This is a genomic window from Acinetobacter brisouii CIP 110357 (assembly GCF_000488275.1).
Taxonomy (GTDB): Bacteria; Pseudomonadota; Gammaproteobacteria; order Pseudomonadales; family Moraxellaceae; genus Acinetobacter; species Acinetobacter brisouii.
On the sequence record NZ_KI530762.1, the window covers coordinates 842,242 to 899,912 of the forward strand.

Below are 57,671 nucleotides of genomic sequence, written 5' to 3' on the forward strand. Positions count from 1 at the left end.
ACAAGCGTTGCCCAACCTGGAACACTACTACCTTCGATGAGTGTTTTAAGAATTATCCAGAAACCATATGCCATCGCCATAAATGCGAGCAATGCGCCCAGATAAGTACTGACTCTTAACGGTAAATCTGAAAAGCCCGTTAATCCAGAAATGGCAAGGTTAAACAGGGATTTGAAATTGAAACTTGATGTCCCGTGCTGACGTTCTTGTTCAGAAAATTGTAGTCCAATACTTTTAAAACCCACCCACGCGTACAAACCTTTCATATAGCGGTTTTTTTCAGGTAAGTTTTGAATGGCTTTAACTACTTTTTCATCAATTAAACGGAAATCTCCTGCATTTTCAGGGATTTCAACGGAAGTACTAAAACTCATTAATTTATAATAAGCATGGGTGAAAACGCGTTTGAGCCAAGATTCGGTATTACGGCTGCGAATACCATAGACCATGTCATAGCCATTACGCCATAAATTGAGCATGGTTGGGATTTCATCAATCGGGTGCTGAAAATCGGCATCAATCAATAATGCAATATCTCCTGTAACATGATCTAAACCTGCACTGAGTGCAGCTTCTTTACCAAAATTACGAGAGAGTTCCAATACACGCAGAGGGTAATTCTCAACTAAACTGTATAAAACATCTAAGGTGTTATCTTTACTACCATCATCAATCACAATGATTTCATAACCAGCAAGATCTAACTGGTCTAATTTGGCAGCCAAAGCTGGAATAAACTGGGGTAAATTTCCTGCTTCGTTATAAGCAGGAATCACACAAGATAGAAATGGATTGGTTCTCATGCGTTTACTCCGATACGTGAAAGAGTAATTTGATAATTCTGACAGTCAATTGCAAATTGTTCAGATGCTAAATACCGATATTCTTGTAGCCGTGCTATTGTAATTGGATCAGTATTTTTTATTAAATCCTGCGCAGGATGACACATAATCAAAAGATTGTCTTGCGCTTGGCTTAACCATTTTTGGTTCAGATGAGCATAATCAATTTGCTGAAAATCATAAATTCCAGCAAAAAATTGATTTTGTTTAAAGTTATTTTGCATACATAAGTGATTAAGGGTTGCTGAACCTAATTGCATGAGCATATATGTTTTAAACTGATAGGGTGAAACTACAAGAGTATGCCGGAGATTTCTTACCCAGCCTTTAAAATTCTGTTCTTTTAAAAACTCTATCAGTACTTCACGAATCACTGGAAACTGATGAACATGTTGATGCCCATCAATAAAGTCAGGTGCTTGCCCCAACGCTTCGATAAAAGCATTCCATTGCTCGGTGATGCTATCGCGAATCTGTTGACGGTCAAGTAATCGAAGCCATGCTTTAACCATGAGTGTATTTAAGGGAAAAGCGACAGTCTTGTCATCAAAAGCATGGGTAAAATTGAGGTGTAACCCTAAATCCGCCTGAGCAGCATAAGGTTTTAATTGCTGTGCCGCTTGTGACCAGTCAGGTGATTGGGTCATGCAAGATGTCGCGTGCAGCCGCTGTTGTGCAATCAGCTCAATGATTGCCGTAGAAATACTTGGATGTAAAGCAAAATCATCGGCGCAGTAGCAGACATGTGTCATTTTAGACACTCGCTTGCATTATTATAAATCATATCAAATATCTACAAAATAAAAGATGCGTCTAATATGCTCAGTATCCCTTAAGAACAACTTAAGTGTAAACTGGAGAAAATGTTGTTACAGAGTAAAAAGTGATTTAATCAATGAGCTTAGACGATCTAAATACATTGCAAATCCGAGCTGTTTTAGTCCCATTCTAAAGTCATGTAACCTTAGAATGGGGAAGATGAATTATTGAGACAGTACAATTTTCTTTAAAACGTCAACCAAAACATTAAATTCATTGTGTAATGGTGTGCTTTTACGGGTAACTAACGCGATAGTGCGTACAGGTGCCGCCTCAATATGTTTGACTTGCAAATCCGCATGGTATTGTAACATCGGGCGTTGTAAGGCAATTTCAGGCAATAAGGTATAGCCTAAGTTTGACGATACCATTTCAACTAAAGTTGGAAGAGAGCTGGCTTTTAATCGGTGATCATTTTTACGCTCGCCAATTGGGCAGGCACTTAAGACGTGATCGCGTAGACAATGACCTTCCTCAAGTAACATCAAGCGAGAGAGATCAAGATCATCAAGGTTACTCGCGCGGATACATTGCTGATCTGCTTTATGATGTACCAAGACCAGATTTTCTTTGGCAATCTCGGCAACTTTGAGTCCACGTGTGTCAAATGGCAGGGCCAAGACAATCATGTCCAGATTACCATGTTCCAGTTTTTCAACAATCTTTTCACTTTGAGCTTCATGCAGATGTAACTGGATTTTAGGTAAATAATGATGCACTTCATCAAGCAACTGCGTCAAAATGAAAGGAGCAATGGTTGGAATAATCCCTAAATGTAAATCGCCAGTGAGTGGTTCACTCATTTCCCGGCTGAGCCGCATGAGATCTTGAGCATCTGCAAGTAAAACCCGAGCCCGCGCAACCACTTGTTCCCCTAAAGGTGTTAAACGTACATTTTGGCGATCGCGTTCAACCAAAACACCACCAAGTAAACGTTCTAACTCCATAATGCCGCCAGATAAAGTCGACTGGGTTACAAAAGAGCGACGTGCTGCCTCGGTAAAATGCAATGTTTCAGACAGTGTTACTAAATAAGAAAGCTGTCTTAAAGAGGGTAATGCAGCCATAGTGTCCTGATACTTTTAAGGTTTAAAGTGATGTGCGAATAAACCACTCAATTGAGGGATAAAATGTGGTGGAATATCATGCCCCATTCCGGCAATTAATTCAAATTTTGCTGCTTTAATTGCTTTTGCAACAACCCGACCATGTTTAGGTGGTAATAATCGGTCACTTGCACCATGAATGACTAACGTAGGTTGTTGAATTTGTTGATCCCACTTGAGTAATGATCCTGTACATAAGATCGCCAGTAATTGATGCAATACACCATTTGGGTAGTAACTGCGAAAATAAGCTTTACGTGCAAATAGTCGGATTTCTTCGACATTAATATAATTGGGTGACCCAATAATCTTGTAAAGCTGTACATTCTGCCGAATGATTTCATCTTCTTGTGTTGGGCGTTTGCTGATCATCAGTTTAAGCTGCTTGATACCAGGTGCGGGTAGCAGTGGCTGATTGTTACTGGTGAACAGTAACCCTAGCTTACTAATTTTTTCTGGATATTTTGCTGCCACAATCTGGGCAATCATGCCACCCATTGAAGCTCCAATCAGGTTACATTGACTAATGTCCAGTTTATCGAGCAGTAAGCCAACATCATCGGCCATATCTTCCAGAGTATATGGCGCACCATGATTTTTAAGTCCAACACTAAAACGTGCCATCATGCTGAGTAAATGATGGGAGTTTTGCGGCTCTGTGGTAATTTTGCTAGATAAACCAATATCTCGGTTATCAAAGCGAATGACACAGAAACCTTGATCAATCAGTGATTTGCAAAAAAAATCTGGCCAAAGAATCAGTTGCCCACCTAAACCCATAATCAGCAAAATACATGGATGCTCGGGGTTGCCACCCATTTCAATATGCAATTGTATGCCATTGCCGAGATCAACTTGTGCCTCACGCATATACTTACTATATGGTGATGGGCTAAACACAATATTTTGATTCATTGTGAGCATCCATGAAGTGTGATTATGCTTGTGGTGGAATTAAATCAGGCACCAGTTTGGTCAACGCTAAACGCTGTTTGGCTGCTGTTGCGCCAAGCAGTACAAAGCCACGAATGGTTCCTTCACTATCGACAGCTTTAGATAACATGCCATCTTCAAAATGTTCAGTTTCCCAATTCACATCGACATTATGTGGTACTGGCAATACAGTGAGTGGAGCAGCAGGTGTTTTAACCGCAACTGGCATAGCAGGGTAGTGAACATGAGTGTGTTGACCTACCAAAGTTTTTGCCAACGCACGTGCTTGTTGCATAATTGGCATCACGTATGGCAATAAAAGTCCATTCACTTCGGCACAGTCACCGACAGCATAAATATCGGGCTGATTGGTTTCCATTAGACTATTGGTCAGAATTCCGCGACTGGTTTCAATCTTGGCATGCTTGGCAATATCAATATTCGGCTGTAAGCCCACCGCACATAACACGAGATCTGCTGCAAGGCTATGACCATTTTCGAGTGTCACGACGTAATGTCGCTTAACTTTACTAATTTTCTCAACGGTTGTGCCAAGAATAAACTTAATACCACTCTCGTGCAGTTTCTTTTGAAATTCTTCAGCAACATATTGTGGCAATAGACGACCAAGCGGTTGTGGTGCTAAATCAATAACAGTTGTTTGATAGCCTGTGTGCTGTAAATCATTGGCAAATTCACAGCCAATTAGCCCAGCGCCTAAAATGGCAATCCGTTTATCTTGTTTTTGATCTAGCTGCTCGCGAAATGCGCGGTAATCGGTGAGTGAATTCACAACATGAATATCATCACTACCATCGCCAGAAATCGCTAAACGAATTGGATTTGCTCCCACAGCTAAAATGAGTTTGCTGTAACCCAGTTCGACAGTTTGTTGATTCTGCACATAGCTTAACTGGTGCTTTTCAGCATCAATATGATTGACCCAAGCATGTGTTTCAATGCGCATGTTGAGTTGCTCAGCCATTTTGGTTGCATCTGCAAGTGCGATCTGAGCAGGCTGTTTATTGCCTGCCAAGGCATTTGATAATGTTGGCTTGGCATAACTTGCTGCATCATCAGCACAGATCATGATCAGTTCTTGTTCTTTGTTTAATTTTCGGTATTCACGTGCCAGGGTATAACCCGCCATACCCGAACCCACAATCACAATAGGCTGCATAATATTCTCCAAAATGTTTTTCTTAAGTAAAAAGACCATGTTCAAACATGGTCTTGAGCGGTTTTATACTTCAATCATTTCAAAATCTGCTTTGGATACTCCACAGTCTGGGCAGGTCCAGTCATTGGGTACATCTTCCCATTTTGTCCCAGGAGCAATGCCATCTTCTGGCCAGCCCGTTGCTTCGTCGTAAATCCATCCACAAACGATGCATTGATATTTTTTCATGAGTATCTCCAAAATGCTGATGGGTAACCAAAAAATGCCTGTCAGCAGTACTGTTATAAGGGGAAGCCTGATCATTGTAGTTTACAGGTTCTTATCTTGAAATTTTTACCTTGTTGTACTGTAAAGTAAAGAAATTCTTGGAAGATTACGTCTTAAAAAAGAAGTAATAATAAGATGAAGCTCATATTTTTTATGTCTTAGACTAAGGTGGTAATGCAAAAAAAATAAAAATGCATAGAATATTATCGGGATTTTATTCATGTAAAAATAAATTTAATTATAAATCAATAACTTATATTTGTTTTTAGGCTAAAAAACGTTAATTGAATAAAAAATAATAGTTTTTTTTAGTTTAATTGGTTAAAATTAGCTCAAATCGATAGCTTAATATTCTCCTGCCATGAACTTTGCTCAAACTTTTTGGTCTCATATTCGTACCATTCCAGATTTCCCAAAAACCGGGATTTGTTTTTATGATTTGACACCGTTGTTGGTGAATCAAATTGAAGCATTGTCCGATGCTTTGGTTGCAAGTATCCCAGCAGACAAAATAGAAGCTGTAGACAGCTTTGTTGCTGTAGAAGCGCGTGGGTTTGTGTTGGCAAGTTTCTTGGCACAACGTTTAAACAAAGGTTTAATTTTAGTGCGTAAAGCAGGAAAATTACCGCCGCCAGTTGTGGGTGTGGGTTACAGCTTGGAATATGGTTTAGACAAACTTGAAATGTCAGCTGATGTTCAGCCAAACCAAAACGTGATTTTGGTTGATGATATTTTGGCAACAGGTGGTACATTAAAGGCAGTTCAAACATTAGCAAACAAATGCCAGCTCAATGTTTTGGGTGCAACAATTCTGTTGGACTTAGACACTGCACATAAAGATATTGGTTTGGATGTTTGGTCGGTTGTTCGTGAAAGCGAAAAACCACAGCAAGAAGAAGCTGTTGCGTAAGCACTAAAACAGAATTCAAAAAATGCCGATCTTAGATCGGCATTTTTTATTTTGGTGATGGCTGAAAATTTTGCTCAAATTGCTGAACGAGCAAATTAATGTTTTCTGGGTGTTCAAGTCGATGATAGCCACCTGTATAGGTGTGTACAATCATGAAACGCTCTAAAATTTGTTGTGTTTGATACATGTTGAGCATTTCATCCCCCAATTCTAAATAGGCAAACTGCGGGATGTCATGATCTAAGTCTTTTTCTTCAATAGCAGGGTAATCATCACGAAATTTGGGTGCAAGACTTGGATTGGCCACAATTGCAGGCAAATGAAACTGATAAGACATTCTCAGTGTCCAATACCCTCCAACGCCATGTCCCACCAATAAATCTGGTTTAATTTTTTCAATAATGTTTTGGTAGAGCATTTCAACCGTTTGAAAACTTAAATTACGATAATCGACGTCTATACAAAATTTTTGTTTTGCTTGAATTGCATGGAATTTATTGGATTCCTTAGATGAATCCAATCCGTGCAGGAATAGAATTTTGGCATTATTCATCTTCATCGAGTTGGTTTCATCACAGGATAATGTAGAAAAGTCAGCTAGAAACATGCATTTGGTCTTAAAATGTTTGCGGTTTCTGCCATATTTTACGTTGCTTGAGTAGTTATGTGAGCTAGCGAAAGGTCTAAAAAGATTTTGTTTTAGACTAAAGTTGCATAACTGGGATGATTTTTTGAACCGATTTTCAAGAATTCTTTCGAAAAAAGCGCGAATTCTGCTATGCTATGGGACTTCATTTTTCAACTACTTTTTCGAGGCAGAGATGACGCAACACAACGCTCAATCGACTTCTGAACCCATTATTTCCGAAAACGATTTAATTGCACAGCGTCATGCCAAGTTAAAGCAAATCAAGGAAAGTGCTAAAGAGACAGGTACAAGCCCTTGGCCAAATACCTTTAAGCGTGAGCATTATGCTGGCGACTTACAAGAGCAGTTTAAAGATTTAGATAAAGCTGCGATTGAAGCGGGTGAACACGTTTATGTGAAAGTTGCAGGTCGTGTGATGTTGAACCGTGGTTCGTTCATCGTATTGCAAGACATGACAGGTCGTATTCAACTTTATGTAGACCGCAAAGGTTTGCCAGCAGACACTTTAAGTACCATTAAATCTTTGGATTTGGGTGATATTGTTGCGGCAAGTGGTTACATTGGCCGTTCAGGTAAAGGTGATTTGTATGTTCACTTGGAAGAATTTGAACTATTAACCAAATCTTTACGTCCGCTTCCAGACAAATTTCATGGTCTAAGTGATACTGAAGCGAAATATCGTAAGCGTTATCTTGATTTGATCGTCAATGAAGAAACACGCAAAACTTTCGAAATCCGTGCGCAAGTGGTTGCAGGTATTCGTAATTTCTTGGCAGCTCAGCGTTTTATGGAAGTTGAAACCCCAATGATGCATGTCATTCCTGGTGGTGCTTCAGCACGTCCATTTGTGACACATCACAATGCTCTGGACATGGATTTATATTTGCGTGTTGCGCCTGAGCTTTATTTGAAGCGCCTTGTAGTAGGTGGTTTTGAGCGCGTATTTGAGATTAACCGTAACTTCCGTAATGAAGGGGTTTCGACTCGTCATAACCCAGAATTCACGATGATTGAATTCTACCAAGCCTATGCTGACTATAAAGATTTGATGCAGTTGACTGAAAATATGCTAGAAAAACTAGCAATCGATATTTTAGGTTCAACTGACGTGCCATATGGTGATGAAGTTTATAGCTTCAAAGGCCCATTCAAAAAAATCTCAATGTTTGATGCGATTCTTGAGCACAACCCAACATTTACACCAGATCATGTCAATGATCGCGAATTCTTGGCAAACTTTGTGCGTGAAGAGTTGAAAGAACAAGTGAAACCAGGTTTCGGTTTGGGTAAATTGCAAACCATCGTATTTGAAGAGACTGTTGAAACTCAATTGCGTCAACCGACTTTCATCACTGAATATCCAGCAGAAACTTCTCCACTAGCGCGCCGTAATGATCATAATCCGCATATTACAGATCGTTTCGAGTTCTTTATTGGTGGTCGTGAGTTGGCAAATGGCTTTAGTGAGTTAAATGACCCGATTGACCAAGCTGAGCGTTTCCAGGCACAGGTTGCTGAAAAAGATGCAGGTGATGATGAAGCAATGCATTACGATGCGGACTTCATTGAAGCATTAGAATATGGTTTACCTCCAACAGCAGGTGAAGGGATTGGTATTGACCGTTTAGTGATGTTATTTGCGAATGCATCAAGTATTCGTGATGTGTTGTTATTCCCGCACATGCGCCGTAAAGATGCTTAATTTCAACTAATTTATTAGTTATAAAAATCCTCCTGCATATCAGGGGGATTTTTTATGCATGCTCATCAGGTTTTTTTGAAGATAGATCTGAAAAAGATTTTGCTTATTTATTTAGGAGGTAAAATAATTTTTATTTAATTTCATGATAGCTGTCTTAATAAAATCGGATTATTTTTTGATTGCAGGTTAATGGATTATTTACAGGTACGCACTTATTTATAGTAGAAAAGGGGCGAGAATTTAAAAATAGCTAATGCTTGTCAGCCCGATGCGACGTATAATTTACGGCTTATTTTTTGGAAAGATAAAATGAGCCTTCAGCAACAACTAATCTCCTTGAAACAGGTCGAGTTGGCAAAATCAGCCAATCAAGTCTTACAGCGTAGCAATAAAGCACAACGTCAGGAAAGTTACAAACAGGCTCTGCTTGAATTAAATCAGGCATTTGAAGATCACCTATTACAAGCGGTGATGTTGGCATTTGGTTTAAATGCAGGGCAAGCAAAAAAAGTACGCTATAAAAAAGACCGCGTGCGTGTATTCAAACAGCATGATATTGATTATACAGCGATAGATGGAGCTGAAACGGCACAAATTTTGTCTTGGATTGCACAAAGTATTGTGTATGAAGATGCGATTGTAACGCATGATCTGGACAATATTTTTCCATTCTGGAAAGAAGGTTTTCCAATGGTACAGTTTGATAATGCTTACACAATCTTGCTAGAAGATATTCAGATACATTATGAGATGGTTTTGGATGCTTTAATTGAGCTCCATGCCTGAAAAAAACCGCCTGCAATGAGGCGGTTTTTCTTTTAAGATTCTTCAGATTGAATCAGTGATTCGGGTTTTTCAATAATTCGAGTCACTAAAAGCTGATCAATCTTGAAGTGGTCAACATCGACAACTTCAAACTTATAGCCTCCAAATTCCACACTATCAGCAGGTCGAGGGATTTTTCGGAGTTGGTACATCATAAAACCTGCAAGTGTTTCATAATGCTCTTCATCAGGCATGTCATCGATACCCAGCGCATGTTTTATATCCTCAATAGGAGTGCCGCCATCGATTAACCATGAATGATTGTCGCGTTTGATAATCTGCTGCTCTTCCTCAATGGGGGTCACCCAGTCACCCATGACTGTAATCATGATATCTGAAAGGGTAATTACGCCAACCACAAGCGCATACTCATTAATCACCGCAGCAAATTTTTCTTTGCTGGCACGAAAACGGTCTAATACTTCCGAGAGACTTAAGCTATCAGGAATGGTCAAAACAGTACGAATGGTGGATTCATTGAGCTGGTTGATGGATTGATTATTGAGAATTCGAACCAGAATATCTTTAGCATCAACATAACCAATGACTTGATCAATCGTATCATTACAGACCAAAAATTTTGAAAAAGGGTATTCTGCCAGTTTTTGACGAATACTGTTTTCAGGTTCATTTAAAGTAAAAAAGATGACATTCTCGCGAGTGGTCATGCTTGAATGTACATTACGCTCTTCAAGTTCAAAAACATTTTCAATAAAGTGATGTTCCTGCTTTTGCAAGACACCCGCTTGAGCGCCTGCATCCATGACAGCAGAAATATCATCAAAAGTAATGTTATCTTCACGGGTCGTGTTGACCTTAAAGAGGCGAAACAGCAAATTGGCAATTGCATTAATCACCCATGCTAATGGTTTACAGACCTTAATAAACACCTGAATTGGATTAATGACAGCAATCGAGATTTTTTCGGGTGCAATCATTGCCAGACGTTTTGGCATAAGATCAGCAAATAAAATAAAGAGTGAGGTGACTAAGGTAAAGGATAGAGCAAAACTAATCGTTTCTGCCCATTCTCCTGTATAAAAACGGGTGACCAGATTAAGGAAATAGGGACGAAAAGCGCCTTCACCTAAAATACCGCCTAAAATTGCAACAGCATTTAAACCGATTTGAGAAGCGGCAAAGAAATCAGCGGAATTTTCTTGTAAATCCAAAACTTGTTGTGCGCGTTCATCACCAGCTTCAGCCAAAATTTTCAGTTTAACTTTGCGTGCGGCTGCGAGAGCAATTTCGGTTAAAGCAAGGAAACCTGCACCAGCAATTAGGATGATGATGATGATGATGTTCTGAAACAGACTCACATTGCACCTGTCATTATAGATTATTCATTATCAAATATTTTTTAACACAAAAATAGAAGAGGTGATACTGGAATATCACCTAATCATAATAAATCGTTGAATAAGGGAATAAACAGCGATTAATACTGTGAAAATTGTGAATTGTTCATCAGGAATTCACGATTTTCTTCTTCGATCATTTGGCGAGCAACATAAAGAATCAGTTGGCGTAACCAGCGATGAGCAGGGTGATGATGCAATAAAGGACACCATGCCATTTTTAATTCGATTTCTGGAATATAAAATGGAGGGTCTTTAATCACCAGCTCCTGACTTTTTGCTTGTAAGCGCGCAATGCGGCTTGGCAGCGTTGCAATCAGGTCAACATTTCTAGCGAGCAAGGCTGGCATTTGATAATGGCGTGTAAAGACGGAAATTTTACGCTTTTGACCAATACGTTCTAAAGCTTGATCAATCCAGCCTAAACCTGCCTGTTTGTCAGGGTTGACACCAAAACCAATGCCCATACCTGTCTTGGAAACCCAGATGTGATGTGCATCAAGATAGTTTTTCAAGTTAAGGTTGTTGGCATTTGGGTGTTTTGGATTGACTAAACAAGAAAAGCTATCGCGCCAAACCAAGACCTGATGGAAACTTTGAGGGATTTCGTTGAAGCGATTAATTGCCAGATCGACCTTGCCTTGTTCCATATCGCGGTAAGACACATCACTTGGCGTCAGGAAATCAAGGACGACATTTGGCGCTTCAGAACGCAGTGCTTTGACTAGACGAGGGACTAAAGTCGCTTCAGCGTAGTCAGACGTCATAATACGAAAGACACGATTACTCGTATATGGTCGAAATTCAGTACGTGGCTCTAAAATCATGGAAAGATCAGAAAGCACATCTCGAATACGAGGTTGTAGCTCCAAAGCGCGCTCTGTGGGGGTCATACCTTCAGATGAGCGAATGAGCAACGGATCATTAAAAAGAGTTCTTAATCTGCGTAAAATATTACTCATAGCGGGCTGGGTAACGCCAAGTTGCTCAGCAGCACGAGTTACATTTTTCTCACGTAAAAGTACGTCGAGATAGATTAATAGATTAAGGTCAACCCGCTCCAAATTCATAGAACAAATACCGAATATAACAGTATGAAATTAGTTGCAAATTATGCCATAAGCAAAAGCTTTTGTGTGAAAATATCCAAAAAAACGCTGAATCTTTATAATTGCCAAAAGATTTAGTTTTGTTTGATTTTTAATCTTTCTCATAATGTGCATAAAAAAGAGTTTTTACTTAAAAAAACAGCAACAAAAAGCCTTAAGACACAGGTTGAATCTATTCGTCAAAGCCACCATACTTTAGTCGAATGATTAAAAAGATTAAAAAATCGTCATTTTTTATAAAAAGTAGTCTAAATAAACTCTTTTTATTTCAATAACTTGATAATAATCATCACGATTATAATACGACTTTGATCTATGTATTTTTTTAATAAATAGTGGGGATTAGTCAAGGATATTGGATTTAATTTTTTTTACGTTCTAATCTGTGTTCATCAGGCGGAAATGATCAAAAACCAAACAATCCAGTAAAGCGGGGTTTGATCATGATGCGTTATGAAAATCCTAAAATTAAAAGGAACCAATCATGACTACATACCAAACAGCGATTGATGCAATTCGTGAATTGAAGGCAAAATTCGGTAACACTTGGGCAGATATCAGCCCAGAAGATGCAGCACGTATGCAACTGCAAAACCGTTTCAAAACAGGTTTGGATATTGCTAAATATACAGCTGCAATTATGCGTCGTGATATGGCTGAATACGATGCCGATTCTAGCAAATACACTCAATCATTAGGTTGCTGGCATGGTTTTATTGCACAACAAAAAATGATTGCTAACAAAAAATACTTCGGTACAACTAGCAAACGTTATATCTACCTTTCTGGTTGGATGGTTGCTGCACTTCGCTCAGAGTTTGGTCCACTTCCTGACCAATCTATGCACGAAAAAACTTCAGTTCCAGCACTTATCGAAGAAATCTACACTTTCTTACGTCAAGCTGACGCGAAAGAATTAAATGATTTGTTCCGTGCTTTGAACAAAGCAAAAGAAGCTGGTGATGCTGCTAAAGTTGCAGAAATTACTGCTCAAATCGACGGTTTCCAAACTCACGTTGTGCCAATTATTGCTGACATCGATGCTGGTTTCGGTAACGAAGAAGCAACTTACTTGCTTGCTAAGAAAATGATCGAAGCTGGTGCTTGTGCGCTTCAAATTGAAAACCAAGTATCTGATGCGAAACAATGTGGTCACCAAGCTGGTAAAGTAACTGTTCCACACGAAGACTTTATCTCTAAGATCCATGCACTTCGTTATGCATTCTTGGAAATGGGTGTTGATGAAGGTGTTATCGTTGCGCGTACTGACTCTGAAGGCGCTGACTTGACTCAAAAAATCCCAGTGGTTAAAGAGCCAGGCGACATCGCTTCTCAATACATCGCTTACTTAGACACTCAAGAAATTGATATCTCTGAAGCAACTGACGACGAAATCCTAATTAAACGTGATGGTAAGTTACACCGTCCTAAACGTTTGGCTTCTGGTTTGTACCAATTCCGTGAAGGCACTCAAATTGACCGTGTAGTACTTGACTGTATTACTAGCTTGCAAAACGGTGCTGATCTTCTTTGGATCGAAACTGCGACTCCAAACGTAGAAGAAATTGCACACATGGTTAACCGTGTTAAAGAAGTTGTTCCAAATGCGAAACTTGTTTATAACAACTCTCCATCGTTCAACTGGACTTTAAACTTCCGTCAACAAGCTTACGACCGTTTTGTAGCTGAAGGTAAAGACGTATCTGCATACGACCGTGCTAAATTAATGAGCGCTGACTATGACAATACTGAATTGGCTGCTGCTGCTGACGAGAAAATCCGTACATTCCAAGCAGATGCTTCTCGTGAAGCAGGTGTGTTCCATCACTTGATCACACTTCCGACTTACCACACTGCTGCTCTTTCTACTCATGAGCTTGCACAAGGTTACTTCGGTTCTGAAGGTATGTTGGCTTATGTTGCTGGCGTACAACGTAAAGAAATCCGCGGTACTATCGCATGTGTTAAACACCAAGCAATGGCTGGTTCAGACATCGGTGATGACCACAAAGAAATCTTCTCTGGCGACAACGCGCTTAAAGCAGGCGATGACGCTAAGAACACAATGAACCAATTCTCAGCTCACTAAGCGCTGAAAATAAAAAAACCCTGCATTAGCAGGGTTTTTTTATTTTGGTTTAAATGATTTGAGCAGTTTGATTTTATATTGTGCTATTCATAAGGTCGTTTGATTTATCTCTATGTTGTAAAGGAGCATGAAGAGAGTGTTAATCAAAGCAATTTTGTTCCTATAAAACCGAATTAAGTCCAGTTTATTTATTTTTTATAAAACTCCACCGATAGATTGGCATGCTTCTTTATATAATTTGTATTGCTGGCTAATGACGTCATCTAAAGGGATATTGAATATTTTGTCACCGTTTTTATAATGCTGAATATAATCGGTTGCTTTTTGTTTGGTTGAGTTTAACGTTTGCTCATGAAAGCTATTAATTGGGCTCATGCTATTATCTGCATAATTGTGACAACTAAAATGAGAAAGCAGGAGCTCAGAGCGCTTGACTTCATTGGAACTAGTAAATAAACATCCAGATAAGTACAAAGAAATTAGCGGTATTAATAAAAGTTTCATGGTGAAGAGGTGATTTTAGGGCTGCAATATTCTAAGCATAATTAGATAACCGAATTATATGACATATTTCTTAAATCCCATTTTTTTTGTTTAAATAAAGTAACAAAAAGTAATTTAAAATATAATATTGTTAATAAATAATTAATTTATTTTAAAAATGAGAACTTGTTCCTGTTTTTATAAAATTTGAGATTATGAGCGTTTATTGAAATAAAAGGCACAAGAGAATTAAGATCTTTTGTGCCCATTTAAAATTATGCTTAATTAAAACGTGATAAATCTTCTTCAGGGCGAGCAGTTAAAATTTCTGCACCTGTTGGTGTGACCAAAATGGTATGTTCATATTGAGCAGATAATTTATGGTCTTTGGTGACGACTGTCCATTTGTCGCCTAAAGTTTTGGTTTGCCAAACACCCGCATTGACCATAGGTTCAATGGTAAACGTCATACCAGCTTCCAAGCGCATGCCTGTGTTTTTTGTGCCGTAGTGCAATACTTGTGGTTCATCATGAAACACTGTGCCAATGCCATGTCCACAATATTCACGTACAACACTAAAACGCTCAGATTCAACATATTTTTGAATGACAGCACCCACATCACCAATATAGGCACCAGGTTTTACTGCTTCAATACCACGATACATTGCTTCTTGTGCAACATGACATAAACGATTCGCTAAAATAGATGTTTCACCACCCACGATGTACATCATATTGGTATCGCCATGATAACCATCTTTAATGACAGTCACGTCAATATTTAGAATATCGCCTTTCTTGAGAATTTTATCTGCTGACGGAATACCGTGACACACCACGTGATTCACAGAGGTACAGATAGTATGTTGAAAAGCAGGGCGACCAGGTGCCGCGCCGTATCCTAAACATGCTGGAATTGCATTTTGAACATTTACAATATAATCATGACAAATGGTATCTAATTCTAGAGTGCTTACCCCAGGTTGGATATGCGGTTTGATCATATCCAAAACTTCAGCCGCCAGTCGTCCCGCCACACGCATTTTTTCAATTTCATCAGGTGTTTTAATCAGGCGGCTTGGAGCTTCGTAAGTACTGTTCATGATCTCTAAAAACTTTTGGAAATTTATGTGTGACTATGGTATAAATAGCCGCCCATTTTATCAAATGCTTTTTCGTGAATAAATTTCACGGGCTTTGTTGGATGGGGCAACAAAATCCGCACATATATCGACACATTTCTCTGGGTGCCTTTCGAGGTGGAGAATGCGGATATATGGAGGCCTAACCCAAACTTTAAGGTAAAGAAAATGGCAGATTACAACGTAAGCATGCGCGACCTTCTTCAAGCTGGCGCGCACTTTGGTCACCAAACTCGTTTCTGGAACCCAAAGATGCGTCAATACATCTTTGGTGCGCGTAACAAAATTCACATCATCAACCTTGAACATACAGTTCCTGCGTTAAATGATGCTTTGAACTTTGTTAACAATCTTGCTAGCAAAAAGAACAAAGTATTGTTCGTTGGTACTAAACGTGCTGCATCTAACATCATCCGTGAACAAGCACAACGTGCTGGTCAACCATACGTTGATCACCGTTGGTTAGGTGGTATGTTGACGAACTGGAAAACTCTTCGTCAATCAATTAACCGTTTGAAAGACCTTCAAACTCAATCTCAAGACGGTACTTTTGCAAAGCTTACTAAACGTGAAGCTTTAGAGCGTACTCGTGAGATGGAAAAACTTGAACGTGCTTTAGGCGGCGTTAAAAACATGGGTGGTTTACCTGACGCATTATTCGTAATCGACGTTGATCACGAATCAATCGCGATTAAAGAAGCTAAAAACCTTGGTATTCCTGTAATTGGTATCGTTGATACAAACTCTAACCCAGACAACGTAGATTACGTTATTCCTGGTAATGACGATGCAATCCGTGCGGTTACACTTTATGCTGCTTCTATGGCTGATGCGATCATTGCTGGTAAAGAGTACGCTCAATCACAAGCAAACGCTCAAGCTAAAGTTGAAGAAGCTGCTAAAGAAGCTCCAGAGGCTTAATGCGTTTTGACGCAGGCTTGTCATTTTTGCGACATGTAATCGTGGCAAATTAAGCGTCAAGAAAGCAGAACGGTCCAGAGAACACTTTGGGCCGTTTTTGTTAAAAAAAGATTGATTATTTTCTACCTTATTTAGGAGATTAACATGACTGCAATTACTGCAAGCATGGTTAAAGAATTACGTGACCGTACTGGTCTTGCGATGATGGAATGTAAAAAAGCTTTGACTGAAGCGAATGGTGATATCGAGTTAGCGATTGATAACCTACGTAAATCAGGTCAAGCAAAAGCTGCTAAAAAAGCAGGTAACATTGCAGCTGACGGTGCGATCACAATTGCTCAAGAAGGCAATAAAGCAATTCTTTTAGAAGTAAACTGTCAAACTGACTTTGTTGCTAAAGACGAAAACTTTGCAAACTTCTCTAAAAATGTTGCTGTTGCTGCTCTTGCTGCTGGCGAAACTGATGCTGCGAAAATTGCAGAACTTAAACTTGAAGATGGTGCAACTGTTGAAGAAGCACGTATTGCGCTTGTTCAAAAAATTGGCGAAAACATTCAGGTTCGTCGTGCTGCAATCGTTGAAGGTGAAAACCTTGCAGTTTACAAACACGGTTTAAAAATCGGTGTTGTTGTATCTTACACAGGTGATGCTGACACTGGTAAAGGTGTTGCAATGCACGTTGCTGCGTTCAACCCAGTTGCAGTAACTGCGGAAGCTGTTCCTGCTGAGCTTGTTGCTAAAGAGAAAGAAATCGCTGAAGCAAAAGCAATCGAATCTGGTAAACCAGCTAACATCGTTGAGAAAATGGTGACTGGTTCAGTTGAAAAATACTTGAATGAAGTTGTACTTGAGCGTCAAATGTACGTTATCGACAACGACAAAAAAGTTGCTGAAGTTTTGAAAGCGACTGGTACTGTTATTGCTCAATTTACTCGCTTTGAAGTGGGTGAAGGTATTGAGAAAAAAGCTGAACTTTCTTTCGCTGAAGAAGTTGCTGCTGCTCAAGCTGCTGCTAAATAATTTTAGCGCTGCAAAAAAGCTCCTTCGGGAGCTTTTTTTATGCCTGTATTAAGCCGTAAAAAATGTATGTTAAAGCATAATTTCTAGATGAAGTGGCATAAATTTCAGCAATTCAGATATGGAAAAAACAATTAAAAAAATGCAATTAAAAGGCATAAAAAATCAATGCTATTTATTTGTGCTTAAAATCGCATATTTCGATGATTTAAAAAATTGAGCTAGGGTTGTAGGTCGGAAGGGTTTTTAGGTGTAAAAAACGCAAAGGAGAGCGAAATAACAGATATGCAAATGAGGGATTGGACATAAATCGCCTGATAGCTGCAAAAAAACTCGATTTTGCCCATAAAAAAAGCCACATAATTGTGGCTTTGGAATGTCAAAAACAGTGAGGAGATATTTTTTAAGAATTTGGGCCGTCTACACGCTCAATGCTCACTCGTGCTGTACCAGAATTCGTTACACCAATCTGTTTTGCAGCAGCATAAGATAAATCAAGAACTCGGTTGCCGTGGAACGGGCCACGATCATTCACTTTAACCACGACACTACGGCCGTTATCTTTGTTGGTTACACGGATATAGCAGTTGAGTGGCAGGCTGCGGTGAGCAGCAGTCATTGCATTCATATCGAAAGTATCGCCATTGGCAGTTTTACGACCATGAAATTGGCGACCATACCAAGACGCAATACCTGTTTGGCTGAATTTGCGTACGGTGTTTGAAGCAACATTGTTTAAACGATCAATCACAGAAGGCTCATCTTCTGGCACTTCAACTTTTGCAGCTAAAGTTTGGCGGCGGATTTTATCTCCAGAACGCTCAGTAATTGAAAGACCATTTAGGTTTGAGTGATAAATTGCTTTTGTAGAATCTTTATTGATTACGCGGGCTGCAAGGCTAGAGCTGTCATTGTCATTGTTTAACGACGATGACTGCACCATGTCAGCATGCGTTTGCGTCAGCGATACGCAAAATGTAATAGCGAGCAGTGATTTCACTGGAAAGCGCATAAATATTATCTCCTTAAGTTAAGGCATCGTTATCTTCAAGTAATTACTTGAAAATCAACACAACCTGCCTAAAACTTGATGTGTTCAACTGTATTTGACGCTAGGGATAATATTCATGTGACCAGTAGAGTGTCTAGTGTTGGGTGGCGAAAAATTACAAAAACAGTGAAAATACTACATCATGCGGTTAAAAAATAACCAAAATTGTAACATTTAATTAAAATTAATCAAATTTGAGGCATTTCTAACAAGAAAACACTTGACAATTTTAATTTGTATTATTTTTTTGTTATCTATTCATGATTTCTGTACCCAATTGCCATACCGCTGTTGCATACATTCGGCTTTTGTTATAGGTCGTAATAACCTGAAAATTTGGATAGGTAATGTAATAGATTTCAGCATTATAATCTTGCAATTGGATGACATTAACGAGTTCCAGATCATCGATTTTTATGACCGGATTGAGTGGTGCAATATTTTGTTGTTTTAATGCACCGTAAGGGGTGGGATGATTTAAATCTTTGGCAATCACGGTATCTGGTGTGCTGCCTGTATAACGTGCTTGAAAGCCGATAGGCTGGTCACGTTGCCAACCTTGCTGAGCAAGATAATTGGCGATTGAGCCAATGGCGTCAGCAGGTGAGTTGCGCAGGTCAATATGCCCGTTACCATCGTAATCTACGCCATACTTGCCAATGTTACTTGGCATAAACTGTGGATAGCCAATCGCACCAGCGTAAGAGCCTGTAATGCTGGTAATTGGATAGCCTTCTTTATATGTCCATGCGATCAGGGAACCAAGTTCGTTGGCAAAGTAATCGGCACGACGTGGGTAGCCAAAAGCAAGGGTAGCTAAAGCATCACGTGTGATGATCGTACCTTTGTTATTGCCAAAACCTGTTTCCACACCCAAAATTCCCAAAATAACAGCTTTAGGTACACCAAACTGTTGTTCGGCACGGTTGAGAACATCTGCGTATTGATCACGAAAGCGTACTCCACGTTGAATCGTGCTTTCGGTCATGAACATTTCCCGATAGGCATACCATGGTTTGCTTTCGCCAGGATTTTCCATGATTTTCAAGATATTCGGGCGATTTTGTGCGCCTAACATGGCGCGATCGATTTGCTCGGCACTTAAGCCATATTGCTGCATGGTTTTAAGCTTGAAATTTTCATAATTTGGATTGTTAATAAAATCATTTGCCTGACAAAATGAAGTAGAAAATGCTGCTGTAGTTACAATTGCAAGAAACTGACAAATTTTATGTAATTTTTGTTGCCACATAATGTGAATCCGAGTTAACGATGAGTATGAATCGACATGACAATGCCAAAAGCTGTCATTAAAGTAATAATTGCGGTGCCGCCATAACTCATAAACGGTAAAGGCACGCCCACTACAGGTAAAATACCACTGACCATGCCTGCATTTACAAAGACATATATAAAAAACGACAATCCATAAGCACCTGCAAGTAAACGACCATAATTGTGGAAGCATTGCATACCAATTTGGAATGTGCGGCAGATAATGGCAAAGTACAAGAAAACCAAAATGATCACGCCAATTAAGCCAAATTCTTCTGAATATGCGGCAATAATAAAATCGGTGTGACCTTCAGGTAAAAAGTGCAAATGTGATTGGGTGCCTTGCAGGAAACCTTTACCAGAAAAACCACCAGAACCAATCGCGGTTTTGGACTGAATAATGTTCCAGCCTGTGCCGAGCGCATCAGCCTCTGGGTTGAGCAAGGTCAGCACGCGTTGACGTTGATAGTCATGCAATAAAAATTCCCATGCAACAGGAATAAATACCCCAGCCCCTGCGAATGCAGCAGCAATAATTTTCCAAGATAAGCCACTAAGGAATAAAACAAAAACGCCACTACCCAAAACCAAGAGTGAGGTACCTAAGTCGGGCTGTTCAGCAATCAGTACAAAAGGAATGACAATCAATACCAAGGTCCCAATGACTGTTTTTAGCTTGGGAGGTAATGCTTGACGGGTCAGAAACCATGCTGCCATCATCGGCATGCCCAGCTTCATGAATTCACTGGGTTGCACACTGCCAATGCCAGGAATATTAATCCAGCGCTGCGCACCCATACGGACTTCACCGACGACTTTAACTGCAGCCAGACAAAGCACACCAAATAAGTAAAAATAGGGCGAAAAAGACTGAAACACCTTTGGCGGAATCTGTGCAATGCTGAGCATCACTAGAAAACCTAAACCAAAACTCAAGGCTTGCTTGCTGACCATACTAACATCTTGTGCAGAAGCACTATATAAAACAGTGAGTCCAAGCAGGGCATTTAGAATGAGAAATGAGCATAACCAAGGGTCGATATGTAACCTTTGCCAGCGTGAAGGCTGCATAGCTGTACTTAAGCCATCACGGGGTGCTTGACGTAAAAATTTGTACTGTGGACTTGGTGCCATAATTGATTGAAAACGAGTAATAAGCAGCAAGTGCGAATGCTAACATATTGGACTTTTTAGGCAATCTCTTTGCACATTTAGCAATAAAAAAACCTAGCCTAAGCTAGGTTTTCGATAGCTGAAAGTTGGGCTTAGTGGAAAAATAAGCCATTATGATATTCAGCGAGTGCTTTTAGCTCATGTCTGTTTAAATGCGGGATAATTTTATCAATCGCAATATGCACAGCTTTAATCACCGCAGCACAGCCCAAGTCTGAGGCTTTGCGTTTAATCATGCCTAAATCGAGGGTGTGATTAAAGTCATGCATATAATGACGTACTGTTGCTTCGGCAAACATTTTGTAGCTTTCTGCCAGAGCATGCAGGTTCACTTTCTCTCCAGCTTGGATTTGTGCAAACTGATGTTTGAGTGTGGTTACTAAACTATCATCAAGCGACTGACCTAAACGCCATTGACCTTCAGGGTCTTTAAACATGCTTTTTTCAGAGAAAGTAATGGACTGACGAACAACCTCATTCGGTGCTTTACTGAGTAGCTGTTTAGACAATAAAAAGTGCACACTGGATTTGACAAAACTTGCCAGTTTTTCAGTTGCCTCACGTTTATCTGTTTCAGGGAAATGGTGAATCAGATTTGTGACAATTGCATCAATAATTTCGTCATTGACCTGTAATGCAATTTCATCACGCAATGGATACAGTGGCTCTTTCGAGTTTTTTTGCGCGATAGCGGTTTGAATCTTGTTCAATAAACTTTCAGATGGAATAAAACCAAAAAAAGCCATGGTTACACCTCAAAATTCAAATGGTTGTTTATTGTCTGGCAAGGCGGACAGGTGTTTGTGGTAACCATGCTTCAGTGGAAACACGGCATGGGTTGATATCTAGCCCACCGCGACGGGTATATGCAGCATAGACCATAAGTTGCCCAGGCTTTAGGGTTTTCCAGATATCTGCATAAATTTGCTCGACACATTGTTCATGAAAACCATTGTGCTGGCGATAAGAAATAATATAAGCCAATAAACTTGCTGGACAAACTTTTTCACCGCGATAACGAATGAAAATCGTACCCCAGTCAGGTTGACCTGTTACAGGGCAGTTACTGCGCAACAAATTGGAATAATATTGTTCTTCAACCATGCGCCCTGAGCCTGCATGCTGTAACAAACTGGCATCGGGTTGTTCAGATAAACGCTGAGGTGAAAGCTGATCCAGACATTGACCTTCAGGTTGTGATACTGCCAGATTATTTGCATCGATCAGTGTCAGTTGCACAGGTGCTTCGGCGGCTTTTGACAAATCCTGCTCGACAGTTGCAATCAGTTGTTGTGTAGAATCAAAACGCATGAAGTTCAAACTATTAAAGTAGAGTTTGAGCGACTTTGATTCAATCAGGTTGGGCGATGTTGCAGGCAGGCGTAATCGTCCAATCGCAACTTGAGGAATTCCTTGTGCATTTAGCCAAGACAGTTCAAACACATGCCACCAGTCACAGCCTTGCTGAATTCCTGCGACATCGGCATAACTCTCGCGAGAGAGACTTCGAGAAATTGGAAATAAAATCTCAGGTTGATAAGTTGTCGGGTAATTGGTGTCTTTACCCAATAAAGATTTTTCTACACTCATTCACGAATTCCTGAACCGCGTGCTAATAAATAGTAGGCAACAGCATAAAAAGCCAGACAGAACCCGCTGATTGCAGCAAGTGAGATACTGACATTGACATCACTATGCCCCAAAATGCCATAACGGAAAGCATTGACCATATAGACAATCGGGTTGATTAATGAAAGCGTTTGCCAAAATGGACTTAATGCGCTAATTGCATAGAATACACCACCTAAATACGTCAGTGGAGTCAGTACAAAGGTTGGAACAATCGAAATATCATCAAATGAACGGGCGTAAATTGCATTAATGAAGCCTGCGATCGAAAACAGCAAGCTGGTCACTACAACGGTATAAATTGTAATAAATAAGTTGTGAATGTGCAGGTCAGTGAAAAACAGGCTGACGACAGTGACAATCAAACCGACTAAAACGCCACGACACACACCACCAATCACATAACCCCACAGAACTAAATAAAGTGGCACAGGGCTCATGATGAGTTCTTCAATACTTTTTTGGAATTTGGCACTAAAGAAACTTGAGCAGACATTGGCATAACTGTTGGTAATCACGGCCATCATGATCAGACCTGGGACAATGAACTGCATATAGGTGAAACCACCCATATGTCCAATTCGTGAGCCGACCAGATTACCAAAAATCACAAAATACAGACTCATAGTGATGGCAGGTGGCAGTAGGGTCTGTGCCCAAATGCGCATAAAGCGGCGAATCTCTTTACGAACCAGTGTCCATAAGGCAACTTGTAACTGTGTAAAGTTCATGCAGAAGCCTCCTGTAAATTTTTCTCGACCATTTTGACAAATAACTCTTCAAGACGGTTGGTTTTGTTACGCATGCTGCGTACCTGAATGCCTAAATTTTCAAATAATTGAAAAATTTCATTTAGAGCATGCGATTTATCCATTGTGACTTCTAGGGTCAGGCTATCAACCAAATGAAAACGAATCCCAATAAAGTTCAGCTCGATAGGCTCAATTGGTGCTGCCAAATCAAAAATGAAAGTTTCTTCGTTGAGCTGGCTCAAGAATGCTTTCATGCTAGTATCTTCTTTAATCACACCATGATCGATGATCGCAATGCGGCGACACAGCATTTCGGCTTCTTCCAGATAATGTGTGGTCAAAATAATCGATGTGCCTTTTTCATTCATTTCAGTGAGAAAATCCCACATTGAGCGACGTAGTTCGATATCAACCCCAGCGGTTGGTTCATCGAGAATAAGTAGCTTTGGTTCATGCATCATGGCACGGGCAATCATTAAGCGACGTTTCATCCCACCTGACAGCATGCGGCCTTGCAAATTTCGTTTTTCCCAAAGTCCGAGCTTTTCTAAATAATGTTCGGCACGTTGTTCGGCGATTTTTTTAGGAATACCGTAATAACCTGCTTGAGTGACTAAAATATCAAAGGTTTTCTCAAACTGACCAAAGTTAAATTCCTGTGGAACGACACCTAAGCACTGTTTGGCTTTTGATGCTTCAGTGTCGAGGTTATGTCCAAAAATTTCGACTTGTCCCGAGGTTTTACGGGTTAGCGAGCTAATAATGCTAATAGTTGTCGACTTTCCAGCACCATTTGGCCCAAGAAGTGCGTAAAACTCACCTTCAGGTACAGTTAAATTGATGCCTTTTAAGGCTTGGAAGCCATTTTTATAGGTTTTCGATAACTCTTTCAGCATTAATGCATCAGTCATGAATTTCTCGCGTATTAATAGACGTGTATATTGTGAGCGATCTAGTCGGATAAACCAAGTAATCTAAATGGAATTCTTCGTTGCATAGATAAAACTGTTTAAAGGATAGACAGTAAGTCAAGTAGAAAATCATTCTTTGCTTTACCTTATGATTTTTTTTGTTATGATGGGCGACTTAAAAGCGCTCATAGCTCAACTGGATAGAGTACAGGTCTCCGAAGCCTGTGGCGTGGGTTCGAGTCCCGCTGAGCGCACCATCTTCTTGTTTATACCTTCCTTGTTTTGTTCAACTTTCTTATTTTTTCGCGAATAATTTTCTATCTGAATACAGGATTTGCATTTATTTTTCACAAAAACCATTTTTTGATAATAAATTTTTCATAAATTGTGTAATAAATTAGTAAATTTTGATAAAAATTTTTCCCATGACTCGTGTATAAATATCAATATCATCCAAATTGCCCATAAATTGGGAATTCTAAGGATCTGTTGAGTTTTTTAGTTTTAGCCATCATTCCGCGCAAGCCTCAATGACAGGGCATTTTTGCCGTAACTTGGTGATATTCTATTCATTTAGAAAAACTGAGCTCTGCAAAACATACTTTGTATCAGCTTAAAACACCACAGTTGCAAGTATCTGTGCAATATCAACAGACCCTAGTATGATATATCGGTAGCTTTACTGATCAAGTACTCTATAGGTGAGTATTCTTTCGCCAGAATGAATCCCGAGATGATTCATTTCAAGCACAATTTCATTGGAAACAATAACATGCCTGACTATCGTTCAAAAACATCGACACATGGAAGAAATATGGCTGGCGCACGCGGTTTATGGCGTGCAACAGGAATGAAAGATGAAGATTTTGGAAAACCGATTATTGCCGTGGTCAACTCTTTCACCCAATTTGTGCCAGGTCATGTGCATCTGAAAGACCTTGGTCAACTGGTTGCTGAGCAAATTCAGGCAGCAGGTGGCGTGGCTAAAGAGTTCAACACCATTGCGGTTGATGACGGTATTGCGATGGGTCATGATGGAATGCTGTATTCATTGCCATCACGCGACCTGATTGCTGATTCAGTAGAATATATGGTCAATGCTCATTGTGCCGATGCGATGGTTTGTATTTCAAACTGCGACAAAATTACCCCAGGAATGTTGATGGCATCAATGCGTTTGAACATTCCAGTTGTATTTGTGTCTGGTGGGCCAATGGAAGCGGGTAAAGTCAAATTCCGTGGCAACGAAAAAGCCATTGACCTTGTCGATGCCATGATTGTTGCCGCTGACGATAGCTATACCGACGAAGAAGTACAAGCATTTGAACGTTCTGCATGTCCAACATGTGGTTCATGCTCAGGTATGTTTACCGCCAACTCAATGAACTGTTTGACTGAAGCTTTAGGTTTGTCTTTACCTGGTAATGGTTCAATTGTTGCAACACATGCAAACCGTAAAAAACTGTTTGAACGTGCAGGAAAATTGATTGTTGAATTGGCAAAACGCCACTATGAACAAGATGACTACAGCATTTTACCTCGCTCAATTGCAACCAAGGCAGCATTTGAAAATGCCATGACTTTGGATATTGCCATGGGTGGTTCAACCAATACAGTATTGCACTTATTGGCTGCTGCAAATGAAGCAGAAGTTGATTTCACCATGGATGATATTGACCGTTTGTCTCGTAAAGTGCCTGTACTTTGTAAAGTTGCACCAGCGAAACAAGATGTTCATATGGAAGACGTACACCGTGCAGGTGGCATCATGTCGATTTTAGGTGAGCTTGATCGTGCTGGGTTGTTGACAACATCGGTAAGTACCGTACATGAACCAACTCTAAAAGATGCATTGGACAAGTGGGACATTATCCGCACTGAAAACCCAGAAGTTTACGAATTCTATCGTTCATCACCAGGTGGCGTGCCAACTCAGGTGGCATTCTCACAAAACCGTTATTATGCAACTTTAGATGGCAACCGTGAAACAGGTGTGATTCGTAATCTGGAACATGCGTTCTCTAAAGATGGCGGTTTGGCAGTTCTTTATGGCAACATTGCACAGGACGGCTGTATTGTAAAAACAGCGGGTGTAGATGAATCCATCTTGAAATTTACAGGTACAGCACGCGTATTTGAAAGTCAGGATTCTGCTGTAGAAGCGATTTTGGGTGGCAATATTAAAGCGGGTGATGTGGTTGTTATTCGCTATGAAGGTCCACGCGGTGGTCCAGGTATGCAAGAAATGTTGTATCCAACCAGCTACTTGAAATCGAAAGGCTTGGGTAAAGACTGTGCCTTGATTACCGATGGTCGTTTCTCTGGCGGTTCTTCAGGTCTATCGATTGGTCATGTTTCACCAGAAGCTGCTGAAGGTGGTGCAATTGGTTTGGTTGAAGATGGTGATACCATTCAGATCGATATTCCAAATCGTACTATTCATCTTGATGTTGATGATGCAACTTTGGCACATCGTCATACTGCACAAGAAGCAAAAGGCTGGCATCCAAAAGAAGAGCGTAAACGTAAAGTGTCTAAAGCACTTAAAGTTTATGCTCAGCATACAACCAGTGCTGCAAAAGGCGCCGTTCGCGTTCTATAATTTGTAAGTAAAGCAAAAACTTCTTAATGAAGTCATGCCAGTTAGTCTATCGATTAACTGGCATTTTTTTATTCAAGATGAACGTAATCGTGACGTTAAACGTCATTGGTTGAGGAAAAATACTGTGAAAAAGCACAGTTTTTATCATTTAAATTAAGTGTGGTGAAGGTTTTTACTCAGGATTTTGAAAATAAATGATAATAGTGTTTTTGGGTTTTGATTTATATCTAAAGTGCTTTTGGTAATCAGTATTATTTCATGAAAGATTTTTTAATGGTCTGTTGCTCATTTTGAGGTTTTTGATACAAGAAAATACCATTTCTTCCTGAATTTTTGACTTTATATAAAGCCTGATCTGCTTTACGTAACCAGTCAGCGGTTGAGTAAGCATCTTTCACTGAAGCAATCCCGATGCTGATGCTGACACGACATAAGTCATGATTGGTGAGTCGCAAAGCTGTGATTTTTTCTAAAATTTGTTGAGCCAATTCGAGCACATCATCTTCTCTATAATTGATCGAAATGATTGCAAGTTCATCTCCTCCAAAACGGGCAGGGGTGTCCGATGTTTGTAAGGTTTGCCGTAATATATTGGAAATTTCAAGTAAAATATAATCGCCAATTTCATGCCCGTAGTTGTCATTAATTTGTTTAAAATGATCAACATCCAGTAGCATTAAATAGGCGGAAGATTGTTCACGCTGGGTTTGAACAAAAGTACTGGCAAGACGTTGTTCAAACAGTCGTCGATTGGGGATATGCAAGCGAGGGTCCATCATTGCGATGCGTTCAAATTCACGATTGCGCTTGCTCAAACGCACAGATAAATGTCTGGAGACGACACTTAGACTCACCATATAAATAGTTGCCAACGGTAGGCTGAGCCATACTGTTCGTTGGCTAAACTCAAGATGTATATGATAACCGAGTAAACTCCACGTCACAAAAAAAGCAAGAAAGAGGACGATTAAAGCCCATCTTAAAAGTTTCCAACCACCAGCAGCATAACGGTCAGCAACCAGTACCGAAAAAATTAGCAAGGAGGGAACTGGGCTAATACCCATAATCGCAATCCAGACACCTCCAAGAGCGCTATCGATAATTAAACAATTGTTTTCTGCTTTGACAGGATCATAGGCCTGCATGCTAAACAGGCAAGCAACAGTTGGCCAGACAAAAGCATTGACTGCCAGCAAAGCGAAATAAAAGAGATGGTAATGCATGTCCCACATCACAGAAGCAATGGCCACAAAGCACAGACTTGTACCGAGTTGGCGCATTATAAAAATACGCCAGACAAATCTTTGACTGCGAGCTTTTAATGCGGCTTCATCAGGAATGATATAAGACATAATCAATGCCTAAGAATGATTATTATTGGATTAATCTAGCAAATTTTAATCGGTTATAGCGAAAGAAAAGTAAATTTATAAACAGAAAATCCTATAATTGTTTGATTTTCTATACGTTTGTAAAGCTTATTAATTTTACCAGTCAGTGTATGATGAGTATATGCGAGATCAGAGTATTGATATATATAAAGGATTACTGATTTTTTTGGTGGTCTTTGGGCATTTTTTAGAACGGTTTTTAGGCTGGCAAGATGCTCTGGCCAAAATTTTTTTACAAAACATTTATCTACTACACATGCCAGCCTTTGTGTTTATTTCGGGCTATTTGTTTAAAGATCAGAAAATTTCCCAAAAACTGCAATATTTCTTGTCGTTGATGATTCCGTTTCAACTGTTTTATGTCCTGCTTGATGCTTATTATACGGGGCAGTTCAGTAGTAAATGGCTGTGGCAGCCATATTGGTTGTTGTGGTATCTGTGGGCAATGCTGGCTTGGGTTATTTTGACGCATTGGCTGAAACAAACAGCATATCCTGTTGTGTTGAGTCTGCTGTTGGCATTGCTGATCGGTTTATCTCCAATCAATAACTATTTATTCTCGATCGGGCGGATCTTTAACTTCTTGCCATTTTTTATGTTGGGGCATATTTATGGTAAGGCGTGGCTGGATATTTTACGCCGTTTGCCATTTACTTACCTTATTGCGATAATCATCATCGTGGGATTACTAGGGTTAACGCAGTTGTATCCGCTTAAATCTTACTGGTTATATGGCAGTCTAAGTTATACGCAAATGCATATTGCGCCGTTACAGGGCATGCTGATACGCAGTCAATATTTAATCATGTCATGCTGTGCAGTGTTTGCTTGGGCGATGCTCGCAGGAAAACTCCCCAAATTTTTATCTCAGCTTGGGCAGGCATCATTACCTATTTATTTGTGGCATGGGTTAATTGTGCTGTGGTTGAGTCATTTATGGCATTTTGCCGTGACACCACCTATTCAGCTACTCATTGCATTTTGCGCTAGTATTTTGACTTGCTGGGTTTGTATGCTGCCCATTTTTCAGCGCAGCATACAAATGTTATCCAACGGTTTTTTATGGTTATTTACCAAGATTACCCCGAAAAAAACAGAAATTTAAAAACCTGATTTTTCAAGTGCAGTTCGCAAATAAGGGTCAAGTTCATCTTGTTTGAGTAGCCAGTTGGCATAGTCTGATGGTAAGTCTTTGATCGTCGTACCTTTGTGTTTGCCAAAAGTAATCATTTTAGGAATACGGGCATCTTCAGAAGCAACATAAAGTTCCTCAACTGTTTGGATGCCAAGACTGGCAATAATATGCATCAAAATATTGGCAGTTAAAATAATATCGGCATCGGCACGGTGCGCGCCTTTAAGCAGTTCACGGGCTTTTTCACTACCACGACTGATTTGGTAAATGAGCGCAGAAATGTTGTGTGCTTCTGCATCTGCCCAGACTTGGCGTGCCAGTGCTAGCGTGCAAATCGGTTTTAAATGCGATACATCGATGCCACAACGGGCAATGGCTTGTATGTCATAATCGATATTGTGCCCAATAATATAGGTCGTTTCCTGAGGGAGCTGAAAAGTCGTGTAGCTTGGCTGATCGGCAATATCTGATTCTAAAATATGATGTACCGCCATAGCCGCATAAGAAATGGGCTCGCCAACCGAATACAATTGATCGAAAATCTTGCTTTTATCTAAGCTGAGTTTACCTTGCTGGATTTCAATCGGTGCATAAGCAATTTCAATCGGTAAGCCGTTGAGCGTATGGGTTTCAGTATCAAGAATAATAGTATGCATAGCCGTCACAGGAGTTTTTTGTGCAATGTAACATTGCTTGAGAGTAACTACAAATTAGTGTGATGGTCGTTGCTGTAACAGCATTTCTAGGTCTTGCTGTAAAGCTTCACTTGAGATCAGCGCTTTATAGGTATACACGGGAATACCATCTTCATAATCCATGGCTTTAAAGCTTTGTGTACCATCCCGATATTCAAAAATGGCAAGTGGCATTTTGTCCTGATCCAGAATAAAAAAGCGCTGCTGTTTAATTGAAACTTCATAATTGAAAAAAGTCTGTTTCAATAAACGTAAAAAAGCTGCCTGATGTGTTGAGAGCTGATTGAGATCACGAATGCGGTCACTGTCAGAGCGATGCTGACTTTTAGAATATAGGCGCTGTACGTGACTGCGCTGAGGAGGTTGGTTTTGAATGGCTGGTTGTTGTGGTGCAGATTGTTTTTGTCCACGAATATAATAGCCTAAGCAAAAACCTATAATAAAACAAATCAATATCAACATTTTAAAATTATTTTAAAAATCTAAAGTTTGTTATGTTCTAAAATTCTGCAACCGAATTCAAGCGATTTAAAATCAAGGCTTAAATTGAGCGATTTTTATTGCAAGCTGAGTAAACTTCATGCCGAAAAACCTGAAACTTCGTGTTAGAATAGGCTTCGATTTTAGCACGGCTTAAAAGCCCTAATTGATAGGACCCTCGCTAATGTTTGCCAACATCTCTATTTCTGAATTTGATCCAGATTTAGCAAAAGCAATTGCTTCTGAAGGTGAGCGCCAAGAAGCTCACATTGAGTTGATTGCCTCTGAAAACTACTGTTCTCCAGCGGTTATGGAAGCTCAAGGAAGTAAGTTAACCAATAAATATGCAGAAGGCTATCCAGGCAAACGCTACTACGGCGGTTGTGAATATGTTGATGTCATTGAGCAAATGGCGATTGACCGTGCTAAAGAATTATTTGGTGCTGACTACGCAAACGTACAGCCACATGCTGGTTCTCAAGCAAACTCTGCAGTTTATTTAGCATTACTTAACCCAGGCGATACAGTTTTGGGTATGAGCTTGGCTCACGGTGGTCACTTGACTCACGGTGCAAAAGTTAGCTTCTCTGGTAAAACTTATAACGCAGTTCAGTATGGTTTAAATACTGAAACTGGCGAAATTGATTATGAAGAAGTTGAACGCCTAGCTGTAGAACATAAACCACGTATGATCGTTGCAGGTTTCTCTGCATACAGCCGTATCGTAGATTGGCAGCGTTTCCGTGACATCGCAGACAAAGTAGGTGCTTACCTATTTGTTGACATGGCACACGTTGCAGGTCTGGTTGCTGCTGGTGTTTATCCAAGCCCAGTACAAATCGCGGATGTAACCACTACAACGACTCACAAAACACTTCGTGGTCCACGTTCTGGTTTGATTCTTGCGAAAGCAAACGAAGAAATCGAGAAAAAACTACAATCAGCTGTATTCCCTGGTAACCAAGGTGGTCCATTGATGCATGCTGTTGCAGCAAAAGCAATCTGCTTCAAAGAAGCAATGTCTGACGAGTTTAAAGCTTATCAGCAACAGGTTGTGAAAAATGCACAAGCAATGGCTGAAGTGTTGATTTCTCGTGGTTATGACATTGTTTCTGGTGGCACAAACAACCACTTGTTCTTGTTGTCATTGATCAAACAAGACGTGACTGGTAAAGAAGCTGATGCATGGTTAGGTGCAGCGCACATTACTGTGAACAAAAACTCTGTACCAAACGATCCACGTTCTCCATTTGTGACTTCAGGTATCCGTATTGGTACACCTGCTGTAACGACTCGTGGTTTCGGTGAAGCAGAAGTACGTGATCTTGCAAACTGGATCGCGGACATCTTGGACAGCAAAGGTGACGAAAGTGTGATCGCTGCTGTTAAAGACAAAGTTGCAGAAGTTTGTGCAAAATTCCCAGTTTATGCAAAATAATCGTTTTGCCTAACTGAAAAAAGCCTCCTGAATTTGGAGGCTTTTTTATTTTAAGAAAGCTTAAAACGATAAACATTGGATTGAACACAATATTTATTATTTACAGATAAGCGTTCTTCTCTTGATTGCTGTGGTGTTGCTGCATCATTTTAATATTCCCTATCAATTGCAGCGGATACCTGATGAGGCTTTCAGATCTTTGGTAAAATTTTTAGCACCTTACTCGCCCGCAATCGCAATTATGGTGTGACTCTTTATTACTATTTTCGGTGGCAAGGCTAGTGAGTTTGAGTTTTTATGTAAATCTGTCGATTGTTCAATATGGCTATATGAGCTACGGCTATCGTTACTTTATCTGATTGCGAGTTGTAGGTTGGAAAAGTTGATTGAGACTTATGATTCAAAGCAATTGAGTGATTGAGTACAGAACAAGTTTTTAGTTATTTAATTTATAAAACCGATTATATGGATAAAAATATACTGTTTTAACAATGAAAAGACTTGCGTTACTATAAACCCAAGTTAAGAAATTCGCCCTATTTGGAGAAATACGATGTTAGATCAAAATATTAAAGCACAATTGAAAGCATACTTAGAACGTTTAGAAAGCCCAATTGAGTTAGTTGCAGCTCTTGATGATTCAGACAAGGCTCAGCAAGTCAAAGAACTGGTGACTGAAATTGCAGAATTATCAGATCAAGTCACTGCACGTTTTGATGGTGAAAATGCGCGCCGTCCAAGTTTTGGTATTGCCAAAGCAGGTGAACAACCTCGCGTATTTTTTGCGGGGTTGCCAATGGGGCATGAGTTTACCTCATTGATCTTGGCATTGTTACAAGTTTCAGGTTATGCACCAAAAATCTCAGATGAGTTATTGGCACAAATTAAAGGATTAAATTTAAAAGCAAATTTTGATGTGTTTGTTTCTTTAAGCTGCCATAACTGCCCTGACGTTGTTCAAGCCTTGAACTTGATTGCGATTTATAATCCAAATGCCACAACCACCATGATTGATGGCGGTTTTTTCCAAGATGAAGTGGAACAACGCAAAATCATGGCTGTCCCAATGGTGTTCCAAGATGAACAGCATATTGGTCAAGGTCGTATGACTCTTGAGGAGTTAGTTGCGAAATTAGATCAAAATTCAGCAGAAAAAGATGCTGCAGCGATCAATGCCAAAGATGCTTTTGATGTGTTAGTCATTGGTGGTGGACCTGCAGGGGCAACCTCAGCGATTTATGCTGCGCGTAAAGGGATCAAAACAGGGATTGTGGCAGAGCGTTTTGGTGGTCAGGTGATGGACACCATGGACATTGAAAACTTTACCTCAGTTCAAAAAACACAAGGACCAAAATTCGCAGCCGATATGGAAGCACATGTGCGTGAGTACAATGTCGACATCATGAATTTGCAGCGTGTGAAACATATTACAGGTGCAGACCAAACGAGCAATGGTTTAGTCGCAGTTGAACTGGAAAATGGTGCCAAACTTGAGTCTAAAACTGTAATTCTATCGACAGGTGCGCGCTGGAGAGAAATGAATGTTCCAGGTGAAGCTGAATACCGTACCCGCGGCGTTGCGTACTGTCCACACTGTGATGGTCCTTTGTTTAAAAGTAAACGTGTTGCGGTGATTGGTGGTGGTAACTCAGGTGTCGAAGCTGCAATTGACTTGGCAGGAATTGTTGAGCATGTGACTTTGATTGAGTTTGGTGACACCTTACGTGCAGACCAAGTCTTGCAAGATAAATTGAACAGCTTGAATAATACTGTGGTGATTAAAAGTGCACAAACTACAGAAGTGTTGGGTGATGGCTCTCAAGTCACTGGTTTGAAATATCAAGATCGCGCGACAGGTGAAGAGCATGTAGTGGAACTTGCAGGCATCTTTGTACAAATTGGTTTGTTACCAAATACTGACTTCTTAAAAGGAAGTGCAGTTGAATTGTCAAACCGTGGTGAAATCGTGGTCAATGATCGCAATGAAACCAATGTGAAAGGGGTATTTGCAGCAGGTGACTGTACTACAGTGCCATATAAACAAATCATCATTGCCACAGGTGAAGGGGCGAAGGCATCACTCTCTGCATTCGATTACATTATCCGTTCAGGTCAGTAAGCTTGAATTGAGTATTGAAACCGATCAAATTTGATTTTGATCAGTCAAAAAATAGCGACAAGATTGTCGCTATTTTTTTGTGTTTTTACACAATATTCAGTGCTTTAAACTTCTGCATCAACTCTGTTTGATCTTCAATATGGGCAGGGTCAGGCTCAATACAGTTGATTGGACAAACTGCCATACAAGTCGGAGCTTCATAAAAACCGACACATTCCGTACAACGCTCAGGGTCGATTTCATAGACTTTTTTGCCTTCAGAAATGGCAGTATTTGGGCATTCTGGTAGGCACATATCACAGTTAATACATTCGTTGGTAATCAACAATGCCATTGTTTAACCTGCTGAATAAGCTAAAGATGCTGCCTGAATGTTGTCAGTTGCATCGGGCAAGTTGCGAACCAGCAAGGCAAACTCAACATCAATGCTGGCATCCAGTGGAATTTCAACAATATGTCCTGAGCCTTTGGCATTGTCAATCTGATTGCCTTTCAGGTCACGCATTTCGGTTAAAGTAAAGGTAATGTTGCCTTTTGGTGTCATAAGCTCAAGTGAATCGCCGACAAGGAAGCGGTTTTTCACTTCAATGCGAATATAGTCACCATTGCGTTCAAGCACTTCACCACAGAACTGTTGATAATCAAAATGTGATGAACCATCTTCATAGTTTTGATATTCGCTATGTACATGGCGACGCAAGAAACCTTCGGTATAACCACGGTTTGCCAACCCTTCGAGTTGAGTCATCAGGCTTGGGTCAAATGGGCGACCTGCCAAAGCATCATCAATGGCTTTACGGTAAATCTGCGCGGTACGTGCACAGTAAAAATATGACTTGGTACGACCTTCAATTTTTAAAGACGCAATGCCCATGTGTGTCAAACGATCAACATGCTGCACGGCGCGTAAATCTTTGGAGTTCATGAAGTAAGTGCCATGTTCATCTTCTTCAGCAGCAAACATATCTTCATCATTACGCTGAATCAGCACAGGTTCAGCAAATTGATGCTGATCATTTTCACTCGAACAGCAGGTTTTTTTATCTTCAACTTGAGTGACAGGAATCACGTCGCCAGTGGCATCTTCTTGTGTTTCGTGGATTTTATATTCCCAGCGGCAAGCATTGGTGCATGCGCCTTGGTTGGCATCGCGTTTATTCATATAACCAGACAGCAAACAACGTCCTGAATACGCCATGCACAACGCACCGTGTACAAAAACTTCAAGCTCGATGTCTGGAACATGCTGTTGAATTTCTTCAATTTCATCGATTGATAATTCACGCGATAAAATCACTCGAGTCAAACCATAGTCTTTCCAGAATTTAACGGTCGCCCAGTTAATGGCATTGGCTTGTACAGACAAATGAATCGGCATATGTGGAAAATGCTCACGTACCATCATGATTAGACCTGGGTCAGACATGATTAGGGCATCGGGTTGCATCGCTACTACAGGCTCAAGATCGCGAATAAAGTTTTTCAGTTTGCTGTTGTGTGGCTGAATATTCACGACCACATAGAATTTTTTACCCAATGCATGTGCTTCATTAATGCCGATTTGTAAGTTGTCATGATCAAAGGCATTGTTACGTACACGTAAGCTATAACGGGGTTGACCGGCATAAACTGCATCTGCACCATAGGCAAATGCATAGCGCATGTTTTTGAGCGAACCAGCAGGTGAGAGAAGTTCTGTTTTCATGGTAAACACAGTAAAAGCTTAGAAAAAATAGGGGAATATTTTAGTGATTCTCTGTGTGGCGCTCAACCCAGTATTTTAGTCGGAATTATGAAGCAATCAGGCATAAAAAAACCACACCGAAGGGTGTGGTTTTACTGGGAGTAGATGAATTAATCGTGTTTTGGAGCAGGTTTTTTGCTGTCGTGGTGAGTGACTTTGTGTACAACGTGTTTTGTGCCTTGACCTACTTTATGTACAACATGTTTGGTCTCATGTCCTACTTTACGTGCAACGTTTTTAGTTCCATGCCCAACTTCACGGGCAACATGTTTGGTTTCATGCCCAACGTTGTGAGCTACTTTTTTAGTATCATGTCCAACTGTATGTGCTGCATGTTCAGTTTTTTGTACAACTTTATGTGTTGTTGATTCAGTCTTTTCAGGATGCTGTTGCACAGGCTCAGCCATTGCAGTACCTGTAAATGCAGTTGCAGCAAAACCAAAGATTAAAGCAGCGGTAAGTTTTTTCATTTCGGGATCAACCTTGTTTTTTCGTTAGGTGGTGGATTTCACACTGACATTATCTCTAAGAGTTGTGTAAATTGTATGGAGCTAAGTTACTATGATGTATGGGGAAATATAATTTATGACATGAGAATGGTTAATTCTTTTATCATTAAAGCTTATTTTAAGAAATGCTGTCACATTTTCTTCATCAAGCCGCAATATTGCAACGATAAAAATATAAATTGTACAGCGTTGCATGAATTAATAAGAGTGTCCTATTTTCTTTGTTGTTTGTGCCCTAGGCAAATCGTAAAGTAACTCTATATTGTGTTATTCGAATTTAGGTGATTTACATGTCTACAATAATTCCAACTCGGCAGCCTGTATTTTTTGTTTCGCATGGTGGTGGGCCTTGGCCGTGGATGCCAGACCATCTGGAAACCATTTATGCCAATCTTGCACAGTCATTAGCCACATTATTGCCAAGTCTGCCGCAAAAACCCAAAGCCATTTTAATGGTTTCAGCGCACTGGGAAGAACGTGAATTTACCGTACAGGCGACTCCTGAGCCAGGTATGATCTATGACTACGGTGGTTTTCCTGAGCATACCTATCATATTCACTATCGTTCGGCAGGTTGTCCTGAACTGGCACAACGCGTTAGCGAATTGCTCACACAAGCAGACATTCCTGTACAGCAAACCACAACTCGCGGTTATGATCATGGCATGTTTTCACCAATGCAGGTAATTAACCCTGCCGCAGATATTCCTGTGGTGCAGTTGTCCTTGAAAAAGGGGCTGGACCCTGCAGCGCATATTCAAATGGGGCAGGCTTTAGCACCGCTACGTGATGAAAATGTACTGATTATTGGCAGTGGTTTGAGCTACCACAACTTACGCATGTTTAATGCATATGCTGCCGAGCCTTCGAAAGCCTTTGATCAATGGCTGTATTCAACAGTCGTTGAACATCAAGGCACAGCACGCAATCAGCTATTGACGCAATGGGAGCAAGCTCCTGCAGCACGTATTGCACATCCACGTGAAGAACACCTCTTGCCTTTAATGGTCAGTGTGGGTGCAGCGCAACAGGAAACTGGAGTGCGAACCTATCATGAAACTGGGTTTGTGGGTGGTTTATGGGTGTCCAATTTTGCTTTTGGTGAGTTGAAACAGGCGTAACCGAATTATGCTCTTTCTTTTATCAACCCAGTAGATATGAGACAGAAGTTTACTTAAGCAATAAAAAACCGAGGTCTATTTGTACCTCGGTTTTTTATTTTAGAAAATCTGTCAATTAATCGAAACGATAAATGTCCATGCCTAATGTACCCATTGAAAAACTGCTATGCACAATGGTAAAGCGATGCCCCAAACCCATGGCAAAAAATAGCGGTGCAAGATGTTCAAGACTTGGGTGATTTTGCTGAATATGGGGAATAGTCTGCCAATTTAAAACAGCTTCGTAGTTCTGATGGTTGAGCTTTTGTACGACATAATTGCGAAATTCCGATGCCCAAACAGGCACTGTTGCCTGTGCATTATGCCAAGACAATTCTGCCAGATTATGGGTAATACTGCCTGAGCCAATCAGCAGGATTTGTTGTTGGCGCAGCTCCTTTAAGGTCTGCCCAATCTTAAAAATCTCTTCGGCGCTATAGCTCATCGGTAAAGAAATTTCGACCACAGGAATATCCGCTTCAGGATATAAATGTAATAGAGGCATCCAAACCCCATGATCACGCGGACGAGTACTATTGGCATGTGCATGTAAGCCTGCTTCTGCCAGTAAATGTAAAATCTGCTCGGCAAGCTCTGGTTGTCCGGGTGCAGGGTAGCGAAGCTGGTATAAGGCTGGCGGGAAGCCACGAAAGTCATGCCAGGTTTCAGGGCGTACTGCACTGCTGACTTCGAGAGCCTGACTTTCCCAGTGGGCAGACATGACCACAATGGCTTGGGGGCGAGGCAGGTTTAGGCCTAAACGCTGCAATGCTGGACCAACCTGCTCAGGGTCGAGTGCCAGCAGGGGAGAACCATGAGAAATAAATAACCCAGGTAAAGTTTGAAGATGCATAAGGTTCACCTGAATTTAAACTGTTGCATCATGCTTTAAGCACGATGATACGGATGATTATGATTAATGCTCATAGCACGGTAAAGCTGTTCGATCAGCATCACCCGAACCAGAGGATGTGGTAGTGTCAGTTTAGACAAAGACCAGTGCCATTTGGCTGCCTGACGCACAGCATCACTCAAGCCATCGGGGCCACCAATCGCCAGAGCAATATCCTGACCTTCTAGCATCCATTGCTGCATCGTCTCTGCCAGTTTTTCAGTGCTCAGTTCCCGACCACCGACTTCAAGTGCAATCAGGGTTTCATTGGGTTTGAGCGCAGCTAAAATACTTTCACCTTCGGTTTGGCAGTATTTCAAGATATCGGCATCGGAGTCATTTTTGCCACGTTTTGCCATCGGCAATTCAACAAATTGGGTTTGGACAAACGGCTGAATCCGTTTTAAATAGTCATCTACACCAGTCAATACCCAAGCAGGCATTTTCTGTCCAATGGTTAAAATGCGAATCTTCATCGTGACAATCTTTGTGAAAAAACCAATTATAACCTGAGCGAAGATAAACAAAGCAAGGTTTGTCTTGAGAAGCGGCTAAAGCTTCGCAAGAAGGCGAAAACTACATTTAATGGAAAGAAGATGTGCTATATCTTGCCTTGCAAGAAACCTTGCAAGAGTTGAAATATTCTAAAATCAATCTTCAGGCTATTTGTACTTTTATACGGAAGTAAAAATGCGATTCAATCGCTTATGGAGTGAATTTGGATTTAGCAAAATCATCATGAATCTATTTAAAATTATCTTAAAAATTACAGAAGCCACACAAAAAAGAGAATCTTTTAAAAAAAGAGATTAATCTGAAATAGATTATGTAAAACTTATTACATAAAAAATGACTTCCTACATCATCAAACTATATTTACGGACTAACTTATTTCTTAAGCAGGATGCATCTTCAAAGTTTGATGATAAAACCAAGTCGGTGTAAATCCTTAGTATCTTCAGTCAAGTTTCGGCTTGATGATGAAAAAGAGGTAAATAGCGATGTTGAAGAAAATTATAACCACTATGTTAGTGGTTTCGACAGTAGCCACCAGTAGTCTAGCAATGGCAGAACCTTGGCATGATCGTGATGGAGATCGTCACGGTTACGATCACCGAGGCGATTATAGAGATCATCGAGATTACCGTGACGGACGTGGTTGGGAACATCGTCATGAAGACTGGGATGATCATCGCGGTCACTGGTCACGTGGTGACCGATTACCCCCTCGTTATCGCGGCGATTATGTAGACTGGCGCGAACATCACTTGCCATACCCGCCACGTGGGCATCGTTGGGTACGTGTGAATGGCGATTACTTATTGATTGCGATTGCCACAGGTATCATTACCGGAACGATTTTATCGCGCTAGAAAACCGCTGTATTTGACAAAAAAACTGCTTCCTTTGAAGCAGTTTTTTTATGCAGATTTATAGCAATTATTCATAAAATCAAAAAATTAAGATTTGCTTAAACCGTTAAAAATCGCAGTAATTAAGCACGAAAAATGAGACAAAGCATTGCACAAAGCTGCATGGATCTACATGGTTTCTCTTAAATATTGCCGTACAGTAGCCAAAAGCGTAACGCCGTACATGAGATTAAATGTTGGCGTGAAAGTATCAATATTTTGCTCTAGTGGTATCTGGATGCAAAATGATAGGAGAAAGAAATGCGTAAGTCAAAATGGATGGCTGTCGCCTTGGCACTCAGCACCAGTCTTGCATCGGGGTTAACTTTGGCAGATCCGTGGGATCATGATGATCGAGCCTCGGAATATTATGGGCATGATCATTATCGTCATTGGGATGATCGACCATCAGAATATTACGAACATCATCATTATCGCCATTGGGATGAGCCACAACCACGTTACTGGCGAGATCGAGATCATCCTGTACGTTATTGGCATGAAGGGCAATATATTCCACGTGATTACATGGATGATCGCTATTATATAGACTGGCATGAACGACGTTTACCACCACCTCCATATGGTCATCGCTGGATGCAGATTGATGGAGACTTTGTACTGGTTGCAGTAGCATCAAGTGTGATTACTCAAATTTTACTTGGACCCCATTTTCATTAAATTATTCAATGGATTGATGAAAAATTGAATATTCTAGACAATAAAAAACCACTTCCGAAGAAGTGGTTTTTTATGGTTTTTGGATTAGTGACGAGCCGTTTGGTTTTCAGTCACTGTTGTAACCAGTGGTGTTTTCGGTAAAGGTGTTGGTTGTTGAGTCAATGCCAATGGCAAGATCTCATCAATGCTTTTGACGGCTTTGATTTCTAAACCTTCCTTAACGTTATCAGGAATTTCCGCCAAATCACGCACGTTGTCCTGTGGAATGAAGACCAGTTTGACCCCACCACGATGGGCTGCCAACAACTTCTCTTTCAAGCCACCAATTCGTAGCGCACGACCAGCAAGTGTAGTTTCACCTGTCATCGCGATATCTGCACGGATTGGAATACCTGTAAAGGCAGATACCAATGCAGTAGTCAGCGCCAAACCTGCCGATGGACCATCTTTCGGTGTTGCACCTTCAGGTAAATGCACGTGAATATCGGTTTCATCAAAACGTGATGCTTCGATACCGAGTTCATCCGCGCGGGTACGAACGACAGTCATCGCTGTGGTAATTGATTCTTTCATCACATCGCCAAGCGAACCTGTGGTAATGAATTTACCTTTGCCTTTTACCGCAGCCACTTCAATTGTGAGTAATTCACCACCGACAGATGTCCACGCCAGACCATTCACACGACCAACTTGCGCTTCAGATTCAGCCATGCCGTAATCGAATTTATGCACACCTAAGTAATCTGGCAAGTTCTGCTCAGTCACATCAATATGCAAGCCTTTCGCTTTCTTGCTCACTGCTTCTTTCACGACTTTACGAGCAATTTTAGAAATTTCTCGTTCAAGGCTACGTACACCTGCTTCGCGGGTATAGCGGCGGACAATATCACGAATCGCTTCTTCATGAACGGTGAGTTCTTTGTTGCGTAAGCCATTATCTTTAATTGCTTTTGGTACTAAATAACGCGAAGCAATATTGACTTTTTCATCTTCGGTATAACCTGGCAGACGAATGACTTCCATACGGTCAAGCAATGCTTCAGGAATATTCATACTGTTGGCTGTACAGATGAACATGACTTCAGACAGGTCAAGATCCAAATCTAAATAGTGGTCGTTAAACTTACTATTTTGTGATGGGTCAAGAACTTCAAGCAATGCTGATGCAGGGTCGCCACGGTAGTCCTGTGCCATTTTATCGATTTCATCGAGTAAAAATAGCGGGTTCTTCACGCCGACTTTAGTCAATGATTGCACGATTTTACCTGGCATCGCACCGATATAGGTACGACGGTGACCACGAATTTCAGCTTCATCACGTACACCGCCCAAAGCCATGCGTACAAACTCACGACCAGTCGCTTTGGCAATGGATTCACCAAGAGAAGTTTTACCTACCCCTGGAGGACCAACTAAGCACAGAATCGGGCCACGCAGTTTTTTCACACGAGATTGAACCGCCAAATACTCAACAATACGAGCTTTAACTTCGTCCAAACCATAGTGGTCTGCATCCAGAATTTCCTGTGCTTTTGGCAAGTTAATACTTACCTTGCTGGCTTTATTCCATGGCGTATCTAAAATGACATCTAGATAGTTCCGTACCACAGCCGCTTCGCTTGACGCAGGTTGCATAGCTTTGAGTTTACGAAACTCTGCTTCTGCTTTTTTGCGCACATGCTCAGGCAAATCTGCTTCGGCTAGGCGTTTTTCAAGCTCAGCAACATCATCTTCAGCACCGCCATTCATGTCAGAAAGTTCACGCTGAATGACTTTCATCTTTTCATTGAGGAAGTATTCGCGTTGATTTTTTTCCATCTGGCGTTTGACACTGTCATGTAGTGTCTGCTCAATTTGCTGTTCTTCAGACTGTTGCAACAAATAAGTCATTAACTCTTTTAAGTGAGCTTCGAATTCATCATGTTCCAAGAAATTCTGTTTAACTTCAATATTTAGGGGAACACGTGTTGCGACGAAGAATAACAATTGTTGCAAATCATCAATCTTATTTGCAGCGGTAATTAACTCGCGTGCATTGCGCAATTTTGCTTCAGCATACTGAGCAAATAATGCTTTCAATTCTTGTAAGCGCTCATCCTGAGTGTCTTGGTCTAATGCTACACTCATTGGGCTTAGTGTATGTTCAGCTGTGAAATACTCAGTTTGATCAATGATCTGTTCTAGTTTTGCACGATGTAAACCTTCAATCAGTACTTTGATGCAGTTTTCATCGTTTTCGTGGTTCACAACTTGTACGATTTTCGCCACAGTTCCGTATTGGTACAGGTTGTCCTGATCAATATCTTCAGTGAGAGAATCTTTTTGTGCAACCACAAAGACTAAATTGTCACTGCTACGCGCCACATCAACAGCTTTTATTGATTTTTCACGACCAACAAAAAGCGCGATTTGCATGTGCGGATAAACCACTACATCACGTAACGCTAATAATGGTAATATGTTTGGAATTGTCAGTTCTTGCGAACTTTCAAGATTCAAAATTTGTTCAGTCATGGGCACTCCTTGAGTGACAACAGTGTTGCCATGATTTTTATAGTGATGTGTTTTTTTTAAATTACAAGGGCAAGTCTTGTGAAAAAATTAAAAAACCATGATTTTGATTAAATTTACAACAGCATGTTATTGGTTAAAATATTGATAAGATTGTGGTGTACAAAGTGCATGTAATGGCTGATCCCAAGGCTGATGGGGAAGCACAATATTCAGGCGTTGAAAGTCATGTGCTAACCCTAAGCGAAAGGGAAGATGTTGAGCATGAGACAATGTACGATCATAAAAACCACCGCCCATACCCAAACGCATACCTTTTATATCACAAGCCAGTAAAGGCATACACAATACATCTAAATGCTTCACGGCAATTCCGCGTTGTTGCGGTTCCAACATACCTAAACAGTGTGGTGCAAAACGCCGTGTATAAAATTGTTGTCTAGAAATTTTGACCCAGAGTAAATGCTGATTCATATTGCATATTTTGGGTAAGTAAACGTCTTTATTGAGTTTGAAGCAATGTTCAATGAGCCCTTGGGTTGCAATTTCACCAAAGGCATCTAAATATAATCCGATTTTTTTTGCCTTTTGAATCTCAGGAATGCGTCGGAAACGACTTAATACGGCCTGAGCAGCCTGACGTTGCTGAAAACAGGTGAGTCGGCGACGCTTACGGCGCAGTTCACGACGTAACTGTTGGAGGTTTAAGGCATGATTCATGATCTGGTCATTTGGGTTCGGCTTACGATTGAAGTATTACCATAAAAAGTAAACGAGTAAAGTAGCACCTATGATGCACTGGTTATTTTACTGATTTTTGCTTGCGCGAGATGGGTTAGTTGAATAATTTTTTGCTGATTCTGTTCAAGTTTTTTTTGCAATTGTAGGATTTTGACTGTATCTGGGCGTTGAGCTGCACCCTGTTGTGCAAGTTCAAGGCTAAGCTGATTGTTCTGCATCATTTTTTGACGAATGATATCAACCTCTGCGCTACTCAATAATAAGTCCTGTAATTCCTGATTAAATTTGGTGACACGCTGCTGCATGCTTTGAATAATTTGTTCAATCTGGGCAGCATGACCAGAACGAATGGTTGGTAAGGCCTCTTGCTGAAAAACGGAACTTTCCTGATTTTGGCGTTGCGCTAAATTTTGTAGTATCCCAAGATCTACTTTAATATCAGTGGCTTGATTGTGGCTAAAATGAATATGTTGTGCGTTGATATGATTGGGTTTGCAGGCAAACAGTGTCCATGAAGAAAGGCATAAACAGACAATCAACAATGGTTTCATACTATGCCTCGACTTTGCTGTGAGTAAAAGAAATAGAATGCATTCATAGAAAAAACTTAATCGTGCAGGGGAAAGTATAAAGTCTAAGTATGAGCCATGCTGTAAAAACACATGAAAATTGAAAATTTTGTTAAAGCTTTGTAATTACATGGAAAGTGCAGAAAACTTGCAGGCATAAAAAAACCAGCTTTCGCTGGATCTTATTTGCACCATTTTAACAGTTTTAAAATGGTGCCCGGGGCCGGACTCGAACCGGCACGCTTTGTGGGCGGGGGATTTTAAATCCCCTGTGTCTACCTATTTCACCACCCGGGCATGGGCGCAATCATAAAACAAGTTATTTTTGTTGGCAACACTATCTTGTGGTATTTGCTTTAAAATTACTCAAATAACTGTTTTTTTGCATAAAAATAAGAAAATATAAAAATATGGACGTTGAAGGTTTGGAAGAAGCATGGTTTCCATCCATAAAATTCGTTTTATGAGGCTAGAATATTTTTGGGCTGTAACACAATATGACGAGTAAAAATAAAATTATGCAAATTTAATTAATTATATATATGATTTATATTGTAAAAAATAAAAAATATACTTTTAGTGAAGAATAAAAACTGATTGCTTGTTTAAAATATAAACAATATACTTTTCTTATAAAAATGTGATGTGATTATCAAAAAACTAATATCAAAAACTTAAAAAAAGGATGCCAAAATTGTCTATATTTAATTATCGTAGTGCAATAAGTTGCATTACTTCTCTACTGATCATACCGATATCGGTCGCCCATGCCACTGAGGAATCGGTAGAGTTAAAATCGTCTCGTGAGAAAGCAGTTGTTCTTGTCAGACAGGGGCAGATTGAACAAGGCATGTCTTTATTTCATTCATTAATATCTCAATACCCTGATGACCAAATTGTACTCGCGGATTATTTAACTTTGCGTTTTCAAACACAAAAATTTAATCAGGATGATGTTGCTTTACTGCAGCGTATCCAGCCGAATAAATTCCCAGAATATGCCCAGATTCCTGTTATTCAGGGGGTAAGAGACCTACAACAATTTAACCTTGCTCTAGCATGGTTAAAAAAATTTGAGCCATATAATAAAAATGTCCAATTACAGGTAATGAAAGCGGTACTGTATGCCGAATTAAATCAACCACAGGATGCAGTTGCCACTTTAAAAGGCATTTCTTTAAGTGCTTTAAATGCCGATCAGTTGACCCAAGTCTCTTACGCCTATCGCATCTCTGGCAAACCGATTGAAAGTTTGAATGCAGCGGGCCTTGCTTATCAAAAAGCACCAGAGTCTGTGAGTGTGCAAGAAGAGTATTTTTATGCTTTGATTGACTCGAGAGCGCTTTTGGAAGCAGAGCAGTTTTTAAAGGCTCACCCTAGTTTAAATGACAAAAAGTCAAACTTATCTTTAAATCTGGAGTTGTTGCAGTTTAGTCAAGATATTAAACATGCCATAGCGCATTATAAGTATTTATCGAATCATGGCGAAGGCGATAAAGTCAGCTATGCAGATTTGGATAAATGCTTAGCCAAAGCAACAGATTTGCAGAAACAGGTATCAAGAGAAAAACCAGGATATTTTAATTTTTATTACAATTATATTTATGCTCTCAGTTTTCGCGGTAGATCTACCGAAGCAATTGAGTATGCACAGCAATTAAATCGCCCTTATGCAGATATGCCTGCATATGTCAGACATGCACTGGCAAATGCTTACCTCCGAATCAAACAGCCTCAACAAGCTGAAACTTTGTATCTCAGTTTATTGAAAGAGAAGAACTATCCAGATATGGAAGTTTATTCGGGTCTTTACTATTCTTATCTTGAGCAGGAAAAATTTCAGCAAGCAGATCAGTTAATCAAGGATGTCGATCACCTCATTCCAACGTATCATTATGGAAATGCTAAGGGTGAGGATAAAACGACCGCTGATGATCGCTATGAATATATTAGCTTAAAAGGTCTAAATTTCGCGCATCGCAATGAATTAAACACATCTGAAAAATACTATCAGGATATTGTAGCTAAAACACCGAATAACTCACTTTATCTGAATAATTTGGCAATGATACAGCGCTGGAGAGAACAGCCTCTTCATTCCCAAAAAACTTTAGCAAGATTAACAGGTAGAGAGCCAGATAAAACCACGTTAATTAATCAGATGAAGAATGAACAAGACTTGGGTAACATTCAAGCTTGGAAAAAGGATCTGTCTCATCTACTCGAATTGTATCCAGATGATAGTGGTGTGATGGAAAGCCGTAAGGAAATGGCTGATCGGGATCACTTTAGTATTACTCATGAAACCACTTGGGGACATAGCAATTCGGATCAGGTGAATCAAAGCTTAAGAGGAACGCGAGATCTGGATAGTTATACACGGTTGAATTCACCATGGATGCATGACAATTATCGTGTTTTTGCCTTTTCTCAAAATCGTAGTGGTCATTTTGATATCGGTAACATTCAGGATAACCGTTATGGTCTAGGCTTGGAGTGGGCATCTAATCGTAAAGACTTAACTTTGGCGTTATCGCAAAACTCACATCAAGACAAAACTGGTGTCGATATCAACTGGTCACAATGGCTGAATGATAATTGGCAGTACCGTCTGCAATATAACAGTCAGGCACCAATTCCGTTACAAGCACTACGTAATAAGCAAGATGGGAAATTATATTCAACAAGTATTCTCTGGCGTCAAAATGAATCACGTTCAGCTGGATTGACTTATGCTTATACAGATATTTCTGATGGCAATAAACAACAAGACTGGACTTTTGATTTTACCCAGCGCCTACAGGCTTCTCCTCATCATATAACCGATATGCTTGTAAGCGCAGGCTATGGTACGAATAGTAAACAAGAGCCGCTTTATTTTAGCCCTGAGCAGTATTATGCAATGAATGTTACTCTCCAACATGATTGGGTAACATGGAGAAAATATAACCAAAACTTTACGCAACATTTTGAACTAGGAACAGGGTTCTACAATCAAAAAAATTATGGAACCAAAGTCACTTGGAATGCGCAATATTTGCATCGCTGGTCATTGTCTCGCACATGGCAGCTTGAGTATGGAATTGGCATTACAAGACACCCTTATGATGGAAAACAAGAAGACCGTACTTATGGTCTAGTAGGATTTAGGGGTATTTTTTAATGATAAAGTTTAATCAAACAATATTGCCATATGCTTTTGTGCTATCAAGCCTTTTGTCAGTGCAAACATATGCTGCAGCACCTGACAGCATATTAGGACAAAACCAATCAATTGCATTGAATTTTCACAATGTAAGAGAAGACGTGCTGAAAAGAGATGATGCGGATCTATATGCGGTTAATTCTCGAAGCCTCGCTGAATTTTTTGACTGGTTAAGTCATTCAAAATGGCATCCTGTTTCGCTGCAACAAATCATTGATGCTCGTGAAGGGAAAAAACCACTTCCTCCAAATGCAATTCTCTTAAGTTTTGATGATGGATTAGTCAGTAGCTATACACAAGTTTTTCCATTGTTGAAAGAGTATAAGTTTCCTGCTGTCTTTGGGATTATGACGGGTTGGACAAACAAAACGACCAAATTTGATGATGAAATCACTTACAAGAATCCTGAAAATTTTATGACTTGGGATGAAATGAGGGAGATGCAAAAGTCAGGATTGGTTGATTTTGTCAGTCATACAGACAGTTTACATGTTGGGATTTTGGCAAATCCACAAGGAAATGAAGAGCCCTCGGCAATTACTCGGCAATATTTGAAAAACCAACAACGCTATGAAACCGATCAAGAATACCAACAGCGAGTTTATAATGATTTATTGAAGTCAAAACAGATCTTGGAAAAACAGCTAGGAATTCAAGTCAAAGCAGTAATTTGGCCTTATGGTGCTGTAACGCCAGAAACCGAGGATATTGCCAAAAAAGCGGGTTTGCCGATTTCATTTAGTTTAGGTCGATCTGGAATTAACCAAATTAATGATCGAACCTACAAAAGAATCTTGATGCTGGGCAATCCTGATTCAGAAGGTTTGCAGCAAGAATTATTAAATGTTGTGAATTATCATGAAGATTCGAAAATAAACATACGGCATAGCCTGAGTATTAAACTTGATGATTTAATTGGGCAATCGGGTCAATATGATGATAAACGCCTTGGTTTAATGCTGGATAGCCTACAGGCTTTAGCTGTCAATAAAGTCTTTGTAGATGTTTTTGACCAGAGTAATGAAAAAGTATTTTTTCCAAATACTATTTTTCCTATGTCACAAGATGCAATGAATCGTTTTACCTGGCAGGTTCAATCACGTGTATCTGCTGATGTTTATGCAAATATCCCATTGAGTTCTTTTAAAAATCAACCACAAAAATTAAATCCGTTTGTTATGGATTTAATGAAAAATAATACCAGTTTATCTGGAATATTTTTAGAGTCTGATGGTGACTTATCTGCGATTACAACGCCAGAAAAAATGAAATGGTTTGATAAAATTAAACAAAATGCGGAATATTATTCAAATGTCAGTAAAACATTTCGATTTGGGCTTCGAGTACCACTTACTCCAGATCTTGAAAATTCCATGGATAATGTTTTACCCAATCTGATGAATCATTTTGAATTTGTGAATTTCATCTTAGATAAACCAGCAGATAAACAACAGGCTAAAATGTTGAAAAAGGTATTTGGTAACTTGCCATTATCTACAAAAAGCCGAATATCTTTCAGTATTGATACAAAAAACTTAACATCTGAGTCTGACTGGAAAGCAGCTCAAAAAACATTAATCGATTTACAGGGATTAGGTATTCAAAATATTGGTGCAAATCAATATAACCTAGAAAATGGGATGTTTTTTCATAAGTACCTTTATACACCACTCAGCCAAAATGACAGTCCATTGAATTATAAAAATCCATTTAAAAATGATATGAATTTGGAGAAAGTCCCATGAGCTGGCTAAAATATTTATTTGATTTTGCTTTTTTATACCCTCTATTTATGGCATGGATTTGGATTGTCGGTGGTATATGGTTTTTCTTTAAGCGTGAATATCCAAAACGTCATGTTCCAAAACCTACAGATGAAGGGTGCAGTATTATTATTCCTTGCTTTAATGAAGAGGAACATGTACGAGATACCATTCGTTATGCAGCACAGACACAATATCCAAAATTTGAGATTATCGCGGTTAATGATGGAAGTACCGATCGAACCGGGAAAATTTTAGATGAATTGCAGGGTCAATATGCAAACCTCAGAGTAGTGCATTTGGCAAAAAATCAGGGAAAAGCATTTGCGTTACGCTCAGGTGTTTTGGTAAGCCAATATGAATACTTGGTTTGTATTGACGGTGATGCATTGTTGCATCCGCATGCGGTGCTATGGATGCTAGAGCCAATGGTCAACTTGCCACGCGTTGGTGCAGTAACAGGGAATCCTCGTATTATTAACCGCTCGAGTATCTTGGGAAAATTACAAGTAGGCGAATTTTCTTCAATTATCGGGTTAATTAAACGCGCTCAACGAACTTATGGTCGTCTTTTTACGGTTTCTGGTGTAATTGCTGGTTTTCGTAAAACTGCGCTTAAGCAAGTCGGGTTTTGGTCAGATGATAAATTAACAGAAGATATTGATATTTCATGGAAATTGCAATTTAATCAATGGGATATACAGTATATTCCTCAAGCACTCTGTTATATTTATATGCCTGAAACTTTTGTTGGTTTATTCAAACAACGATTGCGTTGGGCGCAGGGTGGTATGGAAGTCTTACGTGACTACATCAAACACATTTTTAAATGGCGACTACGCCGTATGTGGATTATTGTTTTAGAAACCATCATGAGCGTCACATGGTCTTATATCATGTTGCTTATTTTTATCTTGTATTTTCTTGGTGTATTTTTCCATATTCCAAATGAACTGTTTATTAAAACACTTTTACCTGAGTGGTATGGAACGATACTTGGCTTTACGTGCTTGATTCAATTTACAATAAGTCTGTGGATCGATAAACGCTATGATGGCAATAATCGCTTCTTTCGAAATTATTTTTGGGTCATCTGGTATCCACTTTTCTTTTGGTTAATTATAACATTAACAACAATTGTTGCAGTACCTAGAGCATTATTTTTACCTAAAAAACGTGCACGATGGATCAGCCCAGATCGTGGTTTTAAAGGAGATAAAGTATGAGCAATTCAGTCATTGATTATCAAATCATCGAAGATGAATCAAAACTTGATTTACCTGAATATATTGATAACCCTCACTATGTTAAAAATAAAGCAGCAGGCTATCTTTTGCAGTTAATAGGCTGGGTGCTATTTATTTTAATTATATTCCCGTTAATTACGTTATTCTTATGGTATTTTGAGTTTAAATTGGTCAGAAAATATATTTTTAATGATGCAATGTATGCTCAATTAACGAGTTTAATGCATATCGGAATTGGTATTTTAATTTTTAGCTTATTACTGATTTTATGGGCGTCTTATAATTGGATTAGATTTAATAATAAAGAGCGAAGAAAAAAATCTCAAAACACACCAATTGATGAGTTTGCTAGAGATTTCTTACTCACTGGAGATGATCTGGTCAAATTAAAACAAGGCTCTAATATTATTTTGCACTACGATGAAGATGGATTGCTAGAATATTATGATGTTGTGAAATAGCTCAATGGCTTTAATTGATTGTTTTTTCAAGCGGCTGTTTACTTTTGAAGATATAGAATATAGATGGAAGAAAAAGGTGATTGGCTTTTAGATATTTTGGCAAGTATGAGAGGGTTAATCACTTTTTTAGTCGTTTAAATAGAGCTTGTTCATAACTCAAAAAGTGATCATCTTCTTAGTTGATTATTTGCTCCGCTGTTTGTTGAATTTCCATCAATAATCTATGGATAGATAAATCGTTTCAAAACGGTTTCTTGGAACTTAGGTCAAGGGATAATAAACATCTCATGATCAACTTTCTATTGGATACTTGAGCAGTTAAAAATGCATGTTAAAGGTAGATAAGCCAAGTTAAGCGTGATGAGGGAGGTTTTCCTCTATCTCCGTTATGAGTGTAAATCCTGAATTTATTCATACTGCGATCAGTTATCGCGTTTCAGGTCCAATCGCTTCAAGACAGACCTAAGAGCAGAAGAAAAGCGATAGCGGCAGGAAAAAGCACATGCTCGCGAAGCGCAATCTCGATTCAATTCAATTGCTGGAATTTAGCATATAGAACTGAGTGAAAAATGGTCTATTGACTAAAATAATTTCTCAGACTATTCATTAAATACACATTAAGTATTCTTTGAAATTACCCAAATTTTGCCGAGAGCATAAATTCATAATTTAAAGCCAATAGTATGCTTTGCATATTGAAACTATTGCGGTCTTCTGGGAGCTGTAACAGTAGGGGTAAACGCGTCACTCCATTTTCACCATTTGCAAATGCATAATGGCGTATTTTGGAGTCCAGAGCCGAAATTAAATTTTTTGCTTCGAGATAAACGCTTTCTTGAGGAGCCTGTTTCTGAATTGCAATGATTTTGAGATAACAGTGATCTCGAATATCAATAATATTCTGTTTTAATTCATTGATTTTAGATTCATGGTTTTCAGACTTGTGAAAGAGCCGTTTAATAAAACTGACATTTTTCGTGTTCTGTGTTTCTCGTTCTAACTGGCGTAGCTGCTGCTGAATATTGCGAGTTTGCTCAATCGCATCGTTAAGCAGTTCTCTAATTTGTTGAGTGGGCGCTAAAACTGCTTGTACATGTTGTTGATATTGATGTTCATCATAGAAGATCATGAAAATCTGTTTTCGGCGCTGTTCTAATAATTTTAAATACGCAATCACACGATACTTGAACAGGCGTGCATGCTGATTGAACTGAAGAATTGGCTCCTGCGATAAAATTTCTAGTTGATGCAGAAACTCATTCAGTAACCTGAGAATATTGAAATAGCAAAATTCTAATTCATCCGTATGTTGAACGCTTTTTTTCAAGCCTTTTAGGAAAGGTTCAAAAATATTTAAAGACAAATCTTTTTCTAAAATTTCGATATGCTCTTTCACCAGATGATCGACTGAAAAGCTTTGAATATTCAGAATTTCTTTCAAGCTCGGAATGAGATGCTGCTGATTATATTCATGCAGTGATTCAATCAGTTCCACAATGTGCGGATTCATTTCACGTTGAATACCAATGATTTTAGTCATCAGTTGTTTAAAATTTTCAACATAATCTGGTTGATCAAGCTGTTTTGGATCGAGAACCAGACCACTGATATAAAATCGATCTTCTTTACCAAAATTTTCTTCGGTTAAGAAGCGGCGAATTGAATAAGCGGAAACTGAATTATCGTAAGAGCCGCTGAGGACAAAATAATATTGAAAGGTTTTGATAATTTCAAAGTTACGAACCTGTTGTTCGGCAATAAAATAATCCTGAAAAATGGCCAGTTTCTGTTCAGCATATTCACTCGGTAAAATTTGGGCAAACCAGTTTCCGAGAATTTCACTTTTCATGAAGACTTCAAAGATAAAAGTGCGGATTTGCTCTCTGTCCAAACCACGATGATTTTCCGAAACGGAAAAATTTAACTGCCGAATAATTAATGCAGAATCATAGAGAAATGCTTTTTTAATGAGTTGCTGTGCCTGAATATCTTTTTGATTTTCCAGATCGATTTGATTAATTTCACGAACAATCGTTTCTAAATAATCTGCAACTTGAAAGTCGGTTTTATAATTCTCTAGATAACTGAAACTGGTATTAATTCTTTGCGCAAGTTCTAAGAGCTCTGAATTTTGCGTATGAAGGGCAATATCTTTTAAACGGATATAATCTTTAAATTCAAAAGCATGGCTAAGGTAATTCCAATAGATATTCTGAGGTTTTAGATACTCATCTTCTATTTTTTGATGCAGTGCTTTCGGTGTGGCAGAGAGTATAGAATCTAGTTCTTGCTGCCAATTGCTATCAAGAAAGGGATCAATTTGTTTTAACTTTACCCGAAGCTGATAAGGGATATATGTCTGCATGGAAATCCAAAGCCCTTAAACTAAATTCAATATAAAAAAACGTGTTCAATATCACAAAAATATCCAATAATTTGTATTTTGCATAGAAGTTTATGTGTATAAATTGTATTTTTGCCTAAGAACCTTAGATTAGGGCATGTCCTGATTTGAAAAATTAGTTTTAAAAGCTTAAGAGCGTTCTTGAAGCATGTTTTTAAAAGATGTTTCAATGCGATCCTAAGCTAAAAATCTACAATCAAGAGATCAACAAAAGAAGAAACTGGATGCAACAAACATGGCAGTTGGAAAACCTTTAAACCCAGTGCTGGGCGTTAGCGAAATCGAGGTAAAAGCCAGGTTTAAGATACAATTTAACTGCTGGAATGTAGCTTATAGAGCTGAGTAAAAACAGTGCATGTATGGATAATAATTTTTTTGACATTTTTTATCTCAGAGCATAGATACTTTACTATCAGTATCGATTGAAATAAAGAAATCCATATGCAGCAAGCTCTCCAATTTTCTCTTAAAGCCAGCCATATCGAAATTCTGTGGAATTCACAGCAGTTTATTCTTACTCAAGGACTGGATGCGATTCAACAGCAGAGTCTGGCGCAAGGCATATGGTCTGAGCTTGCGATTGAGAAAATGATTTATTTGATTGAAGAACTACTAGAATCAGAACCGCAGCTAAGACAGGTACAGGGTAGAGCAATCACTTCTGATCCAATGATGCAGTTATTGAATCAATTATTTTTTAAGACATCAAACCCAATTGATCGAGTCCAGCTTGAGCATGCCTTTAATGATTTTGTCGATCATTTAAACTATTACTTGCATCAAGTGAAAGAAGATCAGCAACAGGTTTTTGTTTATTTTGTGATGATTCGTTAAATGATGCATCACCTTAAAATTCAAAAAATTTCGATAAAATAATCAGAATGATTCTGAAATAGTAGAAAACGGCTGAAATAATTAAGTATTCAAGGTTTCTTTGATTGTTATGAAGCTAAATTTATTGCGCAGTGTTATTGCATATGATCATTGCGGAGCTTGAAACGTCGCAATTCCAATTTGAATATTGGTCTGAAAAATTCCTACACATGTATTTAAAATTGGTTATCCTAAGCACGGATTTTTTAGATAATTTGTAGCACATGGCACTTAAAGCAACGATTTATAAAGCAGACCTCAATATTGCGGATATGGATCATCACAATTATGGTGATTATCAATTGACGATGGCATTACACCCATCAGAAACCATCGAACGTTTAATGGTGCGTGTTTTAGCTTTTGCTCGTTATGCCGATGAGCAACTGGAATTTACCAAAGATTTATTTGAAGTGAATGAGCCTGCATTGTGGCAGAAAGACTTAACAGGTCTGCTCGAAAAATGGATTGAAGTCGGTTGCCCTGATGAAGATAAAGTCAAAAAAGCCAGTGCACGTTGTCAGCAGGTTGCTGTGATTGCGTATGGTAGCTCAGTGGAAGAATGGTATAAGCGTAGCAGTAAATTAAAAACTTTAAAAAATGTTGAAGTTTGGCAATTGAGTGAAGCAACCACCACGGCGATCCAAGCGTTATGTGAGCGTACCATGCAGTTGCAGCTCAACATTATGGATGGTGAGTGGACGCTGATGAGTGATGCTGGTCAAGCAGTGGTTGAATGGATTAAGTTGCAGTAATTTTTGAACGCATTGATTTTAAAAACCCCTCAACAGAGGGGCTTTTTCTTTACGACTTAAGCAATCGAATCATCCAAATTCGGTGCTAACCAGCGTTTGGCTTCATCCAGAGTCCAACCTTTACGTTTCGCATAATCTTCTAACTGATCTTGCGAAATCTTGCCGACATTGAAGTATTCACTTTGTGGCAAGCTATAGTAGAAACCACTCACCGATGAAGGTGGCCACATCGCAAAACTGCTAGTCAGTTGAGTGCCGATTTTCTCAGTCGAACCGAGCCAGTTAAACAAGGTCGCTTTTTCCGAGTGTTCAGGGCAAGCAGGGTAGCCAGGTGCAGGACGAATCCCGACATATTTTTCTTTAATCAGGTCTTCATTGCTTAAAGTTTCATTGGCCTGATAACCCCAGAACTCTTTACGGATACGCTCATGCAAGTGTTCAGCAAAGGCTTCTGCAAAACGGTCTGCCAGAGACTGGATTAAAATCGCAGAGTAATCATCACCTTTGGCTTTATAGTCATTGGCAATTTCTTCTGCGCCAAAGATCGAAACTGTAAAGCCACCCAGATAATCCTGATGATCATCGGTTGGTGCAATAAAGTCTGCCAAAGACAAGTTCGGTTTGCCAGTGACTTTATCAGACTGCTGACGAATATGCTCAAAGTGATGAGTGGCGTTGCCAGACGCATCATATGCAGTCACGGTATCGGCGCCTGTACGTTTGGCAGGATATAAACCAAACACCGCACGAGCATCGAAGCGTTTATTTTCAATAATATCTTTGAGCATCGCTTGTGCTTGGTTATACAAGTCAGTCGCAGCTTCACCAACGATTTCATCTTCTAGAATTTTCGGGAATTTACCTGCCAAACTCCATGAAATAAAGAAGGGTGTCCAGTCAAAGTATTCAACCAAAACATCGAGCGGGTAATTGGTGATGACGTGTGTCCCAATAAAGTTAGGTACAGGTGGTACATAACTTTGCCAGTCAATTTTTAGACCATTCTCAACTGATTCTGTATAGCTTAGTTTCGCAGCCTTAGGTTGCTTATTGGCTAAACGCTCACGGATTTTGTTATATTCCGCACGTTGATCAGCAATAAATTCACCACGCATGTCTTGAGATAACAGTGTTGTAGCAACACCCACGGCACGAGAAGCATCGGCAACATAAATCACAGCATCATTTTGGTATTGAGGTTCAATTTTGACGGCTGTATGTGCCTTAGATGTCGTTGCACCACCAATCATCAACGGGATATTGAAACCTTTGCGCTGCATTTCTTTAGCAACAAACACCATTTCGTCCAGACTAGGGGTAATCAAGCCTGATAAACCGATGATGTCACATTTCTCATCAATGGCAGTTTGTAAAATTTTCTCAGCAGGAACCATCACGCCAAGGTCAACAATATCGTAACCATTACAGCCCAAGACCACGCCTACAATATTTTTACCAATATCATGTACGTCACCTTTTACGGTTGCCATCAGGATTTTACCTTTAGATTGGCTGCCAGTCTTTTCTGCTTCGATGTACGGGTTAAGCCAAGCCACGGCTTGTTTCATGACACGGGCTGATTTGACGACTTGTGGTAGGAACATTTTACCTGAACCGAACAGGTCACCAACCACGTTCATACCATCCATCAACGCACCTTCAATCACATCGAGAGGGCGTTTCGCTTTTAAACGGGCTTCTTCGGTATCTTGGTCAATATAAGTGGTAATCCCTTTGACCAAGGCATATTCAAGACGCTTTTCAACTGATTGATTACGCCATTCAAGATTTTCAGCTTCACGCTGTGCGCCGCTATGACCACGATATTTCTCAGCTATTTCAAGCAGTCTTTCTGTAGCATTTTGACCAGATTCACCTTGATTCTGATTCAGAACAACATCTTCAACCGCATCTTTGAGTTCTTTTGGAATGTCATCATAGATTGCCATTTGCCCCGCATTGACAATCCCCATGGTCATGCCTTGCTTGATGGCATAGTACAAGAACACTGAGTGAATCGCTTCACGTACAGGTTCATTACCACGGAATGAGAACGAAACGTTAGACACACCACCTGAAATCATGGCATTTGGTAAGTTTTGTTTAATCCAACCCGTTGCTTCAATAAAGTCCACAGCGTAATTATTGTGTTCTTCAATCCCTGTTGCCACAGCAAATACGTTCGGGTCAAAGATAATATCTTCAGATGGATAACCAACTTCATTGACCAAAATGTCATAAGAACGTTTACAGATTTCACGTTTACGTGCGGCGGTATCTGCTTGTCCATCTTCGTCAAATGCCATGACGATAATCGCAGCACCATACTGACGACATAGACGTGCTTTATGTACGAACTCGTCATAACCTTCTTTTAAGGAAATTGAGTTAACAACAGGTTTACCTTGAACACACTTTAAGCCCGCTTCAATGATTTCCCATTTGGATGAGTCAATCATGATCGGTACGCGTGAAATATCAGGTTCAGAAGCGACAAGATTCAGGAAATGTACCATCGCATTTTCCGAATCAAGCATCCCTTCATCCATGTTGATGTCGATGATCTGCGCGCCAGCTTCAACTTGTTGCTGTGCAACCTCTAAAGCTTCGGCAAACTTTTCTTCACGAATGAGACGCAGGAATTTTTTAGAGCCTGTCACGTTAGTACGTTCACCAACGTTAACAAATAAAGAGTCTTTATAAATGTTAAATGCTTCTAAACCACTTAAACGGCAAGC

The 57,671-nt window shown here is 39.7% G+C and carries 50 protein-coding genes and 2 tRNA genes (2 of these 52 only partly in view); 20 read left to right on the forward strand and 32 right to left on the reverse strand.

The annotated features are described in order from the left end of the window. The 6 genes from P255_RS03900 to rubA form a co-directional block, all read right to left on the reverse strand. Window positions 1-803, reverse strand: the 5' portion of a protein-coding gene (locus P255_RS03900) for a glycosyltransferase family 2 protein (RefSeq protein WP_004903764.1). 169 nt of this gene lie to the left of the window's left edge; only the first 803 of its 972 coding nucleotides appear in the window; its start codon is at window positions 801-803; its stop codon lies off the left edge, out of view. Continuing rightward, entirely contained in the window at window positions 800-1,594 is a 795-nt protein-coding gene (locus P255_RS03905) for a ChbG/HpnK family deacetylase (protein ID WP_004903766.1), read from the reverse strand. Before P255_RS03905 ends, P255_RS03900 begins: the two co-directional genes overlap by 4 nt. A gap of 231 nt (window positions 1,595-1,825) precedes the next feature. Next, window positions 1,826-2,728 carry a LysR family transcriptional regulator OxyR gene (gene oxyR / locus P255_RS03910; RefSeq protein WP_004753318.1) on the reverse strand — a complete coding sequence of 301 codons (903 nt, stop codon included), beginning with the start codon at window positions 2,726-2,728 and terminating at the stop codon, window positions 1,826-1,828. 15 nt (window positions 2,729-2,743) lie between these two features. After that, window positions 2,744-3,682, reverse strand: a complete 939-nt coding sequence (locus P255_RS03915; RefSeq protein WP_004903768.1) for an alpha/beta fold hydrolase — start codon at window positions 3,680-3,682, stop codon at window positions 2,744-2,746. Window positions 3,683-3,704: 22 nt separating this feature from the next. Continuing rightward, the gene (locus P255_RS03920; RefSeq protein WP_004903770.1) at window positions 3,705-4,880 is read right to left on the reverse strand and encodes an NAD(P)/FAD-dependent oxidoreductase; all 1,176 of its coding nucleotides are present in this window, start codon (window positions 4,878-4,880) and stop codon (window positions 3,705-3,707) included. A 63-nt stretch (window positions 4,881-4,943) separates the two neighbouring features. Beyond that, on the reverse strand, window positions 4,944-5,108 hold the full coding sequence (rubA, locus tag P255_RS03925) for a rubredoxin RubA (protein WP_004753313.1): 165 nt from the start codon (window positions 5,106-5,108) through the stop codon (window positions 4,944-4,946). Window positions 5,109-5,508: 400 nt separating this feature from the next. Here rubA and P255_RS03930 point away from each other — a divergent pair, with 400 nt between their 5' ends. After that, window positions 5,509-6,057 (forward strand): adenine phosphoribosyltransferase, encoded by a 549-nt coding sequence (locus tag P255_RS03930; protein WP_004903772.1) that lies wholly within the window; start codon window positions 5,509-5,511, stop codon window positions 6,055-6,057. Between the two features lie 46 nt (window positions 6,058-6,103). On the opposite strand, the gene P255_RS03935 is transcribed toward P255_RS03930, so the two are convergent. After that, window positions 6,104-6,616, reverse strand: a complete 513-nt coding sequence (locus tag P255_RS03935) for a YqiA/YcfP family alpha/beta fold hydrolase (RefSeq protein ID WP_035365001.1) — start codon at window positions 6,614-6,616, stop codon at window positions 6,104-6,106. Between the two features lie 262 nt (window positions 6,617-6,878). On the opposite strand from P255_RS03935, the gene lysS reads away from it, so the two are divergent. Both lysS and P255_RS03945 read left to right on the forward strand, forming a co-directional pair. After that, window positions 6,879-8,408 (forward strand): lysine--tRNA ligase, encoded by a 1,530-nt coding sequence (gene lysS / locus P255_RS03940; protein ID WP_004903775.1) that lies wholly within the window; start codon window positions 6,879-6,881, stop codon window positions 8,406-8,408. A 309-nt stretch (window positions 8,409-8,717) separates the two neighbouring features. After that, window positions 8,718-9,194, forward strand: coding sequence for a hypothetical protein (locus P255_RS03945; protein WP_004903777.1), 477 nt, complete (start codon window positions 8,718-8,720; stop codon window positions 9,192-9,194). A 32-nt stretch (window positions 9,195-9,226) separates the two neighbouring features. On the opposite strand, the gene P255_RS03950 is transcribed toward P255_RS03945, so the two are convergent. Then, window positions 9,227-10,552: a polyamine export protein PaeA gene (locus tag P255_RS03950; RefSeq protein WP_004903779.1), complete on the reverse strand. Its 1,326-nt coding sequence runs from the start codon at window positions 10,550-10,552 to the stop codon at window positions 9,227-9,229. A 119-nt stretch (window positions 10,553-10,671) separates the two neighbouring features. After that, window positions 10,672-11,661, reverse strand: coding sequence for a LysR family transcriptional regulator (locus tag P255_RS03955; RefSeq protein WP_004903780.1), 990 nt, complete (start codon window positions 11,659-11,661; stop codon window positions 10,672-10,674). Window positions 11,662-12,184: 523 nt separating this feature from the next. Between P255_RS03955 and P255_RS03960 the strand changes: the two genes are divergently transcribed. Then, the gene (locus P255_RS03960) at window positions 12,185-13,789 is read left to right on the forward strand and encodes an isocitrate lyase (RefSeq protein ID WP_004903781.1); all 1,605 of its coding nucleotides are present in this window, start codon (window positions 12,185-12,187) and stop codon (window positions 13,787-13,789) included. A 195-nt stretch (window positions 13,790-13,984) separates the two neighbouring features. Here P255_RS03960 and P255_RS15725 read toward each other — a convergent pair whose 3' ends face one another. Then, on the reverse strand, window positions 13,985-14,164 hold the full coding sequence (locus P255_RS15725; protein WP_370664276.1) for a hypothetical protein: 180 nt from the start codon (window positions 14,162-14,164) through the stop codon (window positions 13,985-13,987). A 389-nt stretch (window positions 14,165-14,553) separates the two neighbouring features. Beyond that, a complete protein-coding gene (gene map / locus P255_RS03970) occupies window positions 14,554-15,378 on the reverse strand; it encodes a type I methionyl aminopeptidase (RefSeq protein ID WP_004903784.1) in 825 nt (274 codons plus the stop codon). A 207-nt stretch (window positions 15,379-15,585) separates the two neighbouring features. Between map and rpsB the strand changes: the two genes are divergently transcribed. Further along, complete coding sequence (gene rpsB, locus P255_RS03975; protein WP_004753293.1) at window positions 15,586-16,338, forward strand: 30S ribosomal protein S2; 753 nt, start codon at window positions 15,586-15,588, stop codon at window positions 16,336-16,338. 144 nt (window positions 16,339-16,482) lie between these two features. Further along, on the forward strand, window positions 16,483-17,358 hold the full coding sequence (gene tsf / locus P255_RS03980; protein WP_004903785.1) for a translation elongation factor Ts: 876 nt from the start codon (window positions 16,483-16,485) through the stop codon (window positions 17,356-17,358). A 400-nt stretch (window positions 17,359-17,758) separates the two neighbouring features. Here tsf and P255_RS03985 read toward each other — a convergent pair whose 3' ends face one another. The 7 genes from P255_RS03985 to P255_RS04015 all read right to left on the reverse strand — a co-directional run bounded on the left by P255_RS03985 (window position 17,759) and on the right by P255_RS04015 (window position 24,146). Continuing rightward, window positions 17,759-18,367, reverse strand: coding sequence for a septal ring lytic transglycosylase RlpA family protein (locus P255_RS03985; RefSeq protein WP_004903788.1), 609 nt, complete (start codon window positions 18,365-18,367; stop codon window positions 17,759-17,761). Window positions 18,368-18,656: 289 nt separating this feature from the next. Then, a complete protein-coding gene (gene mltB / locus P255_RS03990; RefSeq protein ID WP_004903789.1) occupies window positions 18,657-19,658 on the reverse strand; it encodes a lytic murein transglycosylase B in 1,002 nt (333 codons plus the stop codon). A gap of 14 nt (window positions 19,659-19,672) precedes the next feature. Further along, on the reverse strand, window positions 19,673-20,815 hold the full coding sequence (gene rodA / locus P255_RS03995) for a rod shape-determining protein RodA (RefSeq protein ID WP_004903792.1): 1,143 nt from the start codon (window positions 20,813-20,815) through the stop codon (window positions 19,673-19,675). Window positions 20,816-20,946: 131 nt separating this feature from the next. Next, window positions 20,947-21,600 carry a hypothetical protein gene (locus P255_RS04000; RefSeq protein WP_004903794.1) on the reverse strand — a complete coding sequence of 218 codons (654 nt, stop codon included), beginning with the start codon at window positions 21,598-21,600 and terminating at the stop codon, window positions 20,947-20,949. A 28-nt stretch (window positions 21,601-21,628) separates the two neighbouring features. Then, window positions 21,629-22,444 carry an NADPH-dependent 7-cyano-7-deazaguanine reductase QueF gene (gene queF, locus P255_RS04005; protein ID WP_004903795.1) on the reverse strand — a complete coding sequence of 272 codons (816 nt, stop codon included), beginning with the start codon at window positions 22,442-22,444 and terminating at the stop codon, window positions 21,629-21,631. Next, complete coding sequence (locus tag P255_RS04010) at window positions 22,441-23,214, reverse strand: ABC transporter permease (RefSeq protein ID WP_004903796.1); 774 nt, start codon at window positions 23,212-23,214, stop codon at window positions 22,441-22,443. Before P255_RS04010 ends, queF begins: the two co-directional genes overlap by 4 nt. After that, on the reverse strand, window positions 23,211-24,146 hold the full coding sequence (locus P255_RS04015) for an ABC transporter ATP-binding protein (RefSeq protein ID WP_004903797.1): 936 nt from the start codon (window positions 24,144-24,146) through the stop codon (window positions 23,211-23,213). Before P255_RS04015 ends, P255_RS04010 begins: the two co-directional genes overlap by 4 nt. A gap of 181 nt (window positions 24,147-24,327) precedes the next feature. On the opposite strand from P255_RS04015, the gene P255_RS04020 reads away from it, so the two are divergent. Both P255_RS04020 and ilvD read left to right on the forward strand, forming a co-directional pair. Beyond that, window positions 24,328-24,403 (forward strand) — tRNA-Arg (locus P255_RS04020). A 515-nt stretch (window positions 24,404-24,918) separates the two neighbouring features. Next, window positions 24,919-26,748: a dihydroxy-acid dehydratase gene (gene ilvD / locus P255_RS04025; RefSeq protein ID WP_004903798.1), complete on the forward strand. Its 1,830-nt coding sequence runs from the start codon at window positions 24,919-24,921 to the stop codon at window positions 26,746-26,748. A gap of 251 nt (window positions 26,749-26,999) precedes the next feature. Here ilvD and P255_RS04030 read toward each other — a convergent pair whose 3' ends face one another. Continuing rightward, on the reverse strand, window positions 27,000-28,100 hold the full coding sequence (locus P255_RS04030) for a diguanylate cyclase (protein WP_004903799.1): 1,101 nt from the start codon (window positions 28,098-28,100) through the stop codon (window positions 27,000-27,002). A 160-nt stretch (window positions 28,101-28,260) separates the two neighbouring features. Here P255_RS04030 and P255_RS04035 point away from each other — a divergent pair, with 160 nt between their 5' ends. Continuing rightward, entirely contained in the window at window positions 28,261-29,244 is a 984-nt protein-coding gene (locus tag P255_RS04035; protein WP_004903801.1) for an acyltransferase family protein, read from the forward strand. Here P255_RS04035 and P255_RS04040 read toward each other — a convergent pair. Then, window positions 29,241-29,930, reverse strand: a complete 690-nt coding sequence (locus P255_RS04040; protein ID WP_004903802.1) for a hypothetical protein — start codon at window positions 29,928-29,930, stop codon at window positions 29,241-29,243. The genes P255_RS04035 and P255_RS04040 overlap by 4 nt on opposite strands. A 54-nt stretch (window positions 29,931-29,984) precedes the next feature. Then, the gene (locus P255_RS04045) at window positions 29,985-30,431 is read right to left on the reverse strand and encodes a hypothetical protein (protein ID WP_004903804.1); all 447 of its coding nucleotides are present in this window, start codon (window positions 30,429-30,431) and stop codon (window positions 29,985-29,987) included. A gap of 202 nt (window positions 30,432-30,633) precedes the next feature. On the opposite strand from P255_RS04045, the gene glyA reads away from it, so the two are divergent. Next, window positions 30,634-31,887, forward strand: a complete 1,254-nt coding sequence (gene glyA, locus P255_RS04050) for a serine hydroxymethyltransferase (protein ID WP_004903805.1) — start codon at window positions 30,634-30,636, stop codon at window positions 31,885-31,887. A gap of 553 nt (window positions 31,888-32,440) precedes the next feature. Continuing rightward, a complete protein-coding gene (gene ahpF / locus P255_RS04055; RefSeq protein WP_004903806.1) occupies window positions 32,441-34,006 on the forward strand; it encodes an alkyl hydroperoxide reductase subunit F in 1,566 nt (521 codons plus the stop codon). Window positions 34,007-34,091: 85 nt separating this feature from the next. On the opposite strand, the gene P255_RS04060 is transcribed toward ahpF, so the two are convergent. From P255_RS04060 to P255_RS04070, 3 genes are all read right to left on the reverse strand, one after another. Next, window positions 34,092-34,340: a YfhL family 4Fe-4S dicluster ferredoxin gene (locus P255_RS04060; protein WP_004903807.1), complete on the reverse strand. Its 249-nt coding sequence runs from the start codon at window positions 34,338-34,340 to the stop codon at window positions 34,092-34,094. Window positions 34,341-34,343: 3 nt separating this feature from the next. Next, on the reverse strand, window positions 34,344-35,711 hold the full coding sequence (gene trhP / locus P255_RS04065) for a prephenate-dependent tRNA uridine(34) hydroxylase TrhP (protein WP_004903808.1): 1,368 nt from the start codon (window positions 35,709-35,711) through the stop codon (window positions 34,344-34,346). Window positions 35,712-35,860: 149 nt separating this feature from the next. Further along, window positions 35,861-36,220 carry a hypothetical protein gene (locus P255_RS04070; RefSeq protein WP_004903811.1) on the reverse strand — a complete coding sequence of 120 codons (360 nt, stop codon included), beginning with the start codon at window positions 36,218-36,220 and terminating at the stop codon, window positions 35,861-35,863. Window positions 36,221-36,549: 329 nt separating this feature from the next. On the opposite strand from P255_RS04070, the gene P255_RS04075 reads away from it, so the two are divergent. Next, window positions 36,550-37,380: a DODA-type extradiol aromatic ring-opening family dioxygenase gene (locus tag P255_RS04075; RefSeq protein WP_004903813.1), complete on the forward strand. Its 831-nt coding sequence runs from the start codon at window positions 36,550-36,552 to the stop codon at window positions 37,378-37,380. A gap of 115 nt (window positions 37,381-37,495) precedes the next feature. On the opposite strand, the gene P255_RS04080 is transcribed toward P255_RS04075, so the two are convergent. Then, on the reverse strand, window positions 37,496-38,272 hold the full coding sequence (locus P255_RS04080; RefSeq protein WP_004903815.1) for a dioxygenase family protein: 777 nt from the start codon (window positions 38,270-38,272) through the stop codon (window positions 37,496-37,498). A 35-nt stretch (window positions 38,273-38,307) separates the two neighbouring features. Next, window positions 38,308-38,787, reverse strand: a complete 480-nt coding sequence (rlmH, locus tag P255_RS04085) for a 23S rRNA (pseudouridine(1915)-N(3))-methyltransferase RlmH (protein ID WP_035365005.1) — start codon at window positions 38,785-38,787, stop codon at window positions 38,308-38,310. A gap of 525 nt (window positions 38,788-39,312) precedes the next feature. Here rlmH and P255_RS04090 point away from each other — a divergent pair. Further along, window positions 39,313-39,684, forward strand: coding sequence for an RcnB family protein (locus P255_RS04090; RefSeq protein ID WP_004903818.1), 372 nt, complete (start codon window positions 39,313-39,315; stop codon window positions 39,682-39,684). 300 nt (window positions 39,685-39,984) lie between these two features. Continuing rightward, on the forward strand, window positions 39,985-40,404 hold the full coding sequence (locus P255_RS04095; RefSeq protein ID WP_004903819.1) for an RcnB family protein: 420 nt from the start codon (window positions 39,985-39,987) through the stop codon (window positions 40,402-40,404). 84 nt (window positions 40,405-40,488) lie between these two features. Here P255_RS04095 and lon read toward each other — a convergent pair whose 3' ends face one another. From lon to P255_RS04115, 4 genes are all read right to left on the reverse strand, one after another. Then, a complete protein-coding gene (gene lon, locus P255_RS04100; protein ID WP_004903820.1) occupies window positions 40,489-42,918 on the reverse strand; it encodes an endopeptidase La in 2,430 nt (809 codons plus the stop codon). Window positions 42,919-43,044: 126 nt separating this feature from the next. Continuing rightward, the gene (locus P255_RS04105; RefSeq protein ID WP_004903821.1) at window positions 43,045-43,635 is read right to left on the reverse strand and encodes a 5-formyltetrahydrofolate cyclo-ligase; all 591 of its coding nucleotides are present in this window, start codon (window positions 43,633-43,635) and stop codon (window positions 43,045-43,047) included. 68 nt (window positions 43,636-43,703) lie between these two features. Next, entirely contained in the window at window positions 43,704-44,207 is a 504-nt protein-coding gene (locus P255_RS04110; protein ID WP_004903822.1) for a PM1805 family lipoprotein, read from the reverse strand. Window positions 44,208-44,436: 229 nt separating this feature from the next. Beyond that, a tRNA-Leu gene (locus P255_RS04115) sits at window positions 44,437-44,522 on the reverse strand. Window positions 44,523-44,910: 388 nt separating this feature from the next. On the opposite strand from P255_RS04115, the gene pgaA reads away from it, so the two are divergent. The 4 genes from pgaA to pgaD are packed head-to-tail and all read left to right on the forward strand — an operon-like array spanning window position 44,911 to window position 50,901. Further along, window positions 44,911-47,388 carry a poly-beta-1,6 N-acetyl-D-glucosamine export porin PgaA gene (pgaA, locus tag P255_RS04120; protein ID WP_004903823.1) on the forward strand — a complete coding sequence of 826 codons (2,478 nt, stop codon included), beginning with the start codon at window positions 44,911-44,913 and terminating at the stop codon, window positions 47,386-47,388. Beyond that, entirely contained in the window at window positions 47,388-49,175 is a 1,788-nt protein-coding gene (gene pgaB / locus P255_RS04125; RefSeq protein ID WP_004903825.1) for a poly-beta-1,6-N-acetyl-D-glucosamine N-deacetylase PgaB, read from the forward strand. The genes pgaA and pgaB overlap by 1 nt, the downstream gene beginning before the upstream one ends. Continuing rightward, window positions 49,172-50,419, forward strand: a complete 1,248-nt coding sequence (pgaC, locus tag P255_RS04130; protein WP_004903827.1) for a poly-beta-1,6-N-acetyl-D-glucosamine synthase — start codon at window positions 49,172-49,174, stop codon at window positions 50,417-50,419. The genes pgaB and pgaC overlap by 4 nt, the downstream gene beginning before the upstream one ends. Beyond that, window positions 50,416-50,901 (forward strand): poly-beta-1,6-N-acetyl-D-glucosamine biosynthesis protein PgaD, encoded by a 486-nt coding sequence (gene pgaD, locus P255_RS04135; protein ID WP_004903829.1) that lies wholly within the window; start codon window positions 50,416-50,418, stop codon window positions 50,899-50,901. The genes pgaC and pgaD overlap by 4 nt, the downstream gene beginning before the upstream one ends. Before the next feature lie 634 nt (window positions 50,902-51,535). On the opposite strand, the gene P255_RS04140 is transcribed toward pgaD, so the two are convergent. Beyond that, on the reverse strand, window positions 51,536-53,266 hold the full coding sequence (locus P255_RS04140; protein ID WP_004903831.1) for a hypothetical protein: 1,731 nt from the start codon (window positions 53,264-53,266) through the stop codon (window positions 51,536-51,538). Between the two features lie 480 nt (window positions 53,267-53,746). On the opposite strand from P255_RS04140, the gene P255_RS04145 reads away from it, so the two are divergent. Together P255_RS04145 and P255_RS04150 are read left to right on the forward strand one after the other, a co-directional pair. Then, window positions 53,747-54,139, forward strand: coding sequence for a hypothetical protein (locus tag P255_RS04145; protein ID WP_004903832.1), 393 nt, complete (start codon window positions 53,747-53,749; stop codon window positions 54,137-54,139). A gap of 263 nt (window positions 54,140-54,402) precedes the next feature. Beyond that, window positions 54,403-54,933 carry a YaeQ family protein gene (locus P255_RS04150; RefSeq protein ID WP_004903834.1) on the forward strand — a complete coding sequence of 177 codons (531 nt, stop codon included), beginning with the start codon at window positions 54,403-54,405 and terminating at the stop codon, window positions 54,931-54,933. A 56-nt stretch (window positions 54,934-54,989) separates the two neighbouring features. Here the strand turns inward: P255_RS04150 and metH are convergent, their stop codons facing one another. Then, window positions 54,990-57,671: the 3' portion of a methionine synthase gene (gene metH, locus P255_RS04155; RefSeq protein WP_004903836.1), read on the reverse strand. 1,005 nt of this gene lie beyond the right edge of the window; the window shows 2,682 of its 3,687 coding nt (coding positions 1,006-3,687); the start codon falls outside the window, past its right edge — the gene reads right to left on this strand; it ends in the stop codon at window positions 54,990-54,992.

Excerpts from the sequence above, each read along its gene's own strand:
- P255_RS04110 (WP_004903822.1), bottom strand. The coding sequence starts at position 44,207 with ATGAAACCATTGTTGATTGTCTGTTTATGCCTTTCTTCATGGACACTG.
- P255_RS04080 (WP_004903815.1), bottom strand. The coding sequence starts at position 38,272 with ATGCATCTTCAAACTTTACCTGGGTTATTTATTTCTCATGGTTCTCCC.
- P255_RS04035 (WP_004903801.1), top strand. The coding sequence starts at position 28,261 with ATGCGAGATCAGAGTATTGATATATATAAAGGATTACTGATTTTTTTG.
- P255_RS04045 (WP_004903804.1), bottom strand. The coding sequence starts at position 30,431 with ATGTTGATATTGATTTGTTTTATTATAGGTTTTTGCTTAGGCTATTAT.
- P255_RS04070 (WP_004903811.1), bottom strand. The coding sequence starts at position 36,220 with ATGAAAAAACTTACCGCTGCTTTAATCTTTGGTTTTGCTGCAACTGCA.
- P255_RS04040 (WP_004903802.1), bottom strand. The coding sequence starts at position 29,930 with ATGCATACTATTATTCTTGATACTGAAACCCATACGCTCAACGGCTTA.
- P255_RS04150 (WP_004903834.1), top strand. The coding sequence starts at position 54,403 with ATGGCACTTAAAGCAACGATTTATAAAGCAGACCTCAATATTGCGGAT.
- mltB (WP_004903789.1), bottom strand. The coding sequence starts at position 19,658 with ATGTGGCAACAAAAATTACATAAAATTTGTCAGTTTCTTGCAATTGTA.
- rlmH (WP_035365005.1), bottom strand. The coding sequence starts at position 38,787 with ATGAAGATTCGCATTTTAACCATTGGACAGAAAATGCCTGCTTGGGTA.
- rodA (WP_004903792.1), bottom strand. The coding sequence starts at position 20,815 with ATGGCACCAAGTCCACAGTACAAATTTTTACGTCAAGCACCCCGTGAT.
- ahpF (WP_004903806.1), top strand. The coding sequence starts at position 32,441 with ATGTTAGATCAAAATATTAAAGCACAATTGAAAGCATACTTAGAACGT.
- P255_RS04030 (WP_004903799.1), bottom strand. The coding sequence starts at position 28,100 with ATGTCTTATATCATTCCTGATGAAGCCGCATTAAAAGCTCGCAGTCAA.
- ilvD (WP_004903798.1), top strand. The coding sequence starts at position 24,919 with ATGCCTGACTATCGTTCAAAAACATCGACACATGGAAGAAATATGGCT.
- P255_RS15725 (WP_370664276.1), bottom strand. The coding sequence starts at position 14,164 with ATGAGCCCAATTAATAGCTTTCATGAGCAAACGTTAAACTCAACCAAA.
- pgaA (WP_004903823.1), top strand. The coding sequence starts at position 44,911 with ATGCCAAAATTGTCTATATTTAATTATCGTAGTGCAATAAGTTGCATT.
- P255_RS03935 (WP_035365001.1), bottom strand. The coding sequence starts at position 6,616 with ATGAAGATGAATAATGCCAAAATTCTATTCCTGCACGGATTGGATTCA.
- map (WP_004903784.1), bottom strand. The coding sequence starts at position 15,378 with ATGAACAGTACTTACGAAGCTCCAAGCCGCCTGATTAAAACACCTGAT.
- P255_RS03960 (WP_004903781.1), top strand. The coding sequence starts at position 12,185 with ATGACTACATACCAAACAGCGATTGATGCAATTCGTGAATTGAAGGCA.
- P255_RS04075 (WP_004903813.1), top strand. The coding sequence starts at position 36,550 with ATGTCTACAATAATTCCAACTCGGCAGCCTGTATTTTTTGTTTCGCAT.
- P255_RS03915 (WP_004903768.1), bottom strand. The coding sequence starts at position 3,682 with ATGAATCAAAATATTGTGTTTAGCCCATCACCATATAGTAAGTATATG.
- P255_RS04090 (WP_004903818.1), top strand. The coding sequence starts at position 39,313 with ATGTTGAAGAAAATTATAACCACTATGTTAGTGGTTTCGACAGTAGCC.
- P255_RS03955 (WP_004903780.1), bottom strand. The coding sequence starts at position 11,661 with ATGAATTTGGAGCGGGTTGACCTTAATCTATTAATCTATCTCGACGTA.
- P255_RS03920 (WP_004903770.1), bottom strand. The coding sequence starts at position 4,880 with ATGCAGCCTATTGTGATTGTGGGTTCGGGTATGGCGGGTTATACCCTG.
- P255_RS04105 (WP_004903821.1), bottom strand. The coding sequence starts at position 43,635 with ATGAATCATGCCTTAAACCTCCAACAGTTACGTCGTGAACTGCGCCGT.
- P255_RS03945 (WP_004903777.1), top strand. The coding sequence starts at position 8,718 with ATGAGCCTTCAGCAACAACTAATCTCCTTGAAACAGGTCGAGTTGGCA.
- P255_RS04145 (WP_004903832.1), top strand. The coding sequence starts at position 53,747 with ATGCAGCAAGCTCTCCAATTTTCTCTTAAAGCCAGCCATATCGAAATT.
- pgaC (WP_004903827.1), top strand. The coding sequence starts at position 49,172 with ATGAGCTGGCTAAAATATTTATTTGATTTTGCTTTTTTATACCCTCTA.
- pgaD (WP_004903829.1), top strand. The coding sequence starts at position 50,416 with ATGAGCAATTCAGTCATTGATTATCAAATCATCGAAGATGAATCAAAA.
- pgaB (WP_004903825.1), top strand. The coding sequence starts at position 47,388 with ATGATAAAGTTTAATCAAACAATATTGCCATATGCTTTTGTGCTATCA.
- glyA (WP_004903805.1), top strand. The coding sequence starts at position 30,634 with ATGTTTGCCAACATCTCTATTTCTGAATTTGATCCAGATTTAGCAAAA.
- P255_RS04000 (WP_004903794.1), bottom strand. The coding sequence starts at position 21,600 with ATGGCTTTTTTTGGTTTTATTCCATCTGAAAGTTTATTGAACAAGATT.
- P255_RS03930 (WP_004903772.1), top strand. The coding sequence starts at position 5,509 with ATGAACTTTGCTCAAACTTTTTGGTCTCATATTCGTACCATTCCAGAT.
- P255_RS04060 (WP_004903807.1), bottom strand. The coding sequence starts at position 34,340 with ATGGCATTGTTGATTACCAACGAATGTATTAACTGTGATATGTGCCTA.
- P255_RS03905 (WP_004903766.1), bottom strand. The coding sequence starts at position 1,594 with ATGACACATGTCTGCTACTGCGCCGATGATTTTGCTTTACATCCAAGT.
- lysS (WP_004903775.1), top strand. The coding sequence starts at position 6,879 with ATGACGCAACACAACGCTCAATCGACTTCTGAACCCATTATTTCCGAA.
- P255_RS04095 (WP_004903819.1), top strand. The coding sequence starts at position 39,985 with ATGCGTAAGTCAAAATGGATGGCTGTCGCCTTGGCACTCAGCACCAGT.
- lon (WP_004903820.1), bottom strand. The coding sequence starts at position 42,918 with ATGACTGAACAAATTTTGAATCTTGAAAGTTCGCAAGAACTGACAATT.
- rubA (WP_004753313.1), bottom strand. The coding sequence starts at position 5,108 with ATGAAAAAATATCAATGCATCGTTTGTGGATGGATTTACGACGAAGCA.
- P255_RS03985 (WP_004903788.1), bottom strand. The coding sequence starts at position 18,367 with ATGCGCTTTCCAGTGAAATCACTGCTCGCTATTACATTTTGCGTATCG.
- oxyR (WP_004753318.1), bottom strand. The coding sequence starts at position 2,728 with ATGGCTGCATTACCCTCTTTAAGACAGCTTTCTTATTTAGTAACACTG.
- trhP (WP_004903808.1), bottom strand. The coding sequence starts at position 35,711 with ATGAAAACAGAACTTCTCTCACCTGCTGGTTCGCTCAAAAACATGCGC.
- rpsB (WP_004753293.1), top strand. The coding sequence starts at position 15,586 with ATGGCAGATTACAACGTAAGCATGCGCGACCTTCTTCAAGCTGGCGCG.
- P255_RS04015 (WP_004903797.1), bottom strand. The coding sequence starts at position 24,146 with ATGACTGATGCATTAATGCTGAAAGAGTTATCGAAAACCTATAAAAAT.
- P255_RS04010 (WP_004903796.1), bottom strand. The coding sequence starts at position 23,214 with ATGAACTTTACACAGTTACAAGTTGCCTTATGGACACTGGTTCGTAAA.
- tsf (WP_004903785.1), top strand. The coding sequence starts at position 16,483 with ATGACTGCAATTACTGCAAGCATGGTTAAAGAATTACGTGACCGTACT.
- P255_RS04140 (WP_004903831.1), bottom strand. The coding sequence starts at position 53,266 with ATGCAGACATATATCCCTTATCAGCTTCGGGTAAAGTTAAAACAAATT.
- queF (WP_004903795.1), bottom strand. The coding sequence starts at position 22,444 with ATGAGTGTAGAAAAATCTTTATTGGGTAAAGACACCAATTACCCGACA.